This is a genomic window from Micromonospora sp. NPDC023966, from assembly GCF_040639095.1.
Classification (GTDB): domain Bacteria; phylum Actinomycetota; class Actinomycetes; order Mycobacteriales; family Micromonosporaceae; genus Micromonospora.
This window is the reverse complement of the sequence record NZ_JBEZZJ010000045.1, coordinates 1-54867: the sequence shown is the minus strand read 5'-3', so window position 1 is coordinate 54867 and position 54867 is coordinate 1. Positions and strand designations below refer to the sequence as shown.

Annotated in this window: 54 protein-coding genes and 4 pseudogenes; 29 read left to right on the top strand and 29 right to left on the bottom strand. The window is 74.4% G+C overall.

The window, feature by feature from the left end; genetic code table 11:
• Positions 1-20 precede the first annotated feature (20 nt).
• Both AB0F68_RS32330 and gdhA read right to left on the bottom strand, forming a co-directional pair.
• A complete protein-coding gene (locus AB0F68_RS32330; RefSeq protein WP_357345145.1) occupies positions 21-1388 on the bottom strand; it encodes a hypothetical protein in 1368 nt (455 codons plus the stop codon).
• A 165-nt stretch (positions 1389-1553) separates the two neighbouring features.
• Positions 1554-2891 (bottom strand): NADP-specific glutamate dehydrogenase, encoded by a 1338-nt coding sequence (gdhA, locus tag AB0F68_RS32325; protein ID WP_357345144.1) that lies wholly within the window; start codon positions 2889-2891, stop codon positions 1554-1556.
• 91 nt (positions 2892-2982) lie between these two features.
• Here gdhA and AB0F68_RS32320 point away from each other — a divergent pair, with 91 nt between their 5' ends.
• The 3 genes from AB0F68_RS32320 (at position 2983) to AB0F68_RS32310 (ending at position 5040) form a co-directional block, all read left to right on the top strand.
• Complete coding sequence (locus tag AB0F68_RS32320; RefSeq protein ID WP_357345142.1) at positions 2983-3291, top strand: hypothetical protein; 309 nt, start codon at positions 2983-2985, stop codon at positions 3289-3291.
• Positions 3292-3367: 76 nt separating this feature from the next.
• Positions 3368-4339 carry a pirin family protein gene (locus AB0F68_RS32315; RefSeq protein ID WP_357345140.1) on the top strand — a complete coding sequence of 324 codons (972 nt, stop codon included), beginning with the start codon at positions 3368-3370 and terminating at the stop codon, positions 4337-4339.
• 32 nt (positions 4340-4371) lie between these two features.
• A complete protein-coding gene (locus tag AB0F68_RS32310; RefSeq protein ID WP_357345138.1) occupies positions 4372-5040 on the top strand; it encodes a hypothetical protein in 669 nt (222 codons plus the stop codon).
• Between the two features lie 215 nt (positions 5041-5255).
• Here the strand turns inward: AB0F68_RS32310 and AB0F68_RS32305 are convergent, their stop codons facing one another.
• Together AB0F68_RS32305 and AB0F68_RS32300 are read right to left on the bottom strand one after the other, a co-directional pair.
• Positions 5256-5906: a DUF1345 domain-containing protein gene (locus tag AB0F68_RS32305; RefSeq protein WP_357345136.1), complete on the bottom strand. Its 651-nt coding sequence runs from the start codon at positions 5904-5906 to the stop codon at positions 5256-5258.
• A 20-nt stretch (positions 5907-5926) separates the two neighbouring features.
• Positions 5927-6196 (bottom strand): DUF2795 domain-containing protein, encoded by a 270-nt coding sequence (locus tag AB0F68_RS32300; RefSeq protein WP_357345134.1) that lies wholly within the window; start codon positions 6194-6196, stop codon positions 5927-5929.
• A 155-nt stretch (positions 6197-6351) separates the two neighbouring features.
• On the opposite strand from AB0F68_RS32300, the gene AB0F68_RS32295 reads away from it, so the two are divergent.
• Positions 6352-6756 (top strand): DUF2267 domain-containing protein, encoded by a 405-nt coding sequence (locus AB0F68_RS32295; RefSeq protein ID WP_357345132.1) that lies wholly within the window; start codon positions 6352-6354, stop codon positions 6754-6756.
• Between the two features lie 34 nt (positions 6757-6790).
• On the opposite strand, the gene AB0F68_RS32290 is transcribed toward AB0F68_RS32295, so the two are convergent.
• Entirely contained in the window at positions 6791-7939 is a 1149-nt protein-coding gene (locus AB0F68_RS32290; protein ID WP_357345130.1) for a CaiB/BaiF CoA-transferase family protein, read from the bottom strand.
• 249 nt (positions 7940-8188) lie between these two features.
• Between AB0F68_RS32290 and AB0F68_RS32285 the strand changes: the two genes are divergently transcribed.
• The 4 genes from AB0F68_RS32285 (at position 8189) to AB0F68_RS32270 (ending at position 10966) form a co-directional block, all read left to right on the top strand.
• Complete coding sequence (locus AB0F68_RS32285) at positions 8189-9208, top strand: TerC family protein (RefSeq protein ID WP_357345128.1); 1020 nt, start codon at positions 8189-8191, stop codon at positions 9206-9208.
• 93 nt (positions 9209-9301) lie between these two features.
• A complete protein-coding gene (locus tag AB0F68_RS32280) occupies positions 9302-9892 on the top strand; it encodes a sulfite oxidase-like oxidoreductase (protein WP_357345158.1) in 591 nt (196 codons plus the stop codon).
• 1 nt (position 9893) lies between these two features.
• The gene (locus tag AB0F68_RS32275) at positions 9894-10655 is read left to right on the top strand and encodes a ferredoxin reductase (protein WP_357345127.1); all 762 of its coding nucleotides are present in this window, start codon (positions 9894-9896) and stop codon (positions 10653-10655) included.
• A gap of 17 nt (positions 10656-10672) precedes the next feature.
• Complete coding sequence (locus AB0F68_RS32270; RefSeq protein ID WP_357345125.1) at positions 10673-10966, top strand: DUF6510 family protein; 294 nt, start codon at positions 10673-10675, stop codon at positions 10964-10966.
• A gap of 18 nt (positions 10967-10984) precedes the next feature.
• Here AB0F68_RS32270 and AB0F68_RS32265 read toward each other — a convergent pair whose 3' ends face one another.
• The 3 genes from AB0F68_RS32265 to AB0F68_RS32255 all read right to left on the bottom strand — a co-directional run bounded on the left by AB0F68_RS32265 (position 10985) and on the right by AB0F68_RS32255 (position 15646).
• Positions 10985-12643 carry a glycosyltransferase family 2 protein gene (locus AB0F68_RS32265; protein ID WP_357345123.1) on the bottom strand — a complete coding sequence of 553 codons (1659 nt, stop codon included), beginning with the start codon at positions 12641-12643 and terminating at the stop codon, positions 10985-10987.
• A complete protein-coding gene (locus AB0F68_RS32260; protein ID WP_357345156.1) occupies positions 12625-14196 on the bottom strand; it encodes a glycosyltransferase family 4 protein in 1572 nt (523 codons plus the stop codon). Before AB0F68_RS32260 ends, AB0F68_RS32265 begins: the two co-directional genes overlap by 19 nt.
• 226 nt (positions 14197-14422) lie before the next feature.
• The gene (locus AB0F68_RS32255; RefSeq protein WP_357345153.1) at positions 14423-15646 is read right to left on the bottom strand and encodes an MFS transporter; all 1224 of its coding nucleotides are present in this window, start codon (positions 15644-15646) and stop codon (positions 14423-14425) included.
• A gap of 446 nt (positions 15647-16092) precedes the next feature.
• Between AB0F68_RS32255 and AB0F68_RS32250 the strand changes: the two genes are divergently transcribed.
• Positions 16093-16620, top strand: a complete 528-nt coding sequence (locus AB0F68_RS32250) for a GNAT family protein (RefSeq protein ID WP_357345121.1) — start codon at positions 16093-16095, stop codon at positions 16618-16620.
• A 49-nt stretch (positions 16621-16669) separates the two neighbouring features.
• Here AB0F68_RS32250 and AB0F68_RS32245 read toward each other — a convergent pair whose 3' ends face one another.
• Complete coding sequence (locus tag AB0F68_RS32245) at positions 16670-16828, bottom strand: hypothetical protein (protein ID WP_357345119.1); 159 nt, start codon at positions 16826-16828, stop codon at positions 16670-16672.
• Between the two features lie 182 nt (positions 16829-17010).
• On the opposite strand from AB0F68_RS32245, the gene AB0F68_RS32240 reads away from it, so the two are divergent.
• Positions 17011-19161, top strand: a complete 2151-nt coding sequence (locus AB0F68_RS32240; protein WP_357345117.1) for a glycogen debranching N-terminal domain-containing protein — start codon at positions 17011-17013, stop codon at positions 19159-19161.
• Positions 19162-19207: 46 nt separating this feature from the next.
• A complete protein-coding gene (locus AB0F68_RS32235) occupies positions 19208-20506 on the top strand; it encodes an NAD(P)/FAD-dependent oxidoreductase (RefSeq protein WP_357345115.1) in 1299 nt (432 codons plus the stop codon).
• A gap of 5 nt (positions 20507-20511) precedes the next feature.
• Here the strand turns inward: AB0F68_RS32235 and AB0F68_RS32230 are convergent, their stop codons facing one another.
• The 4 genes and pseudogenes from AB0F68_RS32230 to AB0F68_RS32215 all read right to left on the bottom strand — a co-directional run bounded on the left by AB0F68_RS32230 (position 20512) and on the right by AB0F68_RS32215 (position 23515).
• Complete coding sequence (locus AB0F68_RS32230) at positions 20512-21069, bottom strand: AI-2E family transporter (protein WP_357345151.1); 558 nt, start codon at positions 21067-21069, stop codon at positions 20512-20514.
• Between the two features lie 109 nt (positions 21070-21178).
• A pseudogene (locus AB0F68_RS32225) lies at positions 21179-21640 on the bottom strand (AI-2E family transporter); the annotation flags it as partial.
• 43 nt (positions 21641-21683) lie between these two features.
• On the bottom strand, positions 21684-22475 hold the full coding sequence (locus AB0F68_RS32220) for a fused MFS/spermidine synthase (RefSeq protein ID WP_357345112.1): 792 nt from the start codon (positions 22473-22475) through the stop codon (positions 21684-21686).
• Between the two features lie 68 nt (positions 22476-22543).
• On the bottom strand, positions 22544-23515 hold the full coding sequence (locus AB0F68_RS32215) for a DUF2267 domain-containing protein (RefSeq protein WP_357345110.1): 972 nt from the start codon (positions 23513-23515) through the stop codon (positions 22544-22546).
• Positions 23516-23700: 185 nt separating this feature from the next.
• Here AB0F68_RS32215 and AB0F68_RS32210 point away from each other — a divergent pair, with 185 nt between their 5' ends.
• A complete protein-coding gene (locus AB0F68_RS32210; protein ID WP_357345108.1) occupies positions 23701-24015 on the top strand; it encodes a hypothetical protein in 315 nt (104 codons plus the stop codon).
• A 67-nt stretch (positions 24016-24082) separates the two neighbouring features.
• Here AB0F68_RS32210 and AB0F68_RS32205 read toward each other — a convergent pair whose 3' ends face one another.
• On the bottom strand, positions 24083-24427 hold the full coding sequence (locus AB0F68_RS32205; RefSeq protein ID WP_357345106.1) for an STAS domain-containing protein: 345 nt from the start codon (positions 24425-24427) through the stop codon (positions 24083-24085).
• Between the two features lie 45 nt (positions 24428-24472).
• Positions 24473-24835, bottom strand: coding sequence for an STAS domain-containing protein (locus tag AB0F68_RS32200; protein WP_357345104.1), 363 nt, complete (start codon positions 24833-24835; stop codon positions 24473-24475).
• 241 nt (positions 24836-25076) lie between these two features.
• Between AB0F68_RS32200 and AB0F68_RS32195 the strand changes: the two genes are divergently transcribed.
• The 5 genes and pseudogenes from AB0F68_RS32195 (at position 25077) to AB0F68_RS32175 (ending at position 29436) form a co-directional block, all read left to right on the top strand.
• A complete protein-coding gene (locus AB0F68_RS32195; protein ID WP_357345102.1) occupies positions 25077-26828 on the top strand; it encodes a PP2C family protein-serine/threonine phosphatase in 1752 nt (583 codons plus the stop codon).
• Positions 26825-27873: pseudogene (locus AB0F68_RS32190) on the top strand (cobalamin-dependent protein). The gene AB0F68_RS32195 and the pseudogene AB0F68_RS32190 overlap by 4 nt, the downstream one beginning before the upstream one ends.
• Positions 27874-27960: 87 nt before the next feature.
• Positions 27961-28308, top strand: coding sequence for an STAS domain-containing protein (locus AB0F68_RS32185; RefSeq protein ID WP_357345100.1), 348 nt, complete (start codon positions 27961-27963; stop codon positions 28306-28308).
• Between the two features lie 72 nt (positions 28309-28380).
• A complete protein-coding gene (locus AB0F68_RS32180) occupies positions 28381-28827 on the top strand; it encodes a response regulator (protein ID WP_357345098.1) in 447 nt (148 codons plus the stop codon).
• A gap of 120 nt (positions 28828-28947) precedes the next feature.
• Entirely contained in the window at positions 28948-29436 is a 489-nt protein-coding gene (locus AB0F68_RS32175) for an ATPase (protein ID WP_357345096.1), read from the top strand.
• Between the two features lie 8 nt (positions 29437-29444).
• Here the strand turns inward: AB0F68_RS32175 and AB0F68_RS32170 are convergent, their stop codons facing one another.
• Positions 29445-30284 (bottom strand): hypothetical protein, encoded by an 840-nt coding sequence (locus AB0F68_RS32170; RefSeq protein WP_357345094.1) that lies wholly within the window; start codon positions 30282-30284, stop codon positions 29445-29447.
• 319 nt (positions 30285-30603) lie between these two features.
• Between AB0F68_RS32170 and AB0F68_RS32165 the strand changes: the two genes are divergently transcribed.
• Positions 30604-31554, top strand: a complete 951-nt coding sequence (locus AB0F68_RS32165; RefSeq protein WP_357345090.1) for an endonuclease/exonuclease/phosphatase family protein — start codon at positions 30604-30606, stop codon at positions 31552-31554.
• Positions 31555-31558: 4 nt separating this feature from the next.
• On the opposite strand, the gene AB0F68_RS32160 is transcribed toward AB0F68_RS32165, so the two are convergent.
• Positions 31559-31987 (bottom strand): OsmC family protein, encoded by a 429-nt coding sequence (locus tag AB0F68_RS32160; RefSeq protein WP_357345088.1) that lies wholly within the window; start codon positions 31985-31987, stop codon positions 31559-31561.
• 75 nt (positions 31988-32062) lie between these two features.
• On the bottom strand, positions 32063-33013 hold the full coding sequence (locus AB0F68_RS32155; RefSeq protein WP_357345085.1) for a serine/threonine-protein kinase: 951 nt from the start codon (positions 33011-33013) through the stop codon (positions 32063-32065).
• A 156-nt stretch (positions 33014-33169) separates the two neighbouring features.
• On the opposite strand from AB0F68_RS32155, the gene AB0F68_RS32150 reads away from it, so the two are divergent.
• Entirely contained in the window at positions 33170-33394 is a 225-nt protein-coding gene (locus AB0F68_RS32150) for a hypothetical protein (RefSeq protein WP_357345083.1), read from the top strand.
• 6 nt (positions 33395-33400) lie between these two features.
• On the opposite strand, the gene AB0F68_RS32145 is transcribed toward AB0F68_RS32150, so the two are convergent.
• Genes AB0F68_RS32145 through AB0F68_RS32135 form a run of 3 tightly spaced genes read right to left on the bottom strand, consistent with a single transcriptional unit; the run spans position 33401 to position 35970 of the window.
• Complete coding sequence (locus tag AB0F68_RS32145; protein ID WP_357345081.1) at positions 33401-34198, bottom strand: alpha/beta fold hydrolase; 798 nt, start codon at positions 34196-34198, stop codon at positions 33401-33403.
• Positions 34195-35088: an SDR family oxidoreductase gene (locus AB0F68_RS32140; protein WP_357345079.1), complete on the bottom strand. Its 894-nt coding sequence runs from the start codon at positions 35086-35088 to the stop codon at positions 34195-34197. Before AB0F68_RS32140 ends, AB0F68_RS32145 begins: the two co-directional genes overlap by 4 nt.
• A 9-nt stretch (positions 35089-35097) precedes the next feature.
• The gene (locus AB0F68_RS32135; protein ID WP_357345076.1) at positions 35098-35970 is read right to left on the bottom strand and encodes an FAD:protein FMN transferase; all 873 of its coding nucleotides are present in this window, start codon (positions 35968-35970) and stop codon (positions 35098-35100) included.
• Between the two features lie 165 nt (positions 35971-36135).
• On the opposite strand from AB0F68_RS32135, the gene AB0F68_RS32130 reads away from it, so the two are divergent.
• The 5 genes and pseudogenes from AB0F68_RS32130 to AB0F68_RS32110 all read left to right on the top strand — a co-directional run bounded on the left by AB0F68_RS32130 (position 36136) and on the right by AB0F68_RS32110 (position 39872).
• On the top strand, positions 36136-36876 hold the full coding sequence (locus AB0F68_RS32130; RefSeq protein WP_357345149.1) for a response regulator transcription factor: 741 nt from the start codon (positions 36136-36138) through the stop codon (positions 36874-36876).
• Positions 36854-38359, top strand: a complete 1506-nt coding sequence (locus tag AB0F68_RS32125) for an ATP-binding protein (protein WP_357345074.1) — start codon at positions 36854-36856, stop codon at positions 38357-38359. The genes AB0F68_RS32130 and AB0F68_RS32125 overlap by 23 nt, the downstream gene beginning before the upstream one ends.
• A 45-nt stretch (positions 38360-38404) precedes the next feature.
• Positions 38405-38800, top strand: a pseudogene (locus tag AB0F68_RS32120) (glycosyl transferase); the annotation flags it as partial.
• Positions 38800-39069, top strand: a pseudogene (locus AB0F68_RS32115) (GtrA family protein); the annotation flags it as partial. The pseudogenes AB0F68_RS32120 and AB0F68_RS32115, both read left to right, overlap by 1 nt.
• A 92-nt stretch (positions 39070-39161) precedes the next feature.
• Positions 39162-39872: a helix-turn-helix domain-containing protein gene (locus AB0F68_RS32110; protein WP_357345072.1), complete on the top strand. Its 711-nt coding sequence runs from the start codon at positions 39162-39164 to the stop codon at positions 39870-39872.
• A gap of 24 nt (positions 39873-39896) precedes the next feature.
• On the opposite strand, the gene AB0F68_RS32105 is transcribed toward AB0F68_RS32110, so the two are convergent.
• The gene (locus AB0F68_RS32105) at positions 39897-40295 is read right to left on the bottom strand and encodes a VOC family protein (RefSeq protein ID WP_357345070.1); all 399 of its coding nucleotides are present in this window, start codon (positions 40293-40295) and stop codon (positions 39897-39899) included.
• 182 nt (positions 40296-40477) lie between these two features.
• Between AB0F68_RS32105 and AB0F68_RS32100 the strand changes: the two genes are divergently transcribed.
• The 4 genes from AB0F68_RS32100 to AB0F68_RS32085 all read left to right on the top strand — a co-directional run bounded on the left by AB0F68_RS32100 (position 40478) and on the right by AB0F68_RS32085 (position 45564).
• Positions 40478-40627, top strand: coding sequence for a hypothetical protein (locus AB0F68_RS32100; RefSeq protein WP_167364301.1), 150 nt, complete (start codon positions 40478-40480; stop codon positions 40625-40627).
• Positions 40624-42048: a class I SAM-dependent methyltransferase gene (locus AB0F68_RS32095; protein WP_357345147.1), complete on the top strand. Its 1425-nt coding sequence runs from the start codon at positions 40624-40626 to the stop codon at positions 42046-42048. The genes AB0F68_RS32100 and AB0F68_RS32095 overlap by 4 nt, the downstream gene beginning before the upstream one ends.
• Entirely contained in the window at positions 42041-44086 is a 2046-nt protein-coding gene (locus AB0F68_RS32090) for a sulfatase-like hydrolase/transferase (protein ID WP_357345068.1), read from the top strand. The genes AB0F68_RS32095 and AB0F68_RS32090 overlap by 8 nt, the downstream gene beginning before the upstream one ends.
• A gap of 194 nt (positions 44087-44280) precedes the next feature.
• Positions 44281-45564, top strand: coding sequence for a citrate synthase (locus tag AB0F68_RS32085; RefSeq protein WP_357345066.1), 1284 nt, complete (start codon positions 44281-44283; stop codon positions 45562-45564).
• A 72-nt stretch (positions 45565-45636) separates the two neighbouring features.
• Here the strand turns inward: AB0F68_RS32085 and AB0F68_RS32080 are convergent, their stop codons facing one another.
• The 5 genes from AB0F68_RS32080 to AB0F68_RS32060 form a co-directional block, all read right to left on the bottom strand.
• Positions 45637-48453 (bottom strand): M14 family zinc carboxypeptidase, encoded by a 2817-nt coding sequence (locus tag AB0F68_RS32080; RefSeq protein ID WP_357345064.1) that lies wholly within the window; start codon positions 48451-48453, stop codon positions 45637-45639.
• Between the two features lie 92 nt (positions 48454-48545).
• Complete coding sequence (locus tag AB0F68_RS32075; RefSeq protein ID WP_357345062.1) at positions 48546-49319, bottom strand: fasciclin domain-containing protein; 774 nt, start codon at positions 49317-49319, stop codon at positions 48546-48548.
• 4 nt (positions 49320-49323) lie between these two features.
• Positions 49324-51426 carry a M14 family metallocarboxypeptidase gene (locus tag AB0F68_RS32070; RefSeq protein WP_357345060.1) on the bottom strand — a complete coding sequence of 701 codons (2103 nt, stop codon included), beginning with the start codon at positions 51424-51426 and terminating at the stop codon, positions 49324-49326.
• A gap of 108 nt (positions 51427-51534) precedes the next feature.
• Positions 51535-52191 carry a response regulator transcription factor gene (locus AB0F68_RS32065; protein ID WP_357345058.1) on the bottom strand — a complete coding sequence of 219 codons (657 nt, stop codon included), beginning with the start codon at positions 52189-52191 and terminating at the stop codon, positions 51535-51537.
• Positions 52192-52271: 80 nt separating this feature from the next.
• Positions 52272-52712 carry an NUDIX domain-containing protein gene (locus AB0F68_RS32060; protein WP_357345056.1) on the bottom strand — a complete coding sequence of 147 codons (441 nt, stop codon included), beginning with the start codon at positions 52710-52712 and terminating at the stop codon, positions 52272-52274.
• A 96-nt stretch (positions 52713-52808) separates the two neighbouring features.
• Here AB0F68_RS32060 and AB0F68_RS32055 point away from each other — a divergent pair, with 96 nt between their 5' ends.
• Positions 52809-53702: an alpha/beta hydrolase gene (locus AB0F68_RS32055; protein WP_357345054.1), complete on the top strand. Its 894-nt coding sequence runs from the start codon at positions 52809-52811 to the stop codon at positions 53700-53702.
• 37 nt (positions 53703-53739) lie between these two features.
• Here AB0F68_RS32055 and AB0F68_RS32050 read toward each other — a convergent pair whose 3' ends face one another.
• Together AB0F68_RS32050 and AB0F68_RS32045 are read right to left on the bottom strand one after the other, a co-directional pair.
• A complete protein-coding gene (locus AB0F68_RS32050) occupies positions 53740-54243 on the bottom strand; it encodes a GNAT family N-acetyltransferase (protein ID WP_357345052.1) in 504 nt (167 codons plus the stop codon).
• Between the two features lie 60 nt (positions 54244-54303).
• Positions 54304-54498, bottom strand: a complete 195-nt coding sequence (locus AB0F68_RS32045; protein ID WP_357345050.1) for an AlpA family phage regulatory protein — start codon at positions 54496-54498, stop codon at positions 54304-54306.
• Between the last annotated feature and the right edge of the window lie 369 nt (positions 54499-54867).

Genomic DNA, 54867 nt, shown 5'->3' with positions numbered 1-54867 from the left:
AGCGGCGTCTCCGGGACCGGTCAGCAGGGCGCGTACAGGCGACGCGTCCCCGAACCGGCGGCCCAGGCAGCCGGGTCGCTGAACCGGCAGCCGAAGTCAGGCGCCGCCACCGCCTTCCGATCGGTGACCGCGTCGCCGGCCGGGCGCCGGCCGGTGCGTACCCAGGAAACCAGGTCGTCCCAGGCGGCGCCGGCCTCGGCCGGGCTGAACTCGCAGTGCTGCGCGGCCCGGATGGCCCGCTGCACGACCAGCCGGCTGCGGCCGTGCCACGCCGCGTCCCGGGCGTACGCCTGCTCCATGCTGAACGGCACGAAGAGGTCGCCGAGGTCGTGCAGGCTGAGCACCGGCACGGTGGGCCGGCCGCTGATCCGCGGCACCTCGGTGAGCGTCGGGGCCAGTCGCTGCCACAGGTTCTCCGGGGCGACCCGCTGCACGGTGGCGTTGACGTCCACCGGGCTGTTCGGGGAGTACCGGGTGAGCAGGTTGGTGGCGAGCTGACCGGGCCGCTGGGCGGGGGAGTCGCCACCGTCGGTGGTGGTGATGCTGAACAGGAAGTCCTTCCAGACCGCGAAGGCCGCGTCGGCGCCGGGTCGCGGGCCGCCGGAGCGTTCGACGGTGATGGCCCGCAGTTGCTTGCCGAGGTCGTTGGTGGTGTCCGGGCCGCCCGGCTTCAGCCCGGCCAGGCCGAGCGCCATCTGGATCCGCGGCACCGCGTCGGTGAGGTAGTCGTCCGGCGTCGGGTACGCGCGCACCCCGGCGAGGGCCTGCGCCACCAGGTTGTAGTCGAGGAAGAAGTCGAACAGCTCCTGGTCGCCGAGCACCCCGCACATCGGCAGCGCACCGTCGTAGTAGCCCGGGTACTGCTCCAGCGAGCGGCCGATGATGTGCCCGCCCATGGAGACGCCGGCGATGAGCACCCGCTTCGGCCGCTTCACCGTGTCGGCGAAGAAGTCGGCCAGCGTCCGGGTGCCGAGCACCCCGGAACGGATGTCGTAGCCGTTGCGGTCGTACGAGGACGACGCCCAGGCGTACCCCTGCGCCAGCATCCGCTGCCGCAGGTCGTAGCCGGGCGGCTCGGGGGAGAGCACGGTGCCCTGGCCGCGGTAGCCGTGCGCCCACATGACCAGCTCCCCGTTCCACCGGGCGGGGGTCTCGATCACGTAGCCGGCGTGCTCGTGCACGCCCTGCCGGACGGTGGTGGCCGCGCCTTGGATGACCAGCGGCGCGAGCGGCGGGTTGCTGATGGTGTAGCCGGGCAGCGGCTGGCTGCCGTCGTCGTCGCGGTCGGCGGCCACGGCGGGCGTGGCGCCGGCGAGACCGACCGTGAGGGTGAGGGCGGCGCCGGCGGCGAGCAGCCGGCGCAGGAGGCGGGTGGGTGAGGTCAGCATCGGTGCTCCCCCGGGGGACGGGTGCCGCCCCGGGACGGGGGCGGCCAGGCGGGACGGATGCCTACCGGCCGGTAGGCCCTGAACCTAAGCTCGACCTCGAACCCTGTCAATCGTTGACTGACCGAACGGTCAGCGAGGTTGAACCCGTCCGCCCACAGTGGCCGCCTACACCAGACCGTGCGCCAGCATCGCCTCCGCGACCCGCCGGAACCCGTTGATGTTCGCTCCGGCCACGTAGTCGCCCGGCAGCCCGTACTCCTCGGCCGTGGCCCAGCAGCGTGCGTGGATGTCCCGCATCGTCTCCCGCAGCCGCTGCTCCGACTGGGCGAACGTCCACGAGTCGCGGCTGGCGTTCTGCTGCATCTCCAGCGCGCTCACCGCCACCCCGCCGGCGTTGGCCGCCTTGCCCGGGGCGAACCGCACCCCGGCCCGGCCCAGGATCCGCACCGCCTCCGGCGTCGTGGGCATGTTCGCCCCCTCGACCACCGCGACGCAGCCGCCGGCCACCAGCGCCGCCGCCTCCGCGCCGCCGATCTCGTTCTGCGTCGCGCAGGGCAGGGCCAGATCGCAGGGCACCTCCCAGACGGTACGACCGGAGACCGCCACGGCGTGCGGCACGTGCCGCACGTAGTCGTCGAGACGGGCCCGGCGCTCCTCCTTCAGCTCGCGCAGCAGGGCCAGGTCGATGCCCTTCTCGTCGAGCACGTAGCCGTCCGAGTCGGAGCAGGCCACCACCGTGCCCCCGAGCTGGCGCACCTTCTCGATCGCGTAGATGGCCACGTTGCCGGAGCCGGAGACCACCACCCGCTTGCCGTCCAGGCCGTCCCCGGTCTGCTTCAGCATCTCCTCGGCGAAGAACACGGCCCCGTAGCCGGTCGCCTCCCGCCGCACCTGCGCGCCCCCGTACGCCAGCCCCTTGCCGGTGAGCACCCCCGACTCGTACCGGTTGGTGATCCGCTTGTACTGGCCGAACAGGTAGCCGATCTCCCGGCCGCCCACCCCGATGTCCCCGGCCGGCACGTCGGTCTGCGCGCCGATGTGCCGGTACAGCTCGGTCATGAAGCTCTGGCAGAACCGCATCACCTCCCGGTCCGAGCGGCCCTTCGGGTCGAAGTCCGCGCCGCCCTTACCGCCGCCGATCGGCAGGCCGGTCAGCGCGTTCTTGAAGATCTGCTCGAAGCCGAGGAACTTCACGATGCCCAGGTAGACCGACGGGTGGAAGCGCAGCCCGCCCTTGAACGGGCCGAGCGCGCTGTTGAACTCCACCCGGAAGCCGCGGTTCACCCGGACCCGGCCGTGGTCGTCCTCCCACGGCACCCGGAAGATGACCTGCCGCTCCGGCTCGCAGATCCGCTCGATGACGCACGCGTGCGCGTACTCGGGGTGGCGGGCCAGGGCCGGCCCGATGCTCTCCAGCACCTCCCGGACCGTCTGGTGGAACTCGGGCTCACCCGGGTTCCGCTCGACCACGTTCGCGAACACCCTCTCGACGGTCTCCGGCATCACGGACACGCCCCTTCCGGTCCCGGCGCCGGCCTCGTCGCCGCACCGCCCCCGGGTACGGATCGTCACCGTCGTCCGGTTCACTGGTCGGGTGGACGAGTTGATTTGGGAGACGGCAAGGGACGCCCGCGCCTGGCTGGACGCGGCCAACGGCACGGGTGACGGAGAGCTGACCTGTCGCCTCCTCAAGCTCACCGAGGAGGCGGGTGAGGCGGCCGCCGCCTGGATCGGGGTGCTCGGGCAGAACCCGCGCAAGGGCGTCACGCACACCCGCGAGGAGGTCTCCGCCGAACTGGCGGACGTGGCGTTCACCGCGCTGGTGGCCATCGAGAGCCTCGGCCTGGACGCGCGGACCCTGATGTCGGCGTGCGCCGCGAAGGCGCGGGCCCGGCTCGGCTGACCTGCCGGTCTCTACCTCGACCTGGTGGTGGGTGAACCCGGTGAGCGTCACGGCGGGCTGAGCGTAGAGTCGGGCGGTGGACCGTACCGAATCCCTGCCGGCGCAGACCCTCCCACCTGGCGTGGGCCCCACCGATCCGGGAAGCGTGCTGCTGCCCGGCCACGACGTGCCGTTGGGGCGTTACACCACGGTGCGCCGGCTGCTGCCGCAGCGACAGCGGCGGCTGGTCGGGGCCTGGTGCTTCGTCGACCACTTCGGTCCGGACGACGTGGCCGAGCGCCCCGGCATGGAGGTGCCGCCGCACCCGCACACCGGGTTGCAGACGGTCACCTGGCTGCTCGACGGGGAGATCCTGCACCGGGACAGCCTGGGCAACGTCCAGCCGATCCGACCCGGCCAGCTCAACGTGATGACCTCCGGGCACGGCATCGCCCACTCGGAACGCTCGCCGCTGGTGCACCCGCCGGTGATGCACGGCGTGCAGCTCTGGGTGGCGCTGCCCGACCCGGCCCGGGCGGGCGCGGCCGACTTCGCCCACCATGCCGAACTGCCCAGGTGGCGCGACGGCGACCTGGACGTCACCCTGCTCGTCGGCGAGGTGGGCGGGGAACGCTCCCCGGCCGTGGTGCACACCCCGCTGGTCGGCGCGCAGCTCGAGGTCCGCGGTCCGGCGCCGGCCACGTTGCCGCTGCGCCGCGACTTCGAGTACGGGCTGCTCGCCATGTCCGGCTCCGCCGAGGTGGACGGGGTGGCCTTCGCCCCCGGCGCGCTGCTCTACCTGGGCGCCGGCCGGGACGCGCTGACCCTCCGCGCCGCCCCGGGCAGCCGGCTGCTGCTGCTCGGCGGCACCCCGTTCGAGGAGCCGCTGGTGATGTGGTGGAACTTCGTCGGACGGTCGCACGAGGAGGTCGCCGCCGCCCGCGAGGACTGGATGGCGGGCCGGCGGTTCGGCACGGTCGCCGACGACCCGGCGCCGCCACTGCCGGCCCCGGCGCTGCCCACCACTCGGCTCAAGGCGCGGGACCGGCGCGGCGGCACGCTCGGCTGAATGCCTCGCTCCGCCCCGGGTAGACGGCGGGCATGCCCACCACCAGTGCGATTTCCAGTGTCGAGGACAAGAAGCGGCTGGTCCGCCGGCTCGCCGGGGACGGGCGGGGGTTCGCCGAACGGTACGGGTTCCGGGTGACGAACAACCCGTCCCAGCTGTTCCAGGTGCTCTACCTGTCCGTTCTGCTGGCCCGCCGGGGCGACTTCCACAAGGCGGTCGACGCCGCGGCGGGACTGCGGGACGCCGGCTGGGACAGCGCGGCCCGGCTGGCCCGCTCCCTGCACGCCGACCGGGTCCGCGTGCTGCGCGCCGCGGGGCAGCGCGGCGACGTGGACGCGCTCTCCGCCACCCTCGGCGACCTGGCCCAGAACGTGGTCGACGCGTACCGGGGCGACCTGCGCCGGCTCCGCACCGAGGCGCACCAGGATCCGGCCCGGGAGCGGCGGCTGCTGACCGCGCTGCCCGGGGTGGACGACGAGGTGGCCGACCTGTTCTTCCGCGAGGCGCAGGCGGTGTGGCGCGAGGTGGCGCCGGTGGCCGACCGCCGGGCCCTCGCGGCGGCCCGCCGACTGGGGTTGGGGCGCTCCGCCGACGACCTGGCCGGGCTGGCCGGCAGCGGCGAGTCGGAGCGGCTGGCGTGGCTGGTCGGAGCGCTGGCCCGGGTGGATCTGGAGAAGCGGTACGCGGAGCTGACCTCGTGACCGGGACGTGCCTCCGGACACAGTTTCGCGATAGTCACCCGTTCGGCTGATGCCCCGTCGTATGATGATCGTGGCAGCGATGCCCGCCCGGTTCGGGCGAACATCCACCGCCTGTCGGTCGCGACCCGGTTCGGGCGCGAACCGGCGGGGACAGGTGCTGCGTGGCGCCCCAGGTCGCGGTTCGTGACCCGGGGCGCCCGCCTGCTGCCCGGGGCTCACGCGGCCAGGCTGGCGAGCAGGTTCACCGTGGTGGCGACGATGACCGCGCCAAACAGGTAGGACAGCAGCAGGTGCCGCAGCGCCGTCCGGCGCATCTCGGAGCTGCCCAGGTCGGTGTCGGAGACCTGGAAGGTGGTGCCGACCGTGAAGCCGAGGTACGCGAAGTCGGAGAAGCAGGGCGGCTCGTGCTGGTGGAAGTCGATCCCGCCCGGCTCGCCGCTGTAGTACAGGCGGGCGTACCGGGTGGTGAAGACGGTGTGCACCACGAACCAGGACACCACGACGCTCAGCACACCGAGTCCACCGTAGAGGTCTCGCGGCAGTCCGTGCGGAACGGCGCGCGCCGTCGTCAGCACCAGGCCGACCGCCAGCAGACTGGCCAGGCAGGCGGCCAGCAGCAGGGCGTCGCGCGTCGCCCGGTTGGGGTCCTCGAGCTTTGCCAGCCGCGCGGTGCGGGCGGCGTCCAGCCGGGACAGCCGCCCCCACTGCAGGACAAGCCAGCTCAGCGCGGCCCCGTCCCACCCGACCAGCGGGGCGAGCGTCGGCGCGAGCATGACGGCGGCGGCGCTGGCCGCGACGGCGCCGACCAGCGCCATCACCACGAGCTGGAGCGCCGCCGGCACGTGCCCGGGTACCCGACCGGCCATCCGGCGCGGCACCGGACGGGTCAGATACCGCGCAGGTGCTGCGAGACCCGCGTGTGCCTATCCCGGGCCTGCGCCGCGCGCTGTGAGCGGCCCACCTCGGGCGCGGCGTCGATGCCCGCCGAGCGGGCCACCTCGCTGCCGTTGGCGTAGTCCACCGGCGGCAGCGCCCGCAGCGCCCGCAACACCTCCGGCGGCGCGCCCTCCCGTTCGGCCTCCCGGATGACGTCGTCCTTGCCCGCCGGATAGTCCAGCGCGGACAGGTACTCAAGGACGTCCGTGTAACTCGCCATGGGTCGGGCTCCTCGCGCCTGTAGTTGCGGTCACGACCGGCGGCGGTTACCCGTCGGGCCGCGCCTCACGCGCGGGCCGGGCAAAATCCGGCCGCTGTTTCCGGGTCGCTGTGGCGGGTAGGCGGCCCGGGCGAACACCGAAGGGGGTACCACCCATGCAATACGGCGCCTTCGTCGACCGCGTGGCGCGGCGTACCGGGACGTCCGAGGAGCGGGCGACGGAGCTGACCCGGGCCACGTTGGAGACCCTGGCCGAACGGTTGACCGGCGGTGAGGTGCTGGATCTCGCCGCGCAGCTGCCGAAGCCCCTCCAGCGGGTGCTCAACCCCCACCCCCGCACCGAGGCCGCGGACCGTTTCGGGGCGGCCGAGTTCGTCGCCCGGGTCGCCCAACGGGCCGCCGTCGACGAGAACGCCGCCCGGGACGCGATCCGCGCCGTGTTCTGCACGCTGCACGAGGCGATCACCAGCGGGGAGTTCCAGGACGTGGCGGTCCAGATGCCGCGCGACTTCCGGGACATGGTGGAGCCGGCCCTGGCGCCGGCCTCCCGCCGGACCTGAGGCTCGGCGGGAGGCCGGCGCCCCGGTGGCGCGGTCAGGCCACCGTGCCGGCGGCCCGCAGGGCAGCCACCCGTGCCGGGTCGAAACCGGCCTCGGCCAGCACCTCGTCGGTGTGCTCGCCGGGCTGCGGCGGCGGGCGGCGTACCGAGGTGGGGGTGGCCGAGAAGCGGGGTGCGGGGGCCGGCTGGGTGACCCCGTCGGGCGCGACGAAGACCTCCCGGGCGGCCAGGTGCGGGTGCCCCGGGGCCTCGGCCCAGTCGAGCACCGGCGCCACGCAGGCGTCCGAGCCGGCCAGCAGCGCGGCCCACTCGTCCCGGGTGCGGGTGCGGAACAGCCGCGCCCAGGCCGCCCGCAGCGCCGGCCAGTTCGCCGGATCGTGCCGGTCGGGGGCGTCGTCGCCGTCGAGCGGAAAGCCGGTGAGCCGGACCAGTTCGTCGTAGAACCGCGGCTCCAGCGCGCCCACCGCGAGGTGCCGCCCGTCGGCGCACTCGTAGGTGTCGTAGAACGGGGCGCCGCCGTCGAGCAGGTTCACCCCGCGTGGGTCCTGCCACATGCCGGACCGGCGCAGCGCGTGGATCTGGGTGGCGAGCACCGACACGCCGTCCACGATGGCCGCGTCGACCACCTGGCCGGGGGCGCCGGCGCGGACCGCGTAGAGCGCGGCGACGATGCCGAGGGCCAGCATCATCCCGCCGCCGCCGAAGTCGCCGAGCAGGTTCATCGGCGGCACCGGGCGCTCGCCGGCCCGGCCGACGCCGTGCAGGGCGCCGGTCAGCGCCAGGTAGTCGATGTCGTGGCCGGCGGTGTGGGCGAGCGGGCCGTCCTGCCCCCAGCCGGTCATCCGCCCGTACACGAGGCGGGGGTTGGTGGCGTGGCAGTCGTCCGGGCCGAGGCCGAGCCGCTCGGTGACCCCGGGCCGGAAGCCCTCGATCAGCGCGTCCGCCCCGGCGACCAGGGCCAGCACCACCTCGCGCCCCTCGGGGGTCTTCAGGTCGACGGCGAGCGAGCGGCGGTTGCGGGTCAGCAGGTCGTCCGGCACGTCGCCGAAGCCGCCGCCGCCGACCCGGTCCACCCGCACCACGTCCGCGCCCAGGTCGGCCAGCATCATGGCGGCGAACGGGCCGGGTCCGATGCCGGCCAGCTCGATCACCCGTACGCCGGTCAGCGGCCCCTGACTGTTCATCGCGTCACCATAGGGCTCGGGGCCGCCGGGCACCACGTCCCGCCGTCCACACAGCGGTTGACCAGGGCAATCATCCTGGTCGCGGCTTGGCGTACGCGTTGAGGTTGCCCTAACCTTGAGGCGGCGAGGGGAGTACTTCCCACGAACCATTCCGGTCAGTACGGCGGGCCCCGGGCGCGCCTCGGGTGGTTGCCCACGAACGGTGGGTGAAGGAGACCTCGGACATGGCACCGTGTTCGAGGAGGCTCCGTGACCGAGTTGTCCTACCTGTCCGCCGTCGAGCTGTCGTCGGTCGGCACCCCCACCCTCTGGGCGGTGACCATCGCCGGCGTGCTCGCGCTGCTGGTGCTCGACTTCCTGGTCACCCGGAAGCCGCACGAGGTCTCCCTCAAGGAGGCGCTGGGCTGGTCGGCCTTCTACATCGCCCTGCCGCTGGCCTTCGGCGGCTGGGTGTGGGGTCGCTACGGCTCCGAGCAGGGCGTCCAGTATCTCACCGGCTACCTGGTGGAGAAGTCACTCTCGGTCGACAACCTCTTCGTCTTCATGCTGCTGCTGGCCGCGTTTGCGGTGCCCGCCGTGCTGGCCCAGCGGGTGCTGCTCTACGGCATCGCCGGCGCGCTGGTGCTGCGCGCGATCTTCATCGCCCTGGGCGCCGCCGCCCTGAAGACCCTCGACTTCGCCTTCCTGCTCTTCGCGCTCATCCTGATCGCCACCGCGGTCAAGCTGCTGCGCGACGCCCTCACCGGGCACGAGCAGGAGGTCGACATCGACAAGATGCGGTCGGTCCGGCTGCTCCGCAAGGTCATGCCGGTGGTCGACGAGTACCACGGCCCGAAGATGACCGTCCGGTTGGACGGCCGCCGGACCCTCACCCCGTTCGCCCTCGTGGTGGTCGCGGTGCTCGCCACCGACGTGGTCTTCGCCGTCGACTCGGTGCCCGCGGTCTACGGCATCACCGAGGACCCCTACCTGGTCTTCGCCACCAACGCCTTCGCCCTGCTCGGCCTGCGGGCGCTCTACTTCGTCCTGCACGCCGCGCTGAGCCGCCTCGTCCACCTCAGCTACGGCCTGGCCGCCATCCTCGCCTTCATCGGCCTCAAGCTGGGCCTGCACTGGGCGCACGGCATCTGGTCGGGTGTGCCGGAGATCCCCACCCTCGCCTCGCTCGGCGTCATCATCGGCGTGCTGGTGATCGTCACCCTGACCAGCCTGCGCGCCACCCGCGACCGCGCCGCCGGCGATCAGCCGGTCGCCGCCGAGCGGCGGTGACCCGGCCGCCGCGGTGGTCACCCACCGCGGCGGCTCCCGGCCGAACCTCTCGCCCCGACCCGTCCCAGGTGGTACTACTGACGCGTGGGAATCGTGTCGCCGGGATTTCAGGGCCGGCCCCGTTCGTCCGAACCGGCCCTGCCGCCGGGGCAGTACCTCACCGAGGACTTTCCGGTGCTCTCCGCCGGGCCGACGCCCCGGGTGCCGCTGGACACCTGGGAGTTCGTGCTCACCACGGAGGCGGGCGCCGAGTACCGCTGGTCCTGGGACGAGCTGATGGGCCTGCCGCAGGAGACGCCACACGTGGACATCCACTGCGTCACCCGCTGGTCCAAGCTGGGCACCGACTGGCAGGGGGTCTCACTGGACACCCTGCTCGACGGCGTCGACACCGCCGCCCGGTATGCGCTGGCCCACTCCTACGGCGGCTACAGCACCAACCTGCCGCTGGACGACCTGCGCGGCGGCCGGGCCTGGGTGGTCCACACCTACCAGGGCGGCCCGCTCCCGGCCGAGCACGGCGGACCGGCCCGGCTGCTCGTGCCGCACCTCTACTTCTGGAAGTCGGCCAAGTGGGTCCGCGGAGTGCGGCTGCTCACCGACGACCAGCCGGGCTTCTGGGAGACCGCCGGCTACCACGACTACGGCGACCCCTGGCGCGAGCAGCGCTACCAGGGCGACTGAGGTGGCCGCCCCGACGACCGGCGGCCGGATGGTCGCCCCGCTGACCTGGCGGGTCGCCCGGCTGGTCGAGCGGCGGGTCGAGACGCCGAGCGCGCAGACCCTGGTGCTGGACGTGCCCGGTTGGCCCGGGCACCAGCCGGGGCAGCACCTCGACATTCGACTCACCGCCGGCGACGGCTACCAGGCGGCCCGCTCCTACTCGCTGGCCGGGCCGGCCGAGGGGGAGCGGATCGCGGTGACCGTGCAGCGGGTGCCCGACGGGGAGGTGTCGCCGTACCTCACCGACACCTACGCCGAGGGCGACCCCGTGGAGGTGCGCGGGCCGGTCGGCGGCTGGTTCGTCTGGCGTGCCGACGAGACCGCGCCGGTGCTGCTGGTGGCCGGTGGCTCCGGGGTGGTGCCGCTGATGGCGATGGTCCGGGCCCGGCGGGCCGCCGGCAGCCGGGTGCCGTTCCGCCTCATCTACTCGGTGCGCACCCCCGACGACGTCATCTACGCCGACGAACTGCGCCGCCGCGCCCGCGACGACCAGGGCCTCGACGTGGCGTACGTCTACACCCGGGCGGCGCCGGAGGGCTGGCGGGGGGAGCCGCACCGGATCGGCCTGGCCGACGTGAACAGCCACGGCTGGCCGCCCGACCTGGAGCCGCTCTGCTACGTCTGCGGCCCCACCGGCTTCGTGGAGACCGTGGCGGACCTGCTGGTGGGGCTGGGCCACCCGACCCGGCGGGTGAAGACCGAACGGTTCGGCCCGACCGGCTGACCACCCGAGGAGAGCGCATGACGGACATGTCCTACCTGGACGGCAACATGCTCGACGGGCCGATGCGCGAAGTCTTCGCGGTCGACCTGAGCTCCGCCACCGGGCGCTGCGACCACTGCGGCATGACCGGCCCGGTGGCCGGGCTGCACGTCTACTCGCACGCGCCCGGGCTGATCGGGCGCTGCCCGGCCTGCACGTCGGTGATGGTGCGCCTGGTCCGCGCCCCCGACCGCGCCTGGCTCGACCTGCGCGGCACCACCTTCCTCCAGATCCCCATGCCCCTCGACCAGCCCCACCCCCGCCCCCTCTGACCGCCCCCGCTGCGGGGGTCAGGACGCGGTGGTGAGCTGACCCACCTGGGCCGGCCCCGGCTCGGCGTGGGTCGGGCCGACCGGAGCCGGGGAGCCCGCCGGCCGGATCGGCCGCGCCGGGACCGGGACGGCGACGGCCGGCCCGCTCCGCCGCCATCGGCGGCGCAGTCGGCTGACCAGTTGCCCCACGGTCACCGGCACCACCGACAGGACGAGCTGGCCGTTGCGCGGGTCGACGGTCGCGGCCACCCCGTACAGGCGGGCGCCGCGGCGCAGCAGCCGGGGGCGGCCGGCGGCGAGCCGGGGCGCGCGGACCGGGGCGCTGCCCCGGCCGTGGCCGCCGTCGACCTCGGCCCGGACCGGGTGGCGCTGGCCGCTGGCCGCGCTGCCGGCGAGCAGCCGGTCGACCGGGAAGTCGGTCCGCACGGTCCGGCCGGTCGGGTCGGTGGCGTCGAGCAGGGTGGTGCCGGCGACCGGGCCGGCCACCAGCCGGACCGGCCCCGCCTGCGCCGCGAACCGGGGGTACGGGCTGCGCGTGGTCACCGCGAGGGTGTGCGCGTCCGCCCAGCTCACCGTCACGGTGTCCAGCCGGGCCAGCCAGTCGGCGCGGACGTCGGTGACGTCGGTCCAGGCGGCCGGCGCGCCCGGGTAGCCGGCGTGCCAGCGGCCCCCGGCGACCACCGTGACCGGGACGCCCCGCTCGGCGTCCTGGTCGATGACGGCCAGCAGTTCGTCGACGCCCCCGGCGGTCACCGCGCCCAGCCGCAGCCGGGCCTCGATGTCGAGCCGGTCCCGGAGCCCGTCGGTGACGTACCGCTCGACGAGCCGGCGCACCGCCGCGTGCACCCGCTCCTGGGCGGCGCGGTCCAGCCGGCGGAAGTCGTCGCCGACCAGGTTGGCCAGCTCCAGCCCGACGTGCCGGCGCAGCACGGCGTCCCGCCGCGGGCCGGCCGGGATCAGCCCGGCCACGAAGGTGAACAGCCGCTCCACGCTGACCAGCCGCTGGTCGACCCGGCTGTGGTAGGTGATGTTGCGGGCGTCCAGCCGGCGCACCGCGTGGTAGTAGTCGTAGTCGGCGAGCACCGAGATCCGCCGGGCGTGGTAGCAGGCGGCCAGGGTGAACGGCTGGTCGCTGAGCACCGGCATGTCCTCGGGGAAGCGCAGCCCGAGCCGGTCCACGAGGTCCCGGCGGAACAGCTTGGTGTTCGCCAGCGACCAGGGCAGCGCCGAGTCGAACAGGCTCACGTCGACCGCGTTGCCGGTGGCGAAGACGTCGGCGAAGACGTGCCGGCCGTTGACCCCCACCACCTTGCCGAGCACCACGTCCGAGCCGTACCGGTCGGCGGCGGCGACCAGCCGCTCCAGCGCCTCCGGTCCGAGGTGGTCGTCGGAGCCGAGGAAGAAGACGTACCGGCCGGTGGCCAGCTCCAGGCCCCGGTTGCAGGGGGCGGCCGGGCCGCCGGAGTTGGCCTGGTGCAGCACCTTCACGGTGCCGGGGTGGCGGGCGGCGAGCCGGTCCAGCAGCCGGCCGCTGCCGTCGGTGGAGCCGTCGTCCACCGCCACGATCTCCAGCCGGTGCCGGCCGATGGTCTGGCGCAGCACCGAGTCCAGGCAGGACCGCAGGTAGGGCCGGGTGTTGTAGACCGGGATGACGACGGTCACGTCGGGGGTGGGCACCGGAGCGCTCCTCGGGGAGTCGGCGGGTCGGGCGTGTCCACGTCGGGCGGGGGTGGGGCTTCGGGCAGCAGCCGCCGGTACACCGCCTCCAGCACCTCGGCCTGCGCCGACCAGGTCCAGCCGGCGAGCAGGCCCGGCCGGTCGTACGCGGCGCGGTGCCGGGCGGGGTCGGCCAGCACGGCGGTCACCGCGCGGACCAGGTCGTCGACGTCGCCGGCCCGGAACACCTCGCCCTGGCCGGTCTCCCGGACGGTGGCGGCCATGGTCCGCACGTCGCTGACCACCACGGGGAGCCGGGCGTGGGCGTACTCGAAGAACTTGGTGATCAGGGCGATCTCGTGGTTGGGCCAGCGGTGGATCGGGATCACCCCGACGTCGGCGCCGGACAGGAACGGCACCACCTGCCAGTGCGGCACGTACGGCAGCACGTGCAGCCGGTCGGCGGCCCCGAGCCGCGCGGCCCGGTCGGCGAGCCGCTCGACGTAGCGCAACGCCGGGTCGACCACCAGCGCGAGGTGCACCCCGGGCAGCCGGGGCAACGCCTCGACCAGGGTGTCCAGGCCGCGCTGCGGGGCCGCCGCGCCGCTGTAGACCAGCAGCGGCACGTCCGGGCCGATCCCGCACTCGGCCCGCAGGTCCGGCGGCGGCGCGTCACCGGACGGGCGGTGGTCGTCGGCGGGGGCGTTGAGCAGCACACCCGGCGTCTCGGCGAGCCCGTGCTCCCGGCGCAGCAGCTCGGCCAGGTCCGCCGAGACCGTGAGCACGGCGTCGGCGTGAGGGGCGTACTCCCGCTCGTGGGCCCGGTGGGCCGGCAGCCAGCGGGCGTGGTCCCGCCACGGCTTGATCCCGGGCAGGAACTCGTGGGCGTCCCAGACCAGCGCGACCCGACGGCCCTCGCCGGCCGCGCGGATCTTGGCGCGGGCGCCGACGCCGAGCATCCGGAAGTCGTGCGCGTGGATCAGCTCCGGGCGCAGCCGGTCCACCTCGGGGCCGTAGGCCAGCTCGTAGTCCCAGAGCCCCGGCTCCAGCCGCCGCCACGCCCGGTCGCCCTGAACGAGCTGGCAGAACAGCGTGTACGCCCGGTCCCACGGACCGCGGAACCGGCGGCCGTACCGGACCCGGTTCATCATCTTGGTCCGCAGCCAGACCCAGCGGTCGAGCAGCCCGGCGGCGACCTCCCGCCGGCGCAACGCGCGCCGGGCCCCGCGCAGCCGGGCCCCGGCCAGCTCACCTGCCGCGGCCCGCCGGGCCACCAGGGCGGACCGGACCGCCAGATCGGCCCGCCAGGCCCGGGCCCACTGGGCGCGGTGCTCGGCGATGCCGTCCGACCGGTACGCCAGCGGCCAGCGCAGCGAGCGGCGGAACTCGTGGCGGCGCCGGTGCAGCGGCTCCGGCATCGGCAGCAGCCGCACCTCGGCGGCGCCGAGCCGCCAGGTCCGTTCCGTGCCGTCGGGGGAGCGGCCGAGCAGGGTCACGTCCCAGCCGGCCTCGGCGGCGGACCGGGCGACCTTCTGCACCCGGGAGTCGCCCTCGACCTTGTTGTCGACGAGCATTACGATCCGGCCCCGGCGAGGCGTCGTCCCGTCGTGTGCCACTGCTGGTCCTCCGCTGGTCGGCCGGTCCGTCCGGCGCGACACCACGCTGCTGGAGGCATCCGTCGCCGCGGCTACACCGACGTGACGGCAGGGTGACCGTGAGGAGGCGGTTCGGGTGGTGACCCGGGACACCCGGGCACGCCGGTGGGGAGACCGGACGGACTCCCCACCGGCGTGGGACGGATCAGCGGCCGGTGTCGGCCAGGCGGCGCCAGGCCAGCACGGTGAGCACCGCCAGCGCCGCCGCGGCCAGCCAGAAGGGGGCCAGGATCCCCGCCGCCCGGGCCAGAACGCCGCCGGCGACCGTGCCCAGCGCCGCCCCGCCCAGGTTGGCCAGGGCGTAGACGCTGTTCACCCGGCCGCGCAGCCGGTCCGGCACGAGTCGCTGTCGCAACGACACCACGAGCACGCCCCAGACCATGGCGTGCGCGCCCCACACGGCCAGCGCGGCGCCGGCGACCACCGGATGCCGGGTGCCGGCCAGCACGACCTGGAGCCCGATCTCGACCAGCAGCCCGGCCCGGAGCAGCGCGGGCGTGCCGAACCGGGACCGCAGCCGGGTGGCCAGCGCGCTGCCGGCCAGTCCGCCGAGCGCCGAGGCGGTCAGCAGCAGGCCGTACCCGACCTCGGCGAGGCCGAGCCGCTGCCGGGCGTAGAGCACGAACGCGGCGAAGGCGGCGCAGAACGCCACGTTCATGACGGCGATGCAGCAGGCCAGGGTGCGCAGCACCGGCACGGCCCAGAGCGCGCGCAGCCCCTCCACCACGTCGGCCCGCAGCGACCGGTCCGGAGCCGCGGGGGCCGGCGGCGTCGCGGACGGGACGGGTCGCCGGCGCAGCAGGGCCAGCAGCAGCGCGGCCACCCCGAAGGTGGCCGCGTCGAACCCGAACGGCAGCGCGGCCGCGCACAGGAAGAGGTACGCCCCGAGCGGCTTGGCCACGAACTGGTTGCCGATGACGAAGGTGGCGGAGAGCCGGCTGTTGGCCTGCTCCAGGCGGTCGGCCGGCACCACCGACGGCAGAAGCGCTCCGGCCGCGGTGTCGGCCAGGGTCTCGCCGATGCCGGTGAGGAAGAAGGCGAGGCAGACCAGTGGCACGGTGGCCACCCCGGCGAGCACCGCAGCGGCCAGCGCGGCCAGCACCAGGGCCCGAGCCAGGTTGACCGCGACGATCAGCCGGCGACGGTCGAGCCGGTCCACGAGGGCCCCGCTGACCAGGGCGAGGAGCAGCCACGGCAGTTGCGGGGCGAGCGCGGCGGCGGCCACCGCGGCCGGGTCCGGGGTGAGCGAGGCGACCAGCAGCGGCGCGGCCACCAGGGTGACGCCGTCGCCGAGGTTGGAGACGGCCGACGCGGTCCAGAGCCGGCGGAAGTCGGGGCCGAGCCGTCCGGCGGGAAGGGTGGCCGTCATGCCGGCCACCGGGCAGGGGTACGTGGTCCGGGCGCGACGCGGCGCCCGGACGGGTTGTCCGGAAACACGAGGAACTCCCTCGGAAGCGATGTGGTGGCGTGCGGGCACGCCAGGACGTCGGGATCCGCGCGGGGGCGGATCACCGGATCGCTTCGCGGCGAGGGTGGCGGTGTCGGGCCTGGCGGGAAACGCCGGGCGGGTCGGGCTTCGACGACTCGAAGCTCGGCGCGTCTGACGCCGCGCGGCGACCTGGAGCCGTCGGCCGAGCCGCGCCGGTCAGGTCAGGACACCGGGTCGCCCAGCGGCGAAGCGGGAACCAGCACCGTGCCGAGTGGAGCAGTCCTCATGATCGACCTCCCGTCCTCGGCTGCCACGCTAGGGCACCGCGGCGCGCGGCGCGACCCCGGTTGGACAGCGGCCGGGCGGGTGACCGAGAGTGGCTCACCGTGAGGTACCTGCGCAGCGACGGCCGCGTCGCGATCCGCCGCCCCCGCCCCACCGACGAGACGGAGTTCGTCGCCGCCGCCCGGCGCAGCCGCGACCTGCACCACCCGTGGCTCGCCGCGCCCGACGACGCCGAGCAGTACGCCGCCTACCTGCGCAAGATCCGGGGGCGGGGCAACGCCGGTTACCTGTTCTGCGACCGGGCCACCGGGGCGATCGCCGGGTACGCGAACATCAGCGGCATCGTCATGGGCGCGCTGCGCGGCGGCTACCTGGGCTACGCCGCGTTCCTGCCGTACGCCGGCACGGGGCACGCCTCGGCCGGGGTGCGGCTGGTGATCGAGCACGCGTTCACGGCGCTCGGGCTGCACCGGCTGGAGGCGAACATCCAGCCCGGCAACGAGCCGTCGAAGCGACTCGCGCAGCGGCTGGGGTTCCGGCTGGAGGGCTTCTCGCCGGACTACCTGTTCATCGACGGCGCCTGGCGGGACCACGAACGCTGGGCGATCACCGCGCCGGCGCCGGGCTGAACGGCGCGGTGGCGGCCGCCCAACGGCGACCGCCACCGGCGTCATCGGCTCAGCGCCCGGGCCCCCGGTCCCGCGGCCGCTGCCCGGTGAGGCGCTGGAGCTTCGCCTCCTTGTGCTCGACGCGCCGGCGCTGCCGGGGCGTGAGCTGCGGACGGCCACTCTGCTGCCGATAGTGGGAGACACGTCGGTCGGACGGCAGGATGCTCATTGCGGGCTCCCCTCTGTCGGGATCGACTCTCGCGCTCCCACCACCCTCCGTCGCGGCCGGGTGAGCTCACCCCACCCGGTCCGGGTGAGCGGCGGTCAGCTACCCGGCTTCGTTGATGACGGAAGGTTTCACCCGGAGCGGGTGATGCGGCCCTCGCCCGTGCTCCTCCTACGGTGGGCGGCATGGCTGTCGCGCGTCCGACTCCCGCCGACCCGACGCCCGGCCTGGCGGCCGCTGCCGGGCCCGGCGACCAGCGAGCCGTCCCGCCCGAGCTGGGCCCCCAGTCGCTCGCGGTGCTCAGCGGGCCCACCTTCATGTACTCCGACCCCGCCGGGGACGTGCCCCCGGGCAGCATCGGCGGGTTGGTCCACCTGGACACCCGGCTGGTCAGCGGTTGGGTGCTGACCATCGACGGCCGCCGGTTCCCGGTGCTGCGCTCGGAGACCATCGACCACTACTCCGCTCAGTTCATGCTCACCAATCCCGAGCTGCCCGGGCTGCCGCCGGACAGCCTGAGCGCGCGCCGGCTGCGCTACGTCGGGGACGCGTTCCACGAGCGGATCGAGCTGATGTCGTACTGCACGGAACCGGTGCGGTTCGAGGTGCGGCTGGCCGTCGCCGCCGATTTCGCCGACCTGTTCGAGGTCAAGTCCGGGGTGCGGGACCGCTCCGCCGACATCGTCCGCCGGCACGGCGCCGACGGAGCCGCCCTCTTCTTCCGGTACGACCGGGACGGCTTCACGGCCACCACCGACCTGCGCTCCAGCCTGCCCCCGGACCGGATCGAGGGCGACGAGCTGGTCTGGCAGGTGGAACTGGACTCCCGTGAGGGTTGGCGGGTGGACCTGGAGATGCCGCTGGCGCCCGGGCTGGGGGTCGTGGAGCCGGTGCGCGGCGACATCGCCGAGGTGGTGCACCGCCGGGCCGACGACCCGCTGCGCCGGTGGACGGAGAGCCGCGCGCTGCTGCAGAGCGACAACCCCGTCCTGGAACGGACCGCCCGCCGGTCCCGGTACGACCTGGCCGCGCTCCGGCTGGACCTGGAGGTCAGGGGCCAGCGGGTCATGCTGCCCGGTGCCGGGCTGCCCTGGTTCCTGACCGTGTTCGGCCGGGACACGCTGATCACCGCGTACCAGACGCTGGTGGCCGGGCCCGGCCTGGCCCACGGTGCGCTGCTGGCGCTCGCCCGGCTCCAGGGCACCCGGTGCGACGACTTCACCGACGAGGAGCCCGGCCGGATCCTGCACGAGGTGCGCAGCGGCGAGCTGACCCGCACCGGGGTCAAGCCGTACACCCCGTACTACGGGACGGCGGACGCCACCCAGCTCTGGCTCGTCCTGCTGTCCGAGTACTGGCGGTGGACCCGCGACGACGACCTCGTGCGCCATCTGCGCGAGCCGGCGCTCGCCGCGCTGCACTGGATCGACGCCTACGGCGACCGGGACGGCGACGGCTACGTCGAGTACGCCACCCGCTCGCCCGAAGGGCTGGGCAACCAGTGCTGGCGGGACTCCCCGGACGGGGTCTGCTTCTCCGACGGCCGGATCCCGGTGCTGCCGATCGCCACCAGCGAGATCCAGGGCTACACCTACGACGCGAAGCTGCGCTTGGCCGAACTGGCCGAGGGGCCGCTCGCCGACCGGTCGCTCGCCGCCCGGCTGCGGGCCGACGCGGCCCGGCTGTACGAGCGGTTCAACCGCGACTTCTGGCTGGACGAGCGGGGCGGCTTCTACGCGGTCGGCCTGGACGGCGACAAGACCCCGATCGACTCGAAGACCTCGAACATGGGCCACCTGCTGTGGAGCGGCATCGTCCCGCCCGAGCGCGCCGAGGCGGTGGTGCGCCAGCTCATGCACGAGGAGATGTTCTCCGGATGGGGCATCCGCACCCTGTCCCGGGAGGACCGGCCGTACAACGCCCTCGGGTACCACCTCGGCACCGTGTGGCCGCACGACAACTCGATCGCGGTGCTCGGGCTGGTCCGCTACGGCTACCGGGCCGAGGCCAACCGGATCGCCCTGGCCCTGCTCGAGGTGGCCGAGCAGTTCGGCTACCGGCTGCCGGAGGCGCTCAGCGGGTACGCCCGGGACCGGACCATGTTCGCCGTGCCCTACCCGACCGCGTGCAGCCCCCAGGCGTGGGCGGCCGGCGCGCCGCTGGCCCTGGTCCGTGCCATGCTCGACCTCAACCCGGTCGACGGCCGGCTGGAACTCGACCCGCACGTGCCGCCCGAGCTGGGCCGGGTCACCGCCCAGCGGGTCCGCGCCTTCGGGCAACGCTGGGACCTGGAGGCCGTCGGACGCCGCGGGTACGTCCGGCTCGCCGCGGACTGACCGAACCGCCACGTTTGTCCGGGCCCGCGATGGGAACGGGTCCGCAATGACGAAGCCTCGTGTGGTGATCGTGGGGGCCGGGTTCGCCGGATACCACGCGGCGAAGACGTTGATCCGGCGGGCCGGCAAGCGGGCCGAGATCGTCCTGCTGAACACGACCGACTACTTCCTCTACCTGCCGCTGCTGCCCGAGGTCGCCGCCGGGGTGGTGGAGCCCACCCGGATCGCCGTGCCGCTCGCCGGCACCCTCGACGGCGTCCGCGTGGTGATCGGCGAGGCGGACCGGGTCGACCTGCAGAACCGCTGGGTCGGCTACCGCTCCGTGGAGGGGGACCACGGCCAGCTCGCGTACGACCGGCTGGTGCTCTGCGTGGGCAGCGTCAACAAGCTGCTGCCGATTCCCGGGGTGACCGAGTACGCGCACGGCTTCCGGGGCCTTCCCGAGGCGCTCTACCTGCACGACCACGTGGTCCGCCAGACCGAGCTGGCCGAGCTGGCCGACGACCCGGCCGAGCAGCGGTCCCGGTCCACCTTCGTGGTCGTCGGCGCGGGCTACACCGGCACCGAGGTCGCCGCGCACGGCCAGCTCTTCACCGACCGGCTGATGGCGCAGCGCCCCCACCTCAAGGTGCGGCCCCGCTGGATGCTGCTGGACGTGGCCCCGCGCGTCCTGCCCGAGCTGGACCAGCGGCTGTCCGTCACCGCCGACCGGGTGCTGCGCCGGCGCGGCGTCGACGTGCGGATGGGCACCTCGGTCTCCGAGGCCACCCCGGACGGGGTGCTGCTCACCGACGGCGAGTACGTGCCCACGTGCAGCCTGGTCTGGTGCGTCGGGGTGCGCCCCGACCCGTTCGTGGCCGAGCTGGGGCTGCGCACCGAGAAGGGCCGCCTCGTGGTCGACGAGTACCTCAACGTCCCCGGCTACCCCGAGGTGTTCGCCTGCGGCGACGCGGCGGCCGTGCCCGACCCGACCCGCCCCGGGCAGATCTGCGCGATGACCGCCCAGCACGCGCAGCGGCAGGGCAAGCTCGCCGCGCACAACATCGCCGCCTCGTACGGGCAGGGCACCCGGAAGACGTACAAGCACCGCGACCTGGGCTGGGTGGTCGATCTCGGCGGTAAGGAAGCGGCGGCCAACCCGCTGCACGTGCCACTGGCCGGCCTGCCGGCCAAGGCGGTCACCCGCGGCTACCACCTGTATGCCATGCCCAGCAACCGGGCCCGGGTCGGCGCGGACTGGCTGCTCGACGCCGCCCTGACCCGGCCCGCCGTGCAACTCGGCCTGGTATCGGCGAACGCGGTGCCGCTGGAAAGCGAGTCGCCCGAGGTGGTCCACCGCCGCTGACCGGGTCAGCCGCCGGCCGGCGGCGGGTTCCCGTCCGCGGGTTTCCGGCCGCCGGCTCTGCGTCGTACCGCCGGGCCCCGGCCGGGTTCGGCCGGGACGGGCAGCGCCTGCCGGCCGCCGGCGTTGAACTCGCGCAGCAGGACCTGCCCGATCCCGGCCACCGGGATGGCCAGCAGAGCGCCCACCAGTCCGGCCAGCTCTGCGGCGAGCAGCACGCTGACCAGCACGGTCAACGGGTTCAGCCGCACGGCGCGGGCCATGATGACGGGCTGCAGCAGGTGATTCTCGACCTGCTGGTAGACCACGAAGAAGACCAGCACCACGACGCCGGCGGTGGGGGAGTGCAGGAACGCCGCCCCGGCCGCGACGATCGCCCCGAGGGTGGCCCCGACCAGCGGAATCAGGTCGGCCAGCGCGACCACCAGGGCGATCACCCCGGCGAACGGCACCCCGGCGAGGAAGAGCACCCCGAAGGTCAGCCCGCCGCAGATCACGCTGATCAGCAGGTTGCCGCTGAGGTAGCCGGTGATGATCCGGGAGGAGTCCCGGCCGACGCGCCGCAGCCGCTCCGCCGCACCGTCGCCGACCAGCTTGAGCGTGCCGGCGATGATCTTCGGAGCCCATCAGGTAGGCCAGCACCACCACGGTGACCACCGCGGCGACAGTCTCGAGCACGCCCCGGACCACGCCGGCCGCCGGCTGACCGAGCCGGGAGCCGTAGCGCTGGAGCTGGTCGGCGTGGGTGTCGGCGTACCGGCGCAGGTGGAACCGGTTCAACGCCTCGCCGACCGGTCCCCGCCCGGCGCGGACGTCGCGGAGCAGCTCCGGGGCCTGGTCGGCGAACCGGCGCAGCTCGTCGACCAGTGGCAGCACGATCATCGCGCCCAGCGCGGCCAGCAGCACGAAGGTGGCCAGGAAGACCAGCAGGGTGGCCAGTGCCCGGCGCCGGACCAGCCGCCGTTCCACCCCGTCGACCAGGGGCTTCAGGGCGACCGCGAAGAAGGCCGCGACCAGGGCCCAGACCAGCACCCGCCGGGTCTCCCAGACCAGCGCCAGCCCGACCAGCGTGACGAGCACCAGACCGATCACGATCAGCGCCCGGCGGGCGGTGGATCGGTCTTCGGCGTTGCTCATCCGGCGCGGCTACCCGCCGCGGACCGGCGGAAACCCCGCCCGGTCAGTCCTCGGCCAGGGTGGCGTCGGTGGCCGGCAGGGCACCGGCGACGAAGCCGTCCAGCGCCGCCCCGTGCAGTACGCCGCCGGGCACCGGGTCGCCGGCGGCGCGGGCGACGAGCCGGCGTACCGGCAGCCGGCCCGGGCGGGTCGCGGCGGCGAGCACCAGGTTGCCGTACCGCCGGCCGCGCAGCATCCGCCGGTCGGCGACCAGGCAGACGTCGGCGAAGACCGCCCGCAGCGTGGCGACCTGCGTCCGCGTGTGCGCCAGCGGCGGCAGGTCGGTGACGTTGACCAGGAGGATGCCGTCCGGGGCGAGCACCCGGGCCGCCTGGGCGGCGAACTCGACGCTCGCCACGTGCCGGGGCATCCGGGCCGCCCGGTAGACATCGGCCAGCACCAGCTCGTACGCCCCGGCCGGTGCGGCGGTGACCGCGTCCCGGGCGTCGCCGATCTCCACGACCACCTCGGGCGGCGCCGGCGGCAGCTCGCGGCGGACCAGCTCGACCACCGCCGGGTTCCGCTCGATCACAAGCTGCGGGGAGCCGGGCCGGGTGGCGGCCAGCCAGCGCGGCAGGGTCAGCGCCCCGCCGCCCAGGTGCAGGGCGGCCAGCGGCCGGCGCGGCGGGGCTGCCAGGTCGACCACGGCGGCCATCCGCCGCACGTACTCGAAGTGCAGGTGGCGCGGGTCCGCGACGTCGACGTAGGACTGTTCGACCCCGGCGGCGAGCAGCGTCCGGCCGGTGGGCCGGGCCCGGTCCACGACGATCTCCAGGACCTCGGCGTCGCCCTCCACGGCGGGCAACGCTACCCGGCCACGGCGGGCCGGCGGGCGCGGTGCCCGCCGGCCCGGTTGCCCACGGCTCAGCCGGCGGCCATCCCGGCGCCGGCCTCCTCGATGGCGGCGTCGACCTGCCGGGCCAGGTCCACGTCCAGCGCCGTCACCCCGTCGACCTGCTCGGTGCGCACGGTGAGCACGGCGCTGTCCGGGTCGGGCCGGCCGATCTGCGGGCCGCGCCCGGTGTCCACCCGGATCAGGTCGAGCCGGTCGAGCACCCGGTCCAGGTTGTCGGCCGGCAGCTCGATGGTGCGCACCAGCGACTGCCGGTCGCTGGACCAGTACGGCAGCCCGCCGAGCGCGGCCCGCAGTTCCTGCTCGTCCAGCGCGGCGGTGGCGGACGTCGCACCCACCAGGCCGCCGCCCGGCTCCGACGGGGCGAGCAGGTCCCGCAACCCGTCCGGTACGCGCAGCGACTCGACCAGTTCGCCGTCCGCGTCGGCCAGCGCCGCGAGGGTCGCCTCGGCCTGGTAGCGCGCCTGCTCGGGGGTGAGACGGCTGCGCCGGCCCACCTCGGCCAGGAACCCGGGCAGGTCCCGCCGCCGCTCGATGCCGTCCACCGGCACCACGTCGTGCAGCTTCACCGGCACCGCCTCGAGCAGCCGCTCCCGCTCGGCCTCGTCGAGCGCCCAGGCCAGCGCGAGCACGGTCGCCTCGGCCGCGACCTTGGCGGTCGAGAAGTCCACCCCGGCCCGCCGGCTCACATCGTCGACGAGATCCCGGTAGCCCAGCGTGGTCACCCGGACCGGCCGCTCGTCGGGCAGCGGGCGCGGGCGTTCCGCCACGGCCGCCGGCGGCGGCGCGGGACCGCCGCGCGTGGTGTCCGGCTTGCGATGGCCGGCCGGCGCGGGGCCGGACCGTTCGCGCCGGTCCAGCGAGGTGATCTGCTTGGACGCGCTCAGGCTGGCGCCGGTCTGGCTGGGCTGCCGACCGCGTTCCCTGGCCTCCCGGGCCAGGGCCCGGCGGCGCTGGTTGTCGCCCTCCATCTGCTTGCGCATCGTCGCACCTCGTTCCTGGTCGGTTGCGCTTGCGCCGGTCGCCTTCCCGGCGCTGCTGGGAAGGAAACGGGCGCTGCCGGACCGGACAGCTTCACTCGCTGCGGGTGAGGACCGGTCACCCGGGGGTGCCGCACGATCGGGGTGGACCGGAAGAACTTCCGACGCACGCGGAAGGGCAGGTCGTCATGAAACGGATCGTCGAGATCGTCCCCGCCCGGCCCGGCTGGTACGCGCGGTGGCAGGTCGACCCGGAGGGCACCCGCTGCTATCCGGTGACCCTCTGGGCGCTGCTGGAGGAGAGCGACGGCAGCGGACGCGAGGTCGTCGGCGTCGACTGTGTGGGCCAGTGGCCCGGAGCGGACGACAACGAGGCGGGTGGGGAGTTCGTCCGTTACCTGTTCCAGACGCCTGATTCCGGCGCGCCGGAGGACGCGGCCTCACCCAACGTGGGGGAGCTGCGCGAGTCCGGCCCGCGCCTGCAGCCTGCCCCGGCTGCCTGAGCCACCCTCCCCGGCCCCCGGCCCCTGGTCCCAGGGTCGGGGGCCACCCCCTGTTCCGGGGCGGCGGTCAGCCGACCTCGCGGGACTCCTCGGCCGCCGCGGGCGACCCGGCCAGCAGCTCGGCCAGCCCGGTGCGGTCCAGCAGCTGCCGCAGCTGCGCCTTCGCGTGCTCCAGTCGTACCGCGCCGGCGCCGGCCCGGTGGATGACCACCAGGGCGCTGAGACCGGAGGAGTCGCAGAGCGCCACCCCGCCGAAGTCGAGCAGCAGCTCCTGGTAGCCGTCGCGGCGCAGCTCGGCGGCCGCGGCGACCAGCTCCGGCGCGCTGTCGTAGTCCAACTCGCCGGTCAGCCGAAGCCGGGCACGTCCGGCGTCGAGCCGGTCCACCTCGATGGTCAACAGCTGGGAGGGCATGCGGCCATGTTCCCAGTCCGGGCTGATTCGGAGAACCCGGGGTGCTCAGGCAAGGGCCGACGAGTCCGTCGCGGGCCGCTCGGACCGGCCGGTCGGCTGCGGCCGGGTCAGCAGGCCGGTGACCCCGGTCATGTCGAGGATGGTCGCCAGGAAGCGCGGCGTCTCCCGCAGCTGGATCTCGGTGCCGCCCTCCTGGCCCTGCCGCCAGGCGTGCACGATCACCGACAGCCCGGTGCTGTCGATGAAGAGCAGGTCGCGGAAGTTCAGCACGAGCGTTCGTGGGCCCTCGGCCAGCAGCCGGTCGACCTCGGCCCGCAGCGGGGCGGCCGTGGTGAAGGCCAGCTCACCGCCGGCCCTGATGACGGGGGCCACGGGATCGGACCGGTCGACCGAGATGGTCAGCGGCATCGCCTCGGGCGTTCTCCGTTGAGGTGGCACCATCACGCCTTTCCCCGCCGGCCGGTCGGGCCGGGTCGTTCCGGATCGTAACAACCCCGGAGCCGGCCCGCCGGACAGCGCGTGCGCAGGTCGGAGCGCGGCCGTGGGGTGGCGGTCCCGGCGCACCGGCGTAGGGTGGGGCGAGGAGATTTGACCATACCCGCCGCTTTTCGGCGGACCGCGGTATCGACCAAGGAGTGGGGCTCAGCTGGTGACTGCTGCCGACGTCAGGGGCGCTGACCCGGGCGACGGACGGGTCTCCAAGCCGGGTGCCAGACGAGGTCGGGTGCGGCCCGCCGTCACGCCGGCCCTGCCGCCCCTGGCCCCGGATCGCGGTCTGCCCACGCCCGACTGGTCGGAGGTGGTGGAGCACTTCCGCGAGGGCCTCATCGTCTCGGACGCCGACGGTGTGGTGCGGCATCTCAGCCCGGTCGCCGAGCGACTGGTCCCCGAGGTGGTGACCGGCGAGGTGCTCGCCGCGGCCGGCGTGCCCGCGCTGCTCGCCGACGACCCGGGCGAGTTCACCCATCACGGCCGGCGGCTCCGGCTGCGCCGGGTCCCGCTCTCCGCCGGCCGCCGCTGCTCCTACGTCGAGGACGTCACCGAGAGCATCAGCCGGGCCGACGCGTTGCTCGCCGAGCGGGCCCGCTCGGCGTTCCTCGCCGTGGTCGGTGAGAAGCTCGGCAACCCCCTGCACCCCGACCGCGCCGCCGCCGCGGTGGTTCGGCTGGCCGTGCCGACCGTGGCCGACGTCTCGGTGCTGGTGCTGGCCCCGCGCTCGGGCCGGGCCCGCTGGTGGCGGGCGGTGCGCGCGGACGACGACGGACCCGCCGTGGACAGTGGCGTGCTCGCCGCCACGGCGCTGCCGTCAGCGATGGAGGAGGGCCTCGGCGGCGCCGAGCCGCATGCCGTGGACTGGCTCGTGGAGCAGGCCGTCGAGGCCGGCTGGCTGCCCGGCCCCGAGGCGGCGGGAGTCACCGCGCGGGTGGTGCCGCTGCCGGGCCGGGAGTCTCCGGCCGGGGTGCTGCTGGTCGCCCGACGGGCCGGCCGCTGGTTCGACGAGGCCGACCTCGACCTGGTCCGCGCCTTCGCGGCCCGGGCCGGTGCCGCGCTGACCACCGCCGTGCTCTACCGGGACCAGGCCGAGGTCGCCGACACCCTTCAGGCCAGCCTGCTGCCCGTCGAGCCGGCGGCGGCCGCCGGTGTGCAGTGGGGCACCGCGTACCGGCCGGCGCAGGCCGGGCTGCGGATCGGCGGCGACTTCTACGGCTCCCACCGGCTCCTCGACGGCGGCTCGGTCTTCTTCCTCGGCGACGTCTCGGGCAAGGGCGTCGAGGCGGCCGTGTTCACCGGCCAGCTCCGCCAGTGCCTGCACGCGCTGCACCGGGTCGAGTCGCAGCCGGCACGGCTGCTGAAGCTGCTCAACGACGCGCTGCTGGAGACCACCCAGGCGCACGGGCAGGGCCGCTTCGCCACCATGGTGCTGGGCGTGGCGCGCCCGCACCGCGACGGCAGCCTCACGCTGACCATGGCCGGGGGCGGCCACCTTCCGCCGCTGGTGCTGCGGGCCTCCGGCGAGATCGAGGTGGTCCCGCTGAGCGGGATGCTGATCGGCGTGGTGCCGGATCCCCGGATCGGCGAGGTGACCGTGCAGCTCGCGCCGGGCGAGACCTGCCTGCTCTACAGCGACGGGGTGACCGAGGCGCGGGGCGGCCGGCGCGGCGACGAGCAGTTCGGCGCAGAGCGGCTGTTCCACGCGCTGACCGGCTGCCACCGGATGCCGGCCCCGGCGCTCGCCGAGCGGGTCGAGCAGGTGACCTGCGACTGGCTCGCCCACGGCGACCACGACGACATCGCCGTGCTCGCGTTGCGGGCCACCGGCCCAGGCGGCCGTTCCGGCCGCCACCTGCACGCGGTGCCCGGCCCGAGCGGCGCCGACCGACCGAGAGAGACCGACGCGTGACCGCGACGACCACCGAGGCCGAGCCGGCCCGCGCCTTCCCCGGCTACCTGGAGTGCCTGGCGGAGGCCGACGAGCACGCCGCCGTCGAGGTGGCGCGCGGGCTGCTGGAGGCCGGCGTGCCGGCCGAGCGGGTGCTGCTGGACCTGGTCGCCCCGGCGCAGGCCGAGGTGGGGGAGCGGTGGGCGCGCGACGAGTGGAGCGTGGCCCAGGAGCACGCCGCCACCCACATCAGCGAGCGGGTGGTGGCCGCCGTCGCCGCGTACGCCGATCCCCGCCCGACGCGGGGCCGGATCGTGGTGGCCTGCATGGACGGCGAGTGGCACGCGCTGCCGGCCCGGCTGGTGGCCGAGGTGCTGCGGCTGCGCGGCTGGCAGATCACCTTCCTCGGCGCCAGCGTGCCCGCGGCGCACCTGGTGTCCTACCTGCACCGCTACGACGCGCACGCGGTGGCCCTGGCCTGCGCGTTGCCGATGCGGCTGCCGCACGCGCACCGGATGATCGAGGCCTGCCGCCGCTCGGACGTGCCGGTGGTGGTCGGCGGGCGCGGCTTCGGCGACGACGGCCGCTGGGCCCGGGTGCTCGGCGTGCCCTGGGCGCCGGACGCGCCCACCGCGGCCGGCCTGGTCGCCGACGAGCGGGCGCTGCGCGCGGTGCCGCCGGCGCGGCTCGACCACCTCGCCGACGACGAGTACGCGAGCCTGGCCAAGCGGCCCGGTGAGCTGATCGACAGCGCCCTGGCCGACCTGCGGGAGCGGGTGCCGGGGGTGCGCGACTACACCCCGGCCCAGCTCGACTCGACCGTCAGCGACCTCGGCTACATCATCGACTTCCTGGCCGCCGCCCTCTACGTCGACGACGAGACCCTCTTCACCGAGTTCGTCGAGTGGTTGGTGGCGATCCTGGTCAGCGCCGGGTGCCGGCGAGCGCGGTCGGGCTCACCCTCGACCACTATGGACAGCGGCTGCGCGACTTCCCCCGGGCCGGGCGGTTCCTCGACCGGGCCCGCGTGCTGGTCGGCGGGCTGTCGGCCGCGTCCGGACGGTGACCGCCAGGGTGCGGGCGTCGCGGCGAGACCTGCGTATACTTGCTGCACTGCACGGATCGGCCTGCGGTGCGAGCGAGAGGGGCCAGGGTGACGTTCACCGTCGCGTACGCCCAGCGGGACGGCGGCCCGGCCTGCCTCCGGCTCGCGGGTGAGCTCGACCTGAGCACCGCGCCGGAGCTCACCGCCGCAATCGACCGGCTGGCCGCCGAGGGGCACCGTGAGCTGCTGCTGGACCTCGCCGGGCTGACCTTTTGCGACTCCACCGGGATCGCCGCGTTCGTCCGCGGCGACAACCTGGCCGCCGCCGCGGGCGGCTGGTTGCGGGTCACCGGCGCGACCGGTCGGGTGGCCCGGGTGCTCCAGATGACCGGGCTGGCCGAGGTGCTGAGCTACGGGGCGGACCGGGCCGACCCGGCCACGCCGGCCGCCTCCTGATCGGATAGATTTCCCCGCCGACAGTCGATTTCGCCGTCGGCGCTCCACCTCCGAGACGAAGCAGGTAGTCCCATGGGTCAAGGCACCCCGAGCCCCGTTCGTATCCTGGTGGTGGACGACGACCCGGGTGACGTCCTGATGATCGAGGAGGCCCTCGAGGACTCCGACGTCGAGAAGATCATCGACGTGGTCAACGACGGCCAGGAGGCGATGGAGTTCCTCCGCCGCGAGGGTCGGCACACCGAGGCGCGGCGGCCCGACGTCATCCTGCTCGACCTGAACATGCCGCGGATGGACGGGCGCCAGGTGCTCGGCGAGGTCAAGCGGGACGAGGACCTGCGCACCATCCCGATCGTCGTGCTGACCACCTCCAACGCCGACACCGACATCCTCGGCAGCTACACCCTCCAGGCCAACGCGTACGTGACGAAGCCGATCGACCTGGACGACTTCAACGACGTGGTGCGCCGCATCGACGAGTTCTTCGGCCGGGTGGTCGTGCTTCCCAAGCACTCCTGACCACCTTCGTCCGGGCGTCCGGATGCTGAACATTTTGCGGGAACCGCCGCGGGCGTGGCCGCCCGCCGCCCAGGATCGTCAGGTGGGGAAGTGACACCAGCTGCCTGGGGGGCGACACGCATGAGGTTCTCCGTGGTTGAGACCGGTTACGACCAGCGGCAGGTGGACTCCTGCCTGGATGAGCTGGGAATCCGGTTGGTCCGGCTCGCGGCCCGCGCGGAGAGCGCCGCCGGCGCCGGCCGCGAGTGGGATCAGATCCGGGAGGACGCGACCCATCTCTGCGACTTCCTGCGCCGTCGGACCGCCGTGGTCGACGGCGAGGTGGCCGCCGGGACGGCCGCCGAGCGGGAGGCCGCCAGGCTGCTGGCCCAGGCCCGCAGCGAGTTGGAGGCCGCCCGCGAGGAGGCCCGCCAGGTACGCGAGCAGGCCTACGCCGAGGCGGTCCGGGCCCGCCGGGACTTCGAGGCGGCTCTGCTGGCCCGCCGCCGGCGCGAGGCCCGCGTCGACGAGGTCCTGTCGGGGGTACGCGGCGACACGGTTCCCCCGGACACGCCGACCGCCGCCGCGGGCGTGCCGAGCGGCGGCGCCGCCGAGCGCAACGCCGCCTGAGCGCCGGCTCAGGCCAGCGCCGCCACCACCGTGGTGGCCCGCTGCTCGTGCTGCGCGTACGCGTCGGGGAAGGCGGAGACCTGCACCGCCTGGGCCGCCGCCGTGACGCTCATCTCCGTCCAGCCGGGCACCTTGCTCAGCGCGGTGAAGAAGGCCCGGGCCGCGTACGCCGGCCGCATGATCTCGGCGACGGTGCCCCAGCCGCTGCTGGGCCGCTGCTGGAACAGCCCGATCGAGTCGTGGTCGGAGCCGCTGCCCTGGTGCGGGTAGTCGAACGACTCGGGGAGCACGTCGCTGGCCAGGTTGTAGAGGTCGCTCTCCTGCATGGCGGTGGCCACGGCCACCACCAGCGCCCGGCGGGGCATCTTCAGGCTCAGGCCCACGTCGACGATCGTCTTGGCGTTGTCCATCTGCCGCTGGTCCAGCCCGGCGACGGGCCGGGGGCGCTTGGGCCGGACCGGCTTCCTGGGCGCCTTCTTCGTGGGTGTCGGGCTGGGCGTGGCGACCGGGATGGGGGTGACCGGCACGGCGACCGGCGGGGCGCTGCGCTCGAAGTCCCGGGAGGCCCGCTCCTCGCTGGCCGCCGCCGCCCGGTCGGCGAGCACCTCGCGGACCGGCTCGTGCCGCTGCCCGGTCTCCTTCGCGCCGACGACCCCGATCAGACCGAGGCAGCAGGTCACGCCGGTGGCGACGGCGACCCGGGCGGGGGTGGACCGGACCGGCCCGCGCCGCCGCGGTTCCGGGGCCCGGTGCCGCCCGATCGTCCGTTCGGCTGATGCCGGGTCGATCGTACGGCGAACGGGCGACGTATCGGTCGGCTGCTGCTCAATGGGGTCGTCGGGATGCACCCGCCGAGGCTAGAAAGCTTCTCGGCTCTTGCCATCGGGGTGGTTAGTGGCATGCGCCACAATTTGCCATGATCCTCCCGCACATTACGCTCGGTGCAAGACGAATTCGATCTTCTCCACGTTTCGCATTTTCCGTTCATGTCGGAAACACCCGGGCAGAAACGACGCATGATCATCTTTTCGGCGGTTCCGTCGGCCCTCCTCCGTTCGGCCGAGGGGCAGGCCCGTCACCTGGGGATCCCCAGGGGCCAGGCGGCCCACGACGGGGCGTATCCCGATCGCCGCATCCGAGGTCCGCTGTCTCGATACGATGCGGACGGTGACGGAGCAGATGGTCGATGAGCGGGCCGCCGGAGAACCCGCCGGCCGCCAGGGCCGACGGGGACTGATCGTCAGCCTGTGCGCCGTCCTGCTCGCCGTGCTGCTCGTAGGCCACCGCGCGGTGCCCAACGTGCACGGCCTGGGCAGCCTGGTCGACAGCGCCACCCCGCTGCTCGGGCTCGGCGTACCCCTGCTCGCGCTGGCGGCGCTGCTGCGCCGGTCCCGCCGGGCCCTGCTCGTGGTCCTGCTGCCGGCGCTGGTCTGGGCGGCGCTCTACGGCGGCGTCTGGCTGCCGCCGGCCTCCGGGGCGGGCGCCACCTCGCTCCGGGTGGCCAGCCAGAACCTGCGCGCCGGCAATCCCGACCCGGCCGCCACGGTCGACGCCCTCGCCGACGCCGGCCCGGACCTGATCGGGCTCCAGGAGGTCGACGACGGCGGCGCGGTCGCCGCCGCGCTGCGCGGCCGCTACCCGCACCGGGCCGCGGTCTCCACCGTCGCCCTGTGGAGCCGCTGGCCGATCCACGAGGCGCACGGGATGGACACCGGCCTCGGGTGGGAGCGCGCGCTGCGGGCTGTGGTCGCCGCCCCGGAGGGCGACCTGGCGGTGTACGTGGTCCACCTCGGCTCGGCCCGGGCCGGGCACACCGCCACCCGCGACGAGACCCTCGCCGCGCTCGCGGCGATCGTCCGGGCCGACGACGCGTCCCGGCTGGTGGTGCTCGGGGATCTGAACACCGCCACCACCGACCGGGTCTTCGCGCCGCTCACCCGCCTGCTGCGCGACGCCCAGGCCGACGCCGGTCAGGGCTTCGGCTTCACCTGGCCGGCGGACCTCCCGGTGACCCGCCCGGACCACGTCCTCTACCGCGGGCTCACCCCCACCGCGGCCGGGGTGGTGCACACCCCGGACAGCGACCACCGGGCGGTGACCGCCGGTTTCCGCTGGTGAACCGTCAGTGCCGGCCGTTCTCCGCCGGGGTGACGGTGAGCCGGTGCCGGCTGTTGTCGCCGCTGGAGAACGGCCAGAGCCGATCCGCGTGCGCGACGAGGTCCGCCAACTGCTCCCGGGTGAGGCCCGCCGAGGAGATCTCGGCGTGCACGTCGGCCCGGTAGCGGCCGTCGTCGTCGCGGCCCAGCTTCGCCGCCGCGGTCACCTCGACGGTGTGCGCCTCGTCGGTGATCTCGCCGGCCGCCTCCACCGCGGCATGGTGCAGGCAGGAGGCGAACGCGGCGGCCAGGAGCTGCTCGGGCGTCAGGCCGGTGCAGTGCGGCGCCAACGGGGACGCCAGGGCGGAGGAGAGACCGCCGTCTTCGGTGCGTACGTGACCGCCCGCGGCGGTCGCCGTGGCCGTCTCGGTCAGCCAGGAACTCGGATCCGGCATCGCGTTCCTCCCGTCACTCACCCGCCCGGCTACCCGGCCCCCGCCCGGCGAAACCGCGCCTGAGCAGGCCGCGCGTCAGCGAGCCCGGCCGGTCGGGTACGCGTCGACGGCGATCGCCTCGGTCGCCTCCGTGGCCGCCCGCTCGGTCCACGCCGACACCGGCGCGATCCGCTGGCGGGGCGGCGTCGCGACCATCGGCACGTAGACCCGGGCGTCCACCGCCTCGGCGAGCAGCAGCGCGGCCATCAGGCTGGTCGGCCGGGCGGTCGGGTCGGTGGCGAGGCAGCCCCGGCACAACTCGGCCGCCTCGGTCGGCAACCCGTCGATATCGGGCAGCGGCTCGGGTGGCCGGCGGCGGCCACCCACGCCGAGCAGTTCCGTGGTGCTCTCGGCCGCGTACGGGAGCCGGCCGGTCAGGCAGTAGTAGAGGAGAACGCCCAGGGCGTACATGTCGGCGGCGGGGGTGGCCGGCTGCCGGTCGAGCTGCTCCGGTGCCAGGTACGCCGGCGTGCCGACCACGATCCCGTCCGGCGTGTGATCGGGTGCGCCGGCCGGGGTGGCGATCCCGAAGTCGAGCACCTTCACCCCCGCCGGGGTGAGCATCACGTTCGCCGGCTTCACGTCCCGGTGCACGATGCCGTGCGCGTGCGCGGCGGCCAGCGCGGCGCTCACCTCGGCGCAGACCCGCACCGCGATCCGCCAGTCCAGCGGGCCGGCGCGCAGATGGGCGGCGAGCGTCTCCCCTTCGGCCAGCTCCATCACGATGTAGGGCAGCGCGCGCCCGTCCGGCAAGGCGGCGGTGCCGAAGTCGTGCACGCTGGCCACGTTCGGGTGCACCAGCCGGGCCGCCGAGCGGGCCTCCGCCCGGATCCGCTCCACCGAGGTGGCCTCGCCGTCCAGCCCCGGCGAGATCAGCTTCACCGCGACGGTCCGGTCGAGCACGAGGTCGTGCGCCCGCCACACCTCGGACATCCCGCCGATGCCGACCCGCCGTTCGAGCTCGTACCGCCCGCCCAGCGTCCTCATCGACCACTCCTCGCACTCACCGGATGCCCCATCCGGTTTCGCTACCCGGGCCCCGAGCTGGGCAAACCGCCGGGCAGTTTCCCGGCCCGGGCGGGGGCGGCGCGGGGTAGCTTCGCGAGCAGGGGAGCGTGTCGACGGCGAGACGGAGGGTGCCCGGTGGCTCTGGTACGCGTACGGTTCGTCGGCGGACCCGCCGACGAACTGGTCCGGGAACTGCCGGCCGAGCCGGACGGGGCGCCGCCGAAGCGGTGGATCATGCGCCACCCCGACCGGCCGCCCGGTGGCGAGGCGGATCACCTCTACGAGCGCGGCCATCTCCACGACGGGGGCGGCTGGACGATGCGGTACGTGCGCACCGAACCGTTCGGCGCCACCGAGTGAACCCGGTCAGGCCGCCCGCGCGCCGGTGGTGCCGAGGATGACCGAGGCGACCAGCTCCGGGTCGTCGTGCATCGGCACGTGCCCGCAACCGGCCAGGTCGAGGTGCCGGGCCGCCGGCAGCCGGGTCCGGGCCAGCGCGGCCTGCCGGTAGGGCAGGATCCGGTCCCGGGTGCCCCAGGCGACCGTCACCGGTACCGTGGGCGCGCCGGCGAACGTGTAGCCCCGGCCGGCCCGGGCCACCGCGCGGAAGGCCCGCGCCTCGCGCAGCGCCCGCGCGTCCGCCAGCGCCTCGGCCAGCGCCATCCGGTTGGGCCGGGCCAGGATCATGCCCAGCGCGAGGGTACGCAGCGCCGGGGAGGCGAACAGCGACCGCAGCACCGGCTCGGGCAGCCGCGCGGCGTTGCGGTGCAGGGTGAGCACGCTGAGCGCCCAGCGCAGCTCGCGCGGGGTGCAGAAGCCGGCCGGGGAGAGGGCGGTGGCCGAGGAGACGGCGCCGGCGGCGGCCAGCTCCAGGGCGATGGCGCCGCCGAGGCTGTTGCCCGCCACGTGCGGGCGGTCCAGCCCGAGCGCGGCGAACAGCTCGACGATCCCGGCCACCAGCCCGGGCATGTCGGCGGGAAGGCCGGCGGCGGGCACCGGCGAGCGGCCGAACCCGGGCAGGTCGACGGCGATCACGTCGTGCGCCTCGGCGAGCCGGTCCAGCACCGGCGACCAGGCGGCCCAGTGGTGACCGATGCCGTGCAGCAGCACCAGCGGGGCGCCGGCCCCCCGCCGCTCGAAGACCACCTCCGCCGGCCTCGTCATCGCCGCACGTCCGGCGTGCTCGCCCCGAAGCCCCGGCCCAGCGCCCGGGCCTGCTCCTCGATCAGCGGGACGGTGTCCCTCGCGGTCCGCCCGACCAGCCGGTCGGCGAGCGGGCTGACCAGCACCGACCGGACCGCCTGCACGGCCCCGACGGCGCGCGGCACGTAGACCCGGCGCCGGCGGCGCTCGATCGCCCGGACGAACGCCTCGGCGCACTCCTGCACGGTGGTGGTCCGCCGCATCGGCCAGGGCAGCTTCGCCAGCGCTGTCTCGAACGCCGGCAGGTCGGCCCGCGCCTCGCGGACCAGGTCGGTGTCCACCCAGGACGGATGCGCCGTGCCCACGGCCACCCCGCGATGCGCCAGCTCCAGCCGGATCGCCGTGCCGAAGTGCTCGACGCCGGCCTTCGAGGCGCAGTAGGCGGCCATCCCGGGCAGCGCCGCGAACGCGGCGGCGGAGGAGACGATCAGCAGGTAGCCCCTGCGGGCGGTGAGCGCCGGCACGGTCGCCGCCGCGGTCCGCATCACCCCGATGAGGTTCACCTCGACCGTGCGGACCAGCGCCTCCACGTCGCCGACGGCGATGGTGCCCCGGTTGGCGACCCCAGCGTTCGCCACCACCGCGTCGATGCCGCCCAGCGCCGTGACCGTGCCGTCGACCGCGGCGGCCAGCTCGGCCTGGTCGGTGACGTCGGCCGGGAACCAGACGTGGCCGGGGCCCAGCTCGGTGGCGAGCGCGGCGAGGCGGTCGGGCTCCAGCCCGACCAGGGCCAGCCGCGCGCCGCGGGCGGCGGCGAGCCGGGCGGTGTGCTCGCCGATGCCCCGGGCCGCCCCGGTCACCAGCACCACCTTGCCGGCCAGCCGGCCGGTGGGACGACCGTCGATGGACATGCCGGCAAGTTACCACCGGGTAGCGGGCTGGGGAAGGGCCGGCCGGCGCGTCCGCGGCCAGGCCCGGACCCCCTGGCCGGCCAGCCATTCCGGGCCGCCGGCGCCGCGGGCGAGCGCGGCCACGGCCAGCATCGCGGCGCGCGCGGCGTCGGGCGCGGCCACCGTCACCGCGGCCCACGGCGAGTCCGGCGCGGCGCCGGTGCGCGGGTCGCGTACCCCACCGCCGTCCGGGCGCAGCACGTCGGCGGTGACCAGCGCGCCGCCGGTCAGCGTGGCCGGCCCGTGGGCGACCCGCCAGCCACCGGCCGGCGCCGGGCCCGCGGCGGCCACCCGCGACCCGACCGCCACCAGCACCCCGGTCCCGTGCCGGGTCGCCACCTGTTCGGCGCACCGCTGCACCAGGTACGCGCCGGCAGTGCCGCCCAGGTCCAGCCAGAGCGGCGGCGGCACTGCCAGCAGGTCGCCGCGCAGCGACACCGCTCGCCAGCCCTCGCCCCGGTCCACCCGACCCCAGCCCGAGCCGCACGCCGGCAGCGGGGTCACCGACCGGCGCAGCCGGGCCGCGCCGACCGTCGGGTCCACCGCCCCGCCGCTCGCCTCCGCCGCGCCCAGCGACACCGCTACCAGCTCACGCAGCAGCGGGCCGACCGGCACCGGCCGGCCGGCGGCCCGGTGCGCCCGGGACAGCTCCAGGTCGGCCGCGCGCAGCCCGGCCAGCCGGCGGGCCACCGCGCGCCGGGCCGCCGGAAGCGCCGTACGATCGGACACCGCCACCCGGACCGCCCTACGGCGACTCCAGCTCGGCGCGTCTGACGCCGCGCCGCGACCTGGTGCCGTCGCCCGCCACCACCAGTGGACCTCGAAGAACCCGTCCGCGCTCATGCGGTGAGCGTGCCGCTCGTGGCTGGAGGGGACGTGGGCCGTGCCTGTGGTCCGGCTGTGCGTCCGCCCGCTCCGCGCGGATCCCGGCGTCCGGCCCGCACAGCTGGTACACAGGATCGGGACAGGACCGGCACAGCGGGTGCGCCCACGATGGGGGTCATGGTCATGAACGGGCAGGCCGCGCAGGGCCGGATCGAGCTGCGCCGACCGGACGGCGAACCGGTGCGGGTGCTGGTGGTGGACGACGAGCCGACGCTCACCGACCTGCTGTCGATGGCGCTGCGCTACGAGGGCTGGCAGGTGACCACCGCCGGCAACGGGATGGCGGCGATCAGCGCCGCCCGCCAGGTCAAGCCCGACGCCGTGGTGCTCGACGTCATGCTCCCGGACCTGGACGGCTTCCAGGTGCTGCGCCGGCTGCGCGAGCAGGCGCCCACCGTGCCGGTGCTCTTCCTGACCGCCCGGGACGCGGTGGAGGAGCGGATCGCCGGGCTCACCGTCGGCGGCGACGACTACGTCACCAAGCCGTTCAGCCTCGAGGAGGTGATCGCCCGGCTGCGCGCCCTGCTGCGCCGCTCCGGGTTCGCGGTGGCCGCCCGCGAGGAGGCCGTGCTCAGCGTCGGCGACCTCAGCCTCGACGAGGACAGCCACGAGGTACGCCGCGCCGGCGACCTGATCAACCTCACCGCCACCGAGTTCGAGCTGCTGCGCTACCTGATGCGCAATCCGCGCCGGGTGCTGAGCAAGGCGCAGATCCTCGACCGGGTCTGGAACTACGACTTCGGCGGCCAGGCCAACGTGGTCGAGCTGTACATCTCGTACCTGCGCAAGAAGATCGACGCGGGCCGCGAGCCCATGATCCACACCCTGCGCGGCGCGGGCTATGTCCTCAAGCCCGCGGAGTGACCGGGGCGGGGGGCTGCGGCAGCGGCTGGCCGGCTGGTCGCTGCGCCGCCGCCTCGTGGTGTCCGTGGTGGCGCTGCTGGCCCTGGTCAGCATCGGCATCGGCGGCCTGACCACGATCGCCCTGCGGCACTTCCTGATCGGCCAGGTGGACAACCAGCTCACCATCGCCGACCGGCGCACCGGAGACGGGCCGCCGTGGCTGCGTCCGCCCGGTGACCCGCGCCGGACGGACCCCTGCGACCTGCCGGAACTGGAGCCGCCGCGCGGGTTCCCGCCCGGCTCGATCGCCCTGCGGACCGCCTGCGGAGCCACCACCGCGACCACCCGGGCCGAGTCGGGGGAGGTCGAGACCGTACCGGCCGCCGACATCGCCACGCTCGTCGCGCTACCACTCGACGGGCGGCCCCATACCGTCGAGGTCGGCGACCGGGGCGACTATCGCGCGGTGGCCCATCGGTCGTCGAACGGCGTGCTGGGGGCCGTCGCCATCCCGCTCGCCGGGGTCCAGGACACCGTCATGTGGGTGCTGGTCGCCCAGGCCGGGCTGGTCACCGCCGGGCTGGTCATCGCCGGCGGGCTCGGGGCGCTGATCGTCCGGGCCGCGCTGCGCCCGCTGAACCGGGTCGCCGCCACCGCCACCCGGGTCACCGAGCTGCCGCTGGACCGCGGCGAGGTGGCCCTGTCGGTGCGGGTGCCGGCGAGCGACACCGACCCGCGTACCGAGGTCGGGCAGGTGGGCGGCGCGCTCAACCGGATGCTCGGCCACGTCGCCGCCGCGCTCGCCGCCCGGCAGGCCAGCGAGATGCGGGTACGCCAGTTCGTCGCCGACGCCAGCCACGAGCTGCGCACCCCCCTCGCCGCGATCCGCGGCTACGCCGAGGTGGCCCGGCGCGGCCGGGACGAGGTGCCGCCGGACGTGGCGCACGCCCTTCGCCGGGTGGAGTCCGAGAGCACCCGGATGACCAGCCTCGTCGACGACCTGCTGCTGCTCGCCCGGATCGACTCCGGCCGGCCGCTCGCGGCCGAGCCGGTCGACCTCACCGCCATGGTGGTCAACGCGGTCAGCGACGCGCACGTGGCCGGCCCCGAGCACCGCTGGCAGCTCGACCTGCCCGACGAGCCGGTGAGCGTCACCGGCGACGCCCACCGGCTGCACCAGGTGCTGGCGAACCTGCTCGCCAACGCCCGGGTGCACACCCCGCCCGGCACCACGGTGACCACCCGGCTCGCGCGGGTGACCGGCGCCGTCGAGCTGAGCGTCACCGACGACGGCCCCGGCATTCCCGCCGAGCTGCAACCGGAGGTCTTCGAGCGGTTCGCCCGCGGCGACAGCTCCCGCTCCCGGGCGCACGGCAGCACCGGCCTCGGCCTGGCCATCGTGGCCGCCGTGGTCGAGGCCCACCACGGCGAGGTCGACGTGGCGAGCCGCCCGGGCCGGACCGTCTTCACGGTGCGGCTGCCGGAATCCACAGCCGACGCATAGGCCGCGCACGGGGGCGGGTCAGCGGGCCGCCCGAGGCTTGCCGGCATGGACAGAACAGAGAGCCTGCTGACCGCGCCCACGGCCGGGTCGCCCGCGACCGGACCGGCCCCCGCGCCCGCCCCGGACCCGGTCCGGACCCCGGCCGAGCCGCACCGTCGCGACCCGCGCTGGACCCGGCCGGCCCTGCTCGGCCTGCTGCTGGCCACCGCGCTGCTCTACCTCTGGGGCCTGGGCGCCTCGGGCTGGGGCAACGCGTTCTACTCGGCGGCCGTGCAGGCCGGCTCGGAGAGCTGGAAGGCGTTCTTCTACGGCTCCTCGGACGCGGCCAACTCGATCACCGTCGACAAGACCCCCGCCTCGCTCTGGCTGATGACCCTCTCGGTCCGCCTCTTCGGGCTGAGCAGCTGGTCGATCCTGGTGCCGCAGGCGCTCCTCGGCGTCTGCTGGTCACCGCGGTGGCCAACACGGCGGCCAACCGGCGGCTCACGTTCGGCGTCACCGGCCGCCGGCACGCCGGCCGGCACCACCTCCAGGGCCTGCTCGCCTTCGCCCTCGGCCTGGCCCTGACCAGCGGCTCGCTGGCGGTCCTGCACGCCACCGCCGACACCCCGCCCCGCGCCCTGGAGCTGACCGTCCTGGTCGGCGCCAACCTCGCGGCGACCGCGCTCCGCTTCACGCTGCTCCGCCTCGCCATGCACCACCGCGCCTGACCGCCCGATCCCGGCGGGTGTCCGTCCGCAGCGAACGGACACCCGCCAAGATCCGGAGCGGGAACCGGGCCACGGCGTGGCAGGGTGGAGGGATGTACCGCGAGGGTCCGGCCCCGGGGATTCCGGGGGCCGTGCGGTGGGCGAGCGTCTCGCCCGGCGAAAGGCCGGTGCGGGTGCTGCCGGACGGCTGCCTGGACCTGCTCTGGTCCAGCCGGGCCGGGCTGCTGGTCGCCGGACCCGACCGCACCGCGCACCTGTCCGTGAGCGTGCCGGGGGAGCGGTGGGTCGGCCTGCGGCTGCCGCCGGGCACCGGACCCGCCGTCCTGGGGGTGCCCGCCGACGAGCTGCGGGACCAGCGGGTGCCCCTCGCCGACCTGTGGGGACAGGCCGCCGCCGAGCTGGCCGAGCGCATCGCCGCGGCCGACGCGCCCGGACGGTCGATCGCCGCCGTGCTGGAGGAGGTCGCGCTGGGCCGCTTGCGGGTGGCCGGTGGCCCGGACCCGCTCGGGGCGCGAGTCGCCGCCCGGCTGGCGGCCGGTGCCACCGTCGCCGCCACCGCCGCCGAGGTCGGCCTCGGCGCGCGAGCCCTGCACCGGCGCAGCCGGCTCCTCTTCGGGTACGGCCCGAAGACCCTCGCCCGCATCCTGCGGATGCGCCGCGCCCTCGACCTGGCCGGCGGCGGCACCCCGCTCGCCGAGGTCGCCGCCCTGGCCGGGTACGCCGACCAGGCCCACCTCACCCGCGAGGTGAAGGAACTCGCCGGCGTTCCCCCGACCCGCCTCCTGCCGCCCGCCGGCGCCTGACGCCCACCACCCGGCCGCGGTCGCTCAGTCGGACTTGAGCGGGGCGAACAGGTCGACGCCGTTGCCGTCCGGGTCGTGCAGGACGGCGTACCGCTGGCCCCAGAAGGCGTCCCACGGCGGCCGGTGGCCGTGGTACCCGGCGGCGGTGAGCTCGCCGTACCAGCGGTCCACCTCGGCCGGGTCGGCGCAGCGGAAGGCCAGGCCGGCGCGGGAGCCGCCGGTCGCCGGGGTGTAGTTGGGGTCGAAGCTGCGGATCGTCTCGACCGTGTCCCAGGCAAGCCGGACGCCGTTGTCGAGGGTGATCTCCACGTGCGGCTCGCGTTCGGCGCCGGGCGGGACCGGAAGCCCGAGCCGGCGGTAGAAGTCCAGGGTGCGTCCCATGTCGGTGACGACCATCCCGATGAGATCGAACTGCGGTGTCATGCCGTCACGGTAGGGGCCGGTGGGCCGGGCCGTCTTGAACGGATCGGACGGGGGACGAGTGACCGGTGTGGCCCGCACGGCCGGGAACTGAGGCGTACGGTGAGGAACAAGTCCGGCGTAGACCACCAAAGCCCTCATATCGGGCCCGGACTCCGATGACCGGCGAGGGGAAGGAAGCAGCCGTGACGCACCTGGCCTACCTGGACGCGGGATCCGGCAGCCTGATCGTGCAGGCGGTGGTCGGCGGGGTGGCCGGCGTGGCGGTGGCCGCCAAGCTCTACTGGCGACGGCTGGTGGCCCGGTTCCGCCGGCAGCCCACCGACCAGGGCTGACCGGCGTGGCGCTCCCCGACACCGGCCTGCGCGCCGAGCCCGGCTCCTTCCGCGACCCCGGCAACCGCGTCTTCCACCGCGCGGGCGAGGTGCTGCGCGGGCTGGACGAGCGGTCCGCACGCGACTGGCGCGCCCTCGCTGTCAGCGACTTCTTCCGCGACCTGCTCGCCACCGGCCAGGTCTGCGGCACCGAGGAACTGGTCCCGACCCCGGTCGACGTGCCCTGGGCCGCGGTGCTGCGCCACGAGCGGATCCCGTTCGTCTCGCACCCCTACGAGTGGTCGTACGGGATGCTCCGGGACGCCGCCCTGCTGCACCTGGACGTGCTGCGCGCCGCGCTGGCCGCCGGCTTCACCACCAAGGACGGCTCCGCCTACAACCTGCAGTGGCGGGGAGCCCGGCCGGTCTTCATCGACGTGGGCTCGTTCGAGGCGGCCCGCGACGGCGAGCCCTGGGCCGGCTACCGGCAGTTCTGCCAGACCCTGCTCTACCCGCTGCTGGTCCAGGCCCACCTCGGGCTGGACTTCCAGCCCTTCCTGCGGGCCCGGATCGACGGCATCGAGCCGGACCAGATGCGCCGCCTCTTCGGCGGGGCGCGGCGCTGGCGGGCCGGGGTGCTCACCCACGTCCACCTGCACGGCGCCATGCAGGCCCGCAACGCCGAGGCCAGCACCAGCGCCGTGCGCGCCCAGCTCCGGGCCGCCGGCTACTCCCGCGAGCTGGCCCTGGCCACCGTCCGCGGCCTGGCGAAGCTGGTCCGCCGGCTGGACCACCGGCCGGGGGAGAGCCACTGGTCGGACTACCAGCGCACCTGCGCGTACTCCGTGCCGGACCGGCAGGCCAAGGAGGCATTCGTCGACCGGGCGGTGGCCGTCACCGGGCCGGGCCGGGTGCTCGACCTGGGCGCCAACGACGGCCGGTACGCCCGGATCGCCGCCCGGCACGCCGACCACGTGGTCGCCGTCGAGCAGGACCCGGCCGTGGTCGACGCCCTCTACCGCGCGCTGCGTGACGAGGGGGAGGAGCGGATCCTGCCGCTGGTGATGGACCTGGCCGACCCGTCGCCCGGCGGCGGCTGGCGTGGCGTCGAGCGGGCCGCCTTCGCCGACCGGGCCCGGGCCGACGTGGTGCTCGCCCTGGCCGTGGTGCACCACCTGGCGATCGGCCGGAACGTGCCGCTGCCCGCGGTGCTGGACCAGTTGACCGAGCTGACCGTGACCGGCGGCAGCCTGGTGGTCGAGTTCGTCCACCCCGACGACCCGATGGCCCGCCGGCTGCTGGCCAACAAGCCGGACGGGCTCTTCCCGGACTACCGCCGGGAGGTGTTCGAGTCGCTGCTCGCGGCGCGCGGGCGGGTCGTCGGCCGGACCGAACTGCCGTCCGGCACCCGCACCCTCTACCAGGTGGTGGTGGGTGGCTGAGGGCACCCTCGCGCCTCCGCGGGCCCCGGCGGCGACCCCGGACCGGCCCCGGGACCGCGGCGGCTGGCGCGGCGAGGCGGGCCGGCTGCTGGAGGTGGTCGCGCTGGTCGGGCTGGTGGTCACCCAGCCGCTGCTGGACGTGCTCGGCCGTAGCCCCGACTTCTTCCTGTTCCACCGCGCCTCCCGGGTCGACGTGCTGCTCCTGGTGGCGCTGATCGCGATCGCGCCGACCGTGCCGTTCGCCCTGCTCGGCGCGCTCGGCCTGGTCGCCGGACGGCTGGCCCGGGCCGCCGTGCACACGCTGGTCGTGGGGCTGCTGCTGGCCGCCCTCGCGGTCCAGGTGGGCCGGCACGTCACGCCGCTGCGGGGCGTACCCCTGCTGCTCGTTGCGGGCTTGGCCGGCGCCGCCGCGGCGGCCGCGCACCGGCGGTGGCGGGTGCCGGCCCGGGTGCTGCGGGTGGCCGCGGTCGGTCCACTGGTGTTCGTCGGCCTGTTCCTGTTCGCCTCGCCGGCCTCGGCCGTGGTGCTGCCCCGGGGGCACGGCGGCGCGGCCGGGGTGGCCGGCGCGGGCGCCCACCCGCCGGTGGTCATGATCGTCCTGGACGAGCTGCCGCTGGTCTCCCTGCTCGGCCCGGACGGCCGGATCGACGCCGCCCGCTATCCGCACTTCGCCGAGCTGGCCGCCGGCTCGACCTGGTACCGCAACGCCACCGGCGTTAGCGGCTGGACCCCCTACGCGCTGCCCGCCATGCTCACCGGGCGCTACCCGGCCCAGCCGTTCGCCCCGCACTACTCGCAGTACCCGGACAACCTGTTCACCGCCCTCGGCGGCCTGTACGACATCAGGGCCGAGGAGAGCATCACCCGGCTCTGCCCACCCAGCCGGTGCGAGCAGCCGGTCAGCCCGGAGCAAGGGCTCGGCGTGCTGGTGCGGGAGAGCGGGAAGCTGCTGCGCCAGGTCACCGCCCCGGTGGACAGCCGGATCGACCCGGAGGACTCCTACCGGGAGCAGACCCGGGCCGAGGCGGGGCTGGACGCGGCCGAGCCGGTGCCGGCCGACCCGAAGTTCCGCTGGGACACCCTCGACGACAACCAGCCGGCCCGGTTCACCGCCTTCCTCGCCGGGCTGCGCCCGGCCGCCCGGCCCACCCTGCACTTCCTGCACCTGCTGATGCCGCACTCGCCATGGGCGTACCTGCCCTCCGGGGCGCACTACGCCGCCCCGGAGGACCTGCCCAACGACGGGACCGGGTGGGTGGACCTGGCCCGGGCCCGGCACCTCGCCCAGCTCGGCTACACCGACCGGCTGATCGGCGAGACGCTGCGTACCCTGCGGGCCAGCGGCCTCTACGACAAGGCGCTGGTGCTGGTCACCGCCGACCACGGGGTGAGCTTCCGGAAGGACTGGCAGGGCCGGGGGATGGACGCCATCAACCACGCGGCCGACCAGGTGGCCTGGGTGCCGATGTTCGTCAAGGAACCCGGCCAGCGGGCCGGCCGGGTCGACGACCGGAACTGGGAGCACGTGGACCTGCTGCCGACGATCGCCGACGAGACGCACGTGCGGATCCCCTGGCGGATGGACGGCCGCTCGGCGAAGCAGGCCCCGCGCGGGCACGCCGACAAGCGCTTCTACGACCGGCCCGGCCAGCCGGTGCCGATCACCGGCGGGGTTCCGGCCCCGCCCGCGGCGCCCGCCCCCGACCCGCTGGTCGGCACCCGGGTCGGGGACAAGCCGCCCGGCGGTACGGCCACCGTGGGCGACCTCGCCGCGTTCCGCGACGTCGACCCGGCGCACGGGCAGTTGCCCGCGCTGGTCTGGGGGACGGTGCCCGCCTCGGTGCCGGACGGGACGCGTCTCGCGGTCGCGGTCAACGGCACGGTCGGCGCCGTCGTGCCGGTGGTCCCGCCGGACCACGGCGGCCGGCGGTTCGCCGCCCTGCTCCCGGACGACCGGCTCTTCGCCGCCGGCGCCAACCGCCTCGACCTCTACCGCGTGGATGCCGACGGTGCGCTGCGCCGGCTCACCCTCTCGTGATCATCCACAGCGACGGCGGGTAGCCTTCCCAGCCCGGGGTGGTCGCGCTTCCACAGGGTTTCCGAGCCGGCAAGTCGGGAATCGGGTGACGCATACCTCACCACGGAACCATCGCGAGCGGTGTCCTCCCCACCGTGATTACGGTAAAAGCGAAGGCAATTCAACGAAGATCTTGCCGGCGAAGCGAGGAACAGATGACGGAAGTCAAGCTCGACCACCCCGGTGGGCAGCTGTCGATGCCGGTGCAGCCCGCGGTCGAGGGCCCCGCCGGAATCGGGGTGGGCAAGCTGCTGAAGGAAACCGGGATGACGACGTACGACCCCGGTTTCGTGAACACCGCGTCCTGCTCGTCCGCGATCACCTACATCGACGGTGACGCGGGCATCCTGCGGTACCGCGGCTACCCGATCGAGCAGCTGGCCGAGAAGTCCTCCTTCCTGGAGGTCTCGTACCTGCTGATCTACGGCGAGCTGCCGACCCAGACGCAGCTGACCGAGTTCAGCGAGCGGATCCGCCGGCACTCGCTGCTGCACGAGGAGATGCGCCGCTTCTTCGACGGCTTCCCGCGCGACGCGCACCCGATGGCCGTGCTCTCCTCGGCCGTGAGCGCCATCTCGACCTTCTACCAGGACAGCCTGGACCCGTTCGACTCCGACCACGTGGAGATGTCCACGGTGCGGCTGATGGCGAAGGTCCCCACCATCGCCTCCTACGCGTACAAGAAGTCGATCGGCCAGCCGCTGCTCTACCCGGACAACTCGCTGGGCTACGTCGAGAACTTCCTGCGGATGACCTTCGGCGTGCCGGCCGAGCCGTACGAGGTCGACCCGGTGATGGCCCGCGTGCTGGACATGCTCTTCGTCCTGCACGCCGACCACGAGCAGAACTGCTCCACCTCGACCGTGCGGCTGGTCGGCTCCAGCAACGCCAACCTGTTCGCCTCGGTCTCGGCCGGCGTGAACGCGCTCTTCGGCCCGCTGCACGGCGGCGCCAACCAGGCCGTGCTGGAGATGCTCCAGAAGATCCAGGCCGACGGCGGCGACGTCCGGTCCTTCGTGCAGAAGGTCAAGGACAAGCAGGACGGCGTGAAGCTGATGGGCTTCGGCCACCGGGTCTACAAGAACTACGACCCGCGGGCCGCCATCGTGAAGAAGGCAGCCCAGGATGTGCTCGGCCGGATGTCCAAGCCGGACCCGCTGCTCGACCTCGCGGTGCAGCTGGAGGAGATCGCCCTCGCCGACGACTTCTTCGTCTCCCGCCGGCTCTACCCGAACGTGGACTTCTACACCGGCCTGATCTACAAGGCCATGGGCTTCCCGACCAAGATGTTCACGGTGCTCTTCGCCCTGGGCCGGCTCCCCGGTTGGATCGCCCAGTGGCGCGAGATGATCAACGACCCGGAGACCAAGATCGGCCGCCCGCGGCAGATCTACACCGGCTACGCCGAGCGGGACTACGTCCCCGCCACGGAGCGCTGAACCCGGTCCTGACGGCGAAGGCCGCCGACCCCGTGCGGGTCGGCGGCCTTCGTGTCGGTACGGGACGGTGCGTCAGCCCACCAGGGAACGGAGCGGGATCTGCGCGTCCCGGAGGGCGCCCACCAGGTCACGCAGGAACGGGTGCTCGTCGGCCTGCAGGCCGGCCGGATTCGGGATCACCAGGTAGGCCGACCCTCCCGCCACGGAGACCCGGGCGGTGTCGGTGTACCGGGCGACGACCGCTTCGGCACGACCGCGGTCACCGGCCGCCACCTCGACGGTGATCGGGCGCCACTCGCCGCCCAGGTCGTCCGCCACCGGCTGGGCCGCCGCAGCCGCCCGGGCGGGGTCGACACCGGTCGTACGCCGCGCGGTGCCACGGTCCGCCGCCGGACCCGACGGATAGAGCAGGGCGTTGGCCACCAGGTGCAGCCCGTTCTCGTTGTACGCCCGGAAGAGCGGGTTGAACGCGAACAGCACGGCCCGACCGGCGCCGGTGGGCTCGTCCACCAGCGCGACCGTGCCCTTCAACACGTCGCTGCGCACCGTGTAGCCGTTCGCCCAGAAGGTGTCGTCGGACGGGTAGCTGAGGACGTTGGTGCCGGTGCTGCTCGGGTTCAGAATCGAGTCGCTGTTGTTGAACTCGAAGTCCTCCGCCGGGCGGCCGAGTGCGACCGGGCTGCTGCCGTCGACGTCGACCCGCAGGTGCGAACCGATCATCCGGTAGTCCGCCGGCTTCGTCTTCTCGGTGGTGGAGGTGAGGCCGGCGGCCCGGGCCATCCGGGTGCCCTCGTTGCGCAGGCCGAGATAGGTGTGGCCCTGGGCGATCCAGCTCCGCAGGTTGGCCTGCCCGGCGGCGGTGAGCCCGCCGGTCGAGCTGCTGCCGTCCGGCACGAGCAGCACGGTGCGCTCGGTGAACGCCGGGGTGTTGTCGTTGATGTCGGCGGTGGTCACCGGCTTGAGGTCGAGCCCCCACCGCTTGCCGAGCACGTACCGGGCCTCGCCGTGCGAGCCGGAGGTGGTGGAGATGCCGGTGCCCTGGAACAGCCCGACATCCGGCAGGTCCAGGGGGCTCCCGCCGGCCGCCGCGCCGCTCGGGCTCAGGGTCACCCCGAGCGACCGGGCCAGCCGGTCGATCTCCTGGGTCAGGCTCTTCGCGGGGAAGCCCACCACGCTGGTGTCGAGGTCACGGACGAGCGGCACGCCCTGGCCGAGCAGCCGGAAGGTGAGTTCGGCCGCCGCCGCCGAGTCCAGTGGGTACGCGTACGACCCCTTCGCCCCGGCCGCCGAGGCCCTGCCGCCGGTGATCTGCCGGACCAGTCGGGCCTGCGGCCGGACGTCGTCACCCGTGTAGATGGTGTCCACGCCCATGAGCAGCGGGTTGCTCCAGGACGACACGTCGTAGAAGTAGGGGAACGGGACGTAGGGGTCCTCGCCCATGATCGCCTGGATCCAGTGCTTCTGCGGCTGGTCCATCGGGATCCAGTACGCGCCCACCGGCACCGTGACGTCGGTCGCGGTGCGCCCGCCGAAGACCCGGGCGGTGGGCACCTTCGTCGGCTTGGTCACCTCGTAGACCTCGACGTCCATCCGGCGCAGCCGCTCGACCAGCTGGCGCACGTCGCCGAGCTGCCGGTCGGGGAGCAGGAAGTACGAGCGGATCTTGACGTCCGGCACCGGGAACTGGACGCTGTTGGTCGGCTGGACCACCTCGTTCGGCTCCAGCGTCCCGGCCCTGCCCTCGGCGAGCGCGTCCGTCCAGATCTTGAAGTAGCTGGTCAGCACCTCGTGCTTGTTCGCGGCGGCCCAGCCGAGGGTGGACCACTGGGTGTGGAACTGCTGCTGGACCCGGTCGGCCACCGCCGACGCGCTGCCCTTTTCGAAGGTCATGCCGGCGGCGCCGAAGCCGGCGGCCGGGACCGAGTCGCCGTAGCCCATGAAGAACAGGTCGTACGTCGAGTAGTTGAAGTAGCACTCCGTGGTGACCGCGCCGCCGCAGGCGCCGTTGAAGCCGAAGCCGGCCTTGTTGGCCTCGCCGATCCGGTTGATCCAGTCGACGTTCTCGCTGGCGATCTCGTGGTGGATCGGGTCGGCGTTGGGCGGGAAGAAGTACTTCTGGCCGGTCATCTCGTGCGCGTCGACGAAGACCTGCGGCGGGTACTGCCGCAGGAGTTCGATCTTGCCGTCGGTCTCCTGCTGGGTCCGGGCGAACCAGTCCCGGTTCATGTCGAAGCCGTACTCGTTCTGCCGGCGGCTGGCGTCGCGGCCGTCGGGGTTCTGGGTGGGCACGATGACGGTCACCAGATTGTCGTTCCGTTCCGCGACCGCGCAGGACAGACCGGATGCCAGCTCGTACAGGGTCTTGAGCGCCGCGTCCGTGCCGCTCTTCTCCCCGCCGTGCACGTTCGCGGCCACCCAGACGATGGCCGGGCGGTCGGTCGCGGTCTCGGCGGCCTTCTTCGCCGTGGTCCGGCGCGGATCCCGCAGATCGCGGATGTCGTCGGCGATCTGCTGCAGCGCGCCCCGCCGGACGTGCCGCTCGTTCGACACGATGGCGTACGGCAGCGGCTGGCCGAGCACGCTCGTCGCCATGACGCCGGTGACTACGCGGTCGGAGGCGGCGTCGACGGCGTTCAGGTAGCTACGGACCTCGTCGTTGGTGACGGCCCGCTCCTGGCCGGTGCCGAGCGGGAAGCCCAGCGCGGACTCGGGGCTGGGCACGGTGGACAGCCGGGCGGCAGGGTCGTTGCTGCAGTTGGGGGGCGTGGGGACGGCGCCGGCCGGGGCGCCTCCGAGCAACGGCGTCAGACCGGCCAGCAGGAGCAGCGCGGCGACGCCGGCCGTTCTTCTCGTGCGGATCGCCCTGTGCGGACGCTTCGACAGGCGCATCAGGAGGCCTCGTTTCACTCGGCGGGAGATCTAGCGAGATCGATCGGAACGTATGACCGGCGGTTTCCCGGGTCAAGACTCAGCTCGTGCGGTCAGTGGGCGCGGTGCCCGCCCTCGCCGCCGGTGGTGGGCAGGCTGCCGAGCACGTGGTTGATGATGTGGATCCGCGCGTTGGCGACCTGGTAGTCGGCGCACACGGTGTCGGCCTGGTCGGCCAGGCGGGCGCTCCCCCCGCCCCCGGTGACCGTCACCGTGGTGCCGGCGAGCGTGGTGACCTTGCCGGCGGCCACCAGGTCGGCCAGGGACAGCGACCCGGCGACGAGGTGTTCGCGGAGCAGGCCGCGGAGCTTGTCCCGGTCGGCCAGTAACAGGTGGTCCAGGTTGTCCTCGGAGAACTTTGCGGCGAACGCGTCGTCGGTCGGGGCCAGGATGGTCAACCCCGAGCCGCCGTGCAGGTCGGCGGACATGCCGGACGCCCGCACCGCCGCCTCGAACGTGGTGAGGACGGGCAGCCACTGCAGGGCCGCCTCGGCCGGCTGACCGGTGAGGGCGGCCGGGTTGCCCGGGTCGCTGCCGGAGGGCAGCAGATCGCACAGCGGGCCGCTCACGACGGGCGCCGCCTCCGGCGCGGCGGCGCCGGCCGCGGCCGGCGAGGCGGTGCCGGCGCCGGAGCAGCCCGTGCCGGTGAGCACCAGGGACAGCGCGACCGCGGCGAGCGCAGCGGTCCGTCGCCGGCGGGCCGGCCACCGGAGCCGGGGGAGAGATCGGGATCGCGGGGGGATGACGGGGCGTTCCACGGCGTTCTCCGGTCGGGTCAGGTCGTACCGGCAGGCCCGGAAGGCCGGACCTGCCGGTACGACGATCAACGGGTCAGAGGCTCGCGCACTGGCCGCTCTTCGGGCCCTGCGCAGAGTTGCTCAGCCCGAGGTTGACCGGTGCCTGGGTGTTGCCGTCGCAGCGCAGCGGGCCGGTGACCGTGTTGGCTGCCAGCAGCGGCGCGTCGCCCTGGTTGCCGGACACGTCGACCGGACCCTCGACCGTGGCGTCGACGACCACCACGGGCCCGGTGCCCTGCGCGATCCGGACCGGGCCGGTGACCGTGCTGTCGGTCAGGAAGACGCCGGCGGCGCCGGTGGCGTCCACCGGGCCGGTGATCGACGAGCCGGTGGCGACCAGCGTGCCGCCGGGCCGGACCCGGACCGGGCCGGTCACCGTGGCGTCCCGCAGGCAGGTGACGCCGGAGACCACCAGCGGACCGTCGCGCGGGCCGGTCACCGTCGGGTACACCCGCTCGGCGGCGACCAGCTTCTCCACCGCCTGCCCGTCGAGGAGCAGCGGGATCAGCCCTCGCTCGGGCTGGGCCAGCGGCACCACGTACCCGTCGGCGGCCTTGACCACCTTCCAGCCGTGCGCGGCGAGCCGCTGCGCCACGGTGGTCCGCTGGCCGGCCGGGCCGTCGGTGCGCTCCCCGTGGTACTGCTCCTCGGTGAGCCGGTAGGCGCACGGCGCCTCGGTGAGGATCTGGTCGTCGCGCGGGGCGTCCAGCGGCGGCGGGGCTTCGCCCGGGTGCGGCGCCGGGTACGCCGCGATCGGCCGGGAGCCGCGGAAGACGATCCGCCCGGTGTTCGACACCTGGAAGGTGATCGCGTCGGCCCGCGCCGAGGTGATCTCCTTGAGGTTGGCCCGGTGGTAGTCGAGGAACTGCTGGAACGTCCAGAGCGCCGAGTAGGCCTTGCGCCGCCGGTTGTTCGCCGTGTTGCCCTCGTCCGGCCGGGTGGTGCCGCCGGCGCTGCGCAGCTCCAGCAGGGAGTTCACCACGTTCTTGAGCCCCAGGGTGTTGCGCAGGATGGTCTCCTCGCCGAGCCCCACGTTCCCGCCGCCGTTGCACCCGTACGGGCAGGGCCACCAGCCGTCCTTCGCGCCCTCGGTGTACATGTGGCCCTCGATCATGTGCTGCGACTCGTCGAAGATCGGCTGGGCGACGTTCTGGTGCCGCGGCGGCAGCATCGGCAGGTCGCCGGCGCTGGAGTTGCCGAACTCGTGCCCGTCGTAGCCGGCCACCGGGCGGTAGTCGCGCAGCATCCGCACCAGCGCGAAGGTCTCCGGCTGGCGGACCAGCGAGTAGTCCCGGTTGAGGTCCTGGCCGGTGGAGTTGCCCCGGGTGTTGGCCGCCCGGCCGTCCCCGTTGATGGTGGGCACGATCAGCACGGTGGTGTGCGACAGCAGGTCCAGCGTCCGCGGGTCGTCGCTGAAGGCCAGTTGGCGCGCCATGATCAGGCAGGCTTCCCGGTCACCGGGCTCGTTGCCGTGCACGTTGCAGTTGATCATCAGCGGCGAGGTCGCCGCCACCGCCGCCGGGGTGGCCGGCGGGGTGGGGTAGCCGATGACGAACATGTTGATCGGGCGGCCCAGCGCGGTCCGGCCGATCTCGGTCACCCGGACGCGGTCGCTCAACTCGTCGACCGCCGCGGTGTACGCGTACTCGTTGACGTCGCTGGTGTACTGCGCCGCGAGGGTGGTCTCCCACTGGGTCCGGAGGTTCTCACCCGGCACGGCGGGGTCGCCCCACGGGGCCCTGGTGGTGCCGGAGACCGGCGCCGAGTACGGCTCGGCGGTGGTGCCGACGCGGGCGCGGACCCGCCACTGGAACCGGGCGCCCGGGTTGAACCCGGCGTCGGCGAAGGTGGGCGAGGAGTTGTGGATCTGGCGGTTCGGCCGCCAGACCCCGGTGATCACCGCCGGTCCGGTCGCCGTGTCGTCGGCGGCGACCGGGGTGCGCTCGATCTGGTAGTCGGTGGCGCCGTCGACCGGCGTCCAGGCCAGGGTGGCGTAGCCGTCGCCCTGCACGACCGTCAGGCCCTGGACCTGGCTCGGCTCGGCCGGGTCGGCCTGCGCGGGCATCGGCCCGGTGAACGCCGCCAGGGCGGCGGCGAGCAGGGCGGCGAGGAGGGCCGTCGTCCGTCTGTCTCTCATGGAAGCTCCAGAACAGGTGGGATGACTCGGTGCGGACAGCACACGCCAGCCACCCCGTCCACGGTCGACGGCGGGCGATTTCTTGAGATGGATCTGAGGATCGGCGGGTCACCCGGGCCGGAGCCGGTAGCCCACCCCGCGTACGGTCTCCACCAGGCCGGCGTCGTCGAGCTTGCCCCGCAGTGCCGCGACGTGGACGTCGAGGGTGTGGCCGCCGCCCCAGGTGGTCTGCCAGACGTCCATCAGCAGGCGCTCCCGGGGCACCACCGTCCCGGCCTGCCGGGCCAGCGCCATCAGCAGCGCGAACTCCTTGCGGGTCAGGGCCACCTCCCGGCCGGCGAGCCAGACCCGCCGGGCGTTGAGGTCCAGGCGCAGGTCGCCGACCTCCAGCGCCGCCTCGGCCCGGGAGGCCCGGGCGGCGCGGCGCATCACCGCCTCGATCCGGGCCTGGAGCTCCGCCATCGAGAACGGCTTCACCACGTAGTCGTCGGCGCCGGCCCGCAACCCCGCCACCCGGTCCCGCTCGTCGGAGCGGGCGGTCACCGCGATGATCGCGATGTCCTCGTTGTGCCGGCGGATCTCCCGGCACAGCGCCAGGCCGTCCCGGTCCGGCAGGTTGAGGTCGAGCAGCAGGAGATCGACCGGCCCGGCCTCGGCCGCCTCCGACGCGGTCGTGGCCGTGATCACCGAGTTGCCCCGGCGCCGCAGTGCGGCGGCGAGCGCGGACGCGACTCGCAGGTCGTCTTCCACCAGAAGCACCCGCACCGCGTCTCCTCGAACCTCGTCGCGCCCGGTGCCCGCGAGTCTGTCCGATCCGCCCGGTCGCGACCAGCCCGAACGGAAGATCAGGACCGGACGATCATGCCGGTCGAACCGTCGGGCCGACCGAGGTGAAGCGGTAGGACCAGCGCCGAGGAGACGGCCAGCTCCCGGTCGAGCACCTCGTCACGGGGGACGAAGACCATCGCCCGGCCCTCGCCGAGCACCACGTCCTCCTGAGTTGCGTCGGTGGCGCCGCGGAAGACGTGGATTGTCACCGTGTGCGGGAAGCCCTCCTCGTACGGGCGCGGGCCGGTCCACAGGGGGTGCAGCTCGCCCACGGTCAGGCCGGTCCCCTCCAGCAGTTCCCGGCGGGCGGCCTGCTCCGGCGTCTCACCGGGTTCGAGGTGGCCGCCGGGCAGGCTCCACTGGTTCGGCGAGACGGGCGCGTGCTCGTCACGATGCTGCAGCAGAACGGCGCCGGAGGGGTCGACGAGCAGGACAAGCGCCACGTCATAGCTGGCCATTCGCGGAATCATTCCACAGCGGCATCCATGGCGGAGGGCCGTCGGTGCGCGGATATGCCGGTGAGCCGAGGCCGGCCGACCTTCTAGCATGAGTGCGTGCCGGAGGACTGGATCGCTGACGAACACTTGGCCGCCCTGTTGCAGACAGCGAGGGCTCAGCCCCCGGCCGGCGAAACGGACGTGGCGGTGTCGCGTCAGGCAGCGCGCCAACGCGCCGCGGCGCGTACGCCGGGACCGGAGGTCCCGACCGTCGACACGACGATGGCGGGTGTCCCGGTACGGGTGTACGAGCGGGACGCGGGCATCGTGGTCGTCTACCTGCACGGCGGCGGGTTCGTGCTCGGTGATCTCGACACGCACGACGCGCAGGTGCGGCGGCTCGCAGTGGCCACGGCGGCGTCGGTGGTCGCGGTCGACTATCGACGTGCGCCGGAACATCCCTGGCCCGCGGCGGTCGACGACGCGGTGGAGGTGGTCAGGCGGGTGGCGGACGGCGGGACACCGGTTGCGGTGGCCGGGGACTCGGCGGGCGGTCTCATCGCGATCCTGACGGCGCTGCGGCTGCGCGGCGAGGTCCCCTTGCTGGCGCAGCTGCTGGTCTGCCCGAACACCGATCCCACGCTCCGCTGCCCCAGCGTGGAGGACAAGGGTCGAGGCTGGCTGCTCGACGCCGATGCCCTTCGTCGATGGGTGGCGATGTGGCTGCCCGATCCCGGCATCCGCGACTCGCCGTTGACCAATCCGCTCGTCGCGGACCTGCGAGGTCTGCCGCCGGCCGTCGTCGTGACCGCCGAACACGATCCTCTGCGCGATGAGGGTGACGCCTACGCCGTGCGTCTGCGGGCCGCCGGCGTGCCGGTGGTGCATCGACGTGAGCCCGGACTGGTCCACAACTTCCCGACCCTGCGGGACGTGTCGCCGTCCGCTGCCGCGGCGGAAGATCGTTTCCTCCGCGACGCGGCGCAGTTGTTACACCGGGGATCGCGCTGATCTTCCGCAGACAACGCGCGGCTGGGCGTACGAGTCATCACCGCAAACCCAAACGCCTGCCGAGGGAGAAACCGGCGTCGGTGAAGCCGTGCCGACCGTAGAAGCGCACCGCACCGACGTTGCGGTGGTGGATGCCGGCCGACAGGTACGTGATCCCTCGATCGGTTGCCCACCGTTCGGCCGCCTTCAGCAACGCTGCTCCCACCCCTAGCCCCCTCGCGTCGGGCAGCACAACCGTGTGCACCTGCGCCGAAGGCTCAGGACGCAGGATCTGATGCTCCGGCGGATCGGACTGCCGCAGCACCTCGATCATCCCGACCACCCGGCCATCAGGAGCCTCGGCGACGAGAACCGCGTCCCGCCCCGCCTCGTCGCCCAGCATGGCCGTGAAGTGGCGGACCACCGCCTCACGCCGCGGAACGCGGTAGACGTCAGGGTCGAGAGCGAGGTGCGCCTCGGCGTTGGCCAGGCGCAACTCCACCAATGAAGGAACATCCGCCAGGCCCGCTGGCCGAACCGTCAGCCCAACCTCCTGCATCATCGCGATCCTAGGGCCGACGCTGCAGCCTCGGGGACCTGTCCATGATCGGCAGGGCGGGGCTTAGTCCATTTCGGGCCGCTTCTCGGCGATCCACTTCTCGACGTCCTCGGCGAGCCAGACGTTGCCCATCTGGAGCATGGCAACGGGCTCGGGGAAGTCCCGGCGACTGGTGATCTGGTATGCCCGCTGCCGCGACACACCGCCCAGGAGCACGCGGATCTCCGCCGAGCCGACCAGTCGCAGCTTCTTGGACATGTCTCGGACGCTAGGTGTCCGACAACTAGTCACGTATCAGCTTGACGCACGCCTAGTAGTCATAGGGACTAGTCATCTATCATGCGCAGGTGACTAGCATCAGGGAACCTGAGCCGCCATTCCTTGTCATGGCCGCCGGCTTCATGGTGGACCTTCACACTCGCAAGCGCTGCCCGCACTGCCGTCCTGACGGAACATGTCCACGCGTGCAGCGCGCCAAGCGGCTGCTCCGAGCCTGGCGGCTGACGGTCGAGGAGCGGCGGAGGCGGCGCTACTTCCGCTGTCCCTGACCGCGACGGCCGCCGACCCGCGCGGACGCTCGGTGCTCACCACCACCGCCACACCAGCCACGATCACCGCGCCGCCGAG

Excerpts from the sequence above, each read along its gene's own strand:
- AB0F68_RS32295 (WP_357345132.1), top strand. The coding sequence starts at position 6,352 with ATGCAATACGGCGCCTTCGTCGACCGCGTGGCGCGGCGTACCGGGACG.
- AB0F68_RS32200 (WP_357345104.1), bottom strand. The coding sequence starts at position 24,835 with ATGCCGCTGACCATCTCGGTCGACCGGTCCGATCCCGTGGCCCCCGTC.
- AB0F68_RS32205 (WP_357345106.1), bottom strand. The coding sequence starts at position 24,427 with ATGCCCTCCCAGCTGTTGACCATCGAGGTGGACCGGCTCGACGCCGGA.
- AB0F68_RS32070 (WP_357345060.1), bottom strand. The coding sequence starts at position 51,426 with ATGAGAGACAGACGGACGACGGCCCTCCTCGCCGCCCTGCTCGCCGCC.
- AB0F68_RS32125 (WP_357345074.1), top strand. The coding sequence starts at position 36,854 with ATGTCCTCAAGCCCGCGGAGTGACCGGGGCGGGGGGCTGCGGCAGCGG.
- AB0F68_RS32060 (WP_357345056.1), bottom strand. The coding sequence starts at position 52,712 with ATGGCCAGCTATGACGTGGCGCTTGTCCTGCTCGTCGACCCCTCCGGC.
- AB0F68_RS32180 (WP_357345098.1), top strand. The coding sequence starts at position 28,381 with ATGGGTCAAGGCACCCCGAGCCCCGTTCGTATCCTGGTGGTGGACGAC.
- AB0F68_RS32240 (WP_357345117.1), top strand. The coding sequence starts at position 17,011 with ATGGCTGTCGCGCGTCCGACTCCCGCCGACCCGACGCCCGGCCTGGCG.
- AB0F68_RS32050 (WP_357345052.1), bottom strand. The coding sequence starts at position 54,243 with ATGATGCAGGAGGTTGGGCTGACGGTTCGGCCAGCGGGCCTGGCGGAT.
- AB0F68_RS32145 (WP_357345081.1), bottom strand. The coding sequence starts at position 34,198 with ATGACGAGGCCGGCGGAGGTGGTCTTCGAGCGGCGGGGGGCCGGCGCC.
- AB0F68_RS32175 (WP_357345096.1), top strand. The coding sequence starts at position 28,948 with ATGAGGTTCTCCGTGGTTGAGACCGGTTACGACCAGCGGCAGGTGGAC.
- AB0F68_RS32080 (WP_357345064.1), bottom strand. The coding sequence starts at position 48,453 with ATGCGCCTGTCGAAGCGTCCGCACAGGGCGATCCGCACGAGAAGAACG.
- AB0F68_RS32310 (WP_357345138.1), top strand. The coding sequence starts at position 4,372 with ATGCCCACCACCAGTGCGATTTCCAGTGTCGAGGACAAGAAGCGGCTG.
- AB0F68_RS32135 (WP_357345076.1), bottom strand. The coding sequence starts at position 35,970 with ATGAGCGCGGACGGGTTCTTCGAGGTCCACTGGTGGTGGCGGGCGACG.
- AB0F68_RS32110 (WP_357345072.1), top strand. The coding sequence starts at position 39,162 with ATGTACCGCGAGGGTCCGGCCCCGGGGATTCCGGGGGCCGTGCGGTGG.
- AB0F68_RS32255 (WP_357345153.1), bottom strand. The coding sequence starts at position 15,646 with ATGACGGCCACCCTTCCCGCCGGACGGCTCGGCCCCGACTTCCGCCGG.
- AB0F68_RS32305 (WP_357345136.1), bottom strand. The coding sequence starts at position 5,906 with ATGGCCGGTCGGGTACCCGGGCACGTGCCGGCGGCGCTCCAGCTCGTG.
- AB0F68_RS32210 (WP_357345108.1), top strand. The coding sequence starts at position 23,701 with ATGAAACGGATCGTCGAGATCGTCCCCGCCCGGCCCGGCTGGTACGCG.
- AB0F68_RS32155 (WP_357345085.1), bottom strand. The coding sequence starts at position 33,013 with ATGAGGACGCTGGGCGGGCGGTACGAGCTCGAACGGCGGGTCGGCATC.
- AB0F68_RS32140 (WP_357345079.1), bottom strand. The coding sequence starts at position 35,088 with ATGTCCATCGACGGTCGTCCCACCGGCCGGCTGGCCGGCAAGGTGGTG.
- AB0F68_RS32130 (WP_357345149.1), top strand. The coding sequence starts at position 36,136 with ATGAACGGGCAGGCCGCGCAGGGCCGGATCGAGCTGCGCCGACCGGAC.
- AB0F68_RS32290 (WP_357345130.1), bottom strand. The coding sequence starts at position 7,939 with ATGAACAGTCAGGGGCCGCTGACCGGCGTACGGGTGATCGAGCTGGCC.
- AB0F68_RS32260 (WP_357345156.1), bottom strand. The coding sequence starts at position 14,196 with ATGCTCGTCGACAACAAGGTCGAGGGCGACTCCCGGGTGCAGAAGGTC.
- AB0F68_RS32085 (WP_357345066.1), top strand. The coding sequence starts at position 44,281 with ATGACGGAAGTCAAGCTCGACCACCCCGGTGGGCAGCTGTCGATGCCG.
- AB0F68_RS32105 (WP_357345070.1), bottom strand. The coding sequence starts at position 40,295 with ATGACACCGCAGTTCGATCTCATCGGGATGGTCGTCACCGACATGGGA.
- AB0F68_RS32235 (WP_357345115.1), top strand. The coding sequence starts at position 19,208 with ATGACGAAGCCTCGTGTGGTGATCGTGGGGGCCGGGTTCGCCGGATAC.
- AB0F68_RS32270 (WP_357345125.1), top strand. The coding sequence starts at position 10,673 with ATGACGGACATGTCCTACCTGGACGGCAACATGCTCGACGGGCCGATG.
- AB0F68_RS32245 (WP_357345119.1), bottom strand. The coding sequence starts at position 16,828 with ATGAGCATCCTGCCGTCCGACCGACGTGTCTCCCACTATCGGCAGCAG.
- AB0F68_RS32300 (WP_357345134.1), bottom strand. The coding sequence starts at position 6,196 with ATGGCGAGTTACACGGACGTCCTTGAGTACCTGTCCGCGCTGGACTAT.
- AB0F68_RS32330 (WP_357345145.1), bottom strand. The coding sequence starts at position 1,388 with ATGCTGACCTCACCCACCCGCCTCCTGCGCCGGCTGCTCGCCGCCGGC.
- AB0F68_RS32045 (WP_357345050.1), bottom strand. The coding sequence starts at position 54,498 with ATGTCCAAGAAGCTGCGACTGGTCGGCTCGGCGGAGATCCGCGTGCTC.
- AB0F68_RS32215 (WP_357345110.1), bottom strand. The coding sequence starts at position 23,515 with ATGCGCAAGCAGATGGAGGGCGACAACCAGCGCCGCCGGGCCCTGGCC.
- AB0F68_RS32160 (WP_357345088.1), bottom strand. The coding sequence starts at position 31,987 with ATGCCGGATCCGAGTTCCTGGCTGACCGAGACGGCCACGGCGACCGCC.
- gdhA (WP_357345144.1), bottom strand. The coding sequence starts at position 2,891 with ATGCCGGAGACCGTCGAGAGGGTGTTCGCGAACGTGGTCGAGCGGAAC.